This is a genomic window from Kordia periserrulae (assembly GCF_003054265.1).
GTDB lineage: Bacteria > Bacteroidota > Bacteroidia > Flavobacteriales > Flavobacteriaceae > Kordia > Kordia periserrulae.
In genome coordinates this window covers 461,372-519,042 of sequence record NZ_QBKT01000003.1, presented here as the reverse complement: position 1 = coordinate 519,042, position 57,671 = coordinate 461,372, and the positions used below count along the sequence as shown (strand labels likewise).

General features: G+C 34.7%; 35 protein-coding genes (2 of these 35 running past the window's edge). 5 read left to right on the top strand and 30 right to left on the bottom strand.

The genetic code is table 11. The features are described from left to right. A protein-coding gene (locus C8N46_RS09095; RefSeq protein ID WP_108114562.1) for a ligand-binding sensor domain-containing protein crosses the window boundary here: on the bottom strand, window positions 1-462 show its beginning. Its footprint begins 2,127 nt before the window's first position; the window shows 462 of its 2,589 coding nt (coding positions 1-462); its start codon is at window positions 460-462; its stop codon lies off the left edge, out of view. A 379-nt stretch (window positions 463-841) separates the two neighbouring features. Here C8N46_RS09095 and C8N46_RS09090 point away from each other — a divergent pair, with 379 nt between their 5' ends. From C8N46_RS09090 to C8N46_RS09065, 5 genes are all read left to right on the top strand, one after another. Next, the gene (locus C8N46_RS09090; RefSeq protein ID WP_108114561.1) at window positions 842-1,345 is read left to right on the top strand and encodes a GNAT family N-acetyltransferase; all 504 of its coding nucleotides are present in this window, start codon (window positions 842-844) and stop codon (window positions 1,343-1,345) included. 8 nt (window positions 1,346-1,353) lie between these two features. Then, window positions 1,354-1,833 carry a hypothetical protein gene (locus tag C8N46_RS09085; RefSeq protein WP_108114560.1) on the top strand — a complete coding sequence of 160 codons (480 nt, stop codon included), beginning with the start codon at window positions 1,354-1,356 and terminating at the stop codon, window positions 1,831-1,833. A 20-nt stretch (window positions 1,834-1,853) separates the two neighbouring features. Next, entirely contained in the window at window positions 1,854-2,321 is a 468-nt protein-coding gene (locus C8N46_RS09080) for a hypothetical protein (RefSeq protein WP_108114559.1), read from the top strand. A 23-nt stretch (window positions 2,322-2,344) separates the two neighbouring features. Then, window positions 2,345-3,775 (top strand): DNA recombination protein RmuC, encoded by a 1,431-nt coding sequence (gene rmuC / locus C8N46_RS09075; RefSeq protein ID WP_108114558.1) that lies wholly within the window; start codon window positions 2,345-2,347, stop codon window positions 3,773-3,775. Between the two features lie 149 nt (window positions 3,776-3,924). Then, the gene (locus C8N46_RS09065) at window positions 3,925-4,746 is read left to right on the top strand and encodes an SDR family oxidoreductase (protein ID WP_245896774.1); all 822 of its coding nucleotides are present in this window, start codon (window positions 3,925-3,927) and stop codon (window positions 4,744-4,746) included. A gap of 184 nt (window positions 4,747-4,930) precedes the next feature. On the opposite strand, the gene C8N46_RS20875 is transcribed toward C8N46_RS09065, so the two are convergent. From C8N46_RS20875 to C8N46_RS08925, 29 genes are all read right to left on the bottom strand, one after another. Next, the gene (locus C8N46_RS20875; protein ID WP_245896772.1) at window positions 4,931-5,230 is read right to left on the bottom strand and encodes a hypothetical protein; all 300 of its coding nucleotides are present in this window, start codon (window positions 5,228-5,230) and stop codon (window positions 4,931-4,933) included. A 73-nt stretch (window positions 5,231-5,303) separates the two neighbouring features. After that, complete coding sequence (locus tag C8N46_RS09060) at window positions 5,304-6,269, bottom strand: hypothetical protein (protein ID WP_245896770.1); 966 nt, start codon at window positions 6,267-6,269, stop codon at window positions 5,304-5,306. 1,101 nt (window positions 6,270-7,370) lie between these two features. Beyond that, window positions 7,371-7,550 (bottom strand): hypothetical protein, encoded by a 180-nt coding sequence (locus tag C8N46_RS09055; RefSeq protein ID WP_108114555.1) that lies wholly within the window; start codon window positions 7,548-7,550, stop codon window positions 7,371-7,373. Between the two features lie 221 nt (window positions 7,551-7,771). After that, window positions 7,772-8,452: a phage tail protein gene (locus tag C8N46_RS09050; RefSeq protein ID WP_108114554.1), complete on the bottom strand. Its 681-nt coding sequence runs from the start codon at window positions 8,450-8,452 to the stop codon at window positions 7,772-7,774. A 17-nt stretch (window positions 8,453-8,469) separates the two neighbouring features. Beyond that, complete coding sequence (locus C8N46_RS09045) at window positions 8,470-15,471, bottom strand: invasin domain 3-containing protein (RefSeq protein ID WP_146169779.1); 7,002 nt, start codon at window positions 15,469-15,471, stop codon at window positions 8,470-8,472. 7 nt (window positions 15,472-15,478) lie between these two features. Further along, window positions 15,479-17,209, bottom strand: coding sequence for a hypothetical protein (locus C8N46_RS09040; protein ID WP_108114552.1), 1,731 nt, complete (start codon window positions 17,207-17,209; stop codon window positions 15,479-15,481). 137 nt (window positions 17,210-17,346) lie between these two features. Then, window positions 17,347-17,805, bottom strand: coding sequence for a hypothetical protein (locus tag C8N46_RS09035; RefSeq protein WP_108114551.1), 459 nt, complete (start codon window positions 17,803-17,805; stop codon window positions 17,347-17,349). A gap of 2 nt (window positions 17,806-17,807) precedes the next feature. Continuing rightward, entirely contained in the window at window positions 17,808-18,752 is a 945-nt protein-coding gene (locus C8N46_RS09030; RefSeq protein WP_108114550.1) for a PKD domain-containing protein, read from the bottom strand. Window positions 18,753-18,884: 132 nt separating this feature from the next. Continuing rightward, window positions 18,885-19,139 carry a hypothetical protein gene (locus C8N46_RS09025; protein WP_108114549.1) on the bottom strand — a complete coding sequence of 85 codons (255 nt, stop codon included), beginning with the start codon at window positions 19,137-19,139 and terminating at the stop codon, window positions 18,885-18,887. Window positions 19,140-19,219: 80 nt separating this feature from the next. Next, on the bottom strand, window positions 19,220-25,390 hold the full coding sequence (locus C8N46_RS09020) for a hypothetical protein (protein WP_108114548.1): 6,171 nt from the start codon (window positions 25,388-25,390) through the stop codon (window positions 19,220-19,222). Between the two features lie 17 nt (window positions 25,391-25,407). Further along, entirely contained in the window at window positions 25,408-26,136 is a 729-nt protein-coding gene (locus C8N46_RS09015) for a hypothetical protein (RefSeq protein ID WP_146169778.1), read from the bottom strand. A 79-nt stretch (window positions 26,137-26,215) separates the two neighbouring features. Further along, entirely contained in the window at window positions 26,216-29,716 is a 3,501-nt protein-coding gene (locus C8N46_RS09010; protein WP_108114546.1) for a hypothetical protein, read from the bottom strand. A gap of 1,304 nt (window positions 29,717-31,020) precedes the next feature. After that, window positions 31,021-32,817 carry a T9SS type A sorting domain-containing protein gene (locus C8N46_RS09005; RefSeq protein WP_158269116.1) on the bottom strand — a complete coding sequence of 599 codons (1,797 nt, stop codon included), beginning with the start codon at window positions 32,815-32,817 and terminating at the stop codon, window positions 31,021-31,023. Window positions 32,818-32,838: 21 nt separating this feature from the next. Next, window positions 32,839-34,428, bottom strand: a complete 1,590-nt coding sequence (locus C8N46_RS09000) for a solute:sodium symporter family transporter (RefSeq protein WP_108114544.1) — start codon at window positions 34,426-34,428, stop codon at window positions 32,839-32,841. Window positions 34,429-34,511: 83 nt separating this feature from the next. Beyond that, window positions 34,512-35,753, bottom strand: coding sequence for a T9SS type A sorting domain-containing protein (locus C8N46_RS08995; RefSeq protein WP_108114543.1), 1,242 nt, complete (start codon window positions 35,751-35,753; stop codon window positions 34,512-34,514). 15 nt (window positions 35,754-35,768) lie between these two features. Further along, window positions 35,769-37,610, bottom strand: a complete 1,842-nt coding sequence (locus C8N46_RS08990) for a cellulase family glycosylhydrolase (protein WP_158269115.1) — start codon at window positions 37,608-37,610, stop codon at window positions 35,769-35,771. A gap of 40 nt (window positions 37,611-37,650) precedes the next feature. Beyond that, a complete protein-coding gene (locus C8N46_RS08985) occupies window positions 37,651-38,007 on the bottom strand; it encodes a hypothetical protein (protein WP_146169777.1) in 357 nt (118 codons plus the stop codon). Between the two features lie 28 nt (window positions 38,008-38,035). Then, window positions 38,036-39,757: a Calx-beta domain-containing protein gene (locus C8N46_RS08980; RefSeq protein WP_158269114.1), complete on the bottom strand. Its 1,722-nt coding sequence runs from the start codon at window positions 39,755-39,757 to the stop codon at window positions 38,036-38,038. Further along, window positions 39,754-39,987 (bottom strand): F0F1 ATP synthase subunit delta, encoded by a 234-nt coding sequence (locus C8N46_RS21060; protein WP_108114539.1) that lies wholly within the window; start codon window positions 39,985-39,987, stop codon window positions 39,754-39,756. Before C8N46_RS21060 ends, C8N46_RS08980 begins: the two co-directional genes overlap by 4 nt. Window positions 39,988-40,000: 13 nt before the next feature. Beyond that, window positions 40,001-41,686, bottom strand: a complete 1,686-nt coding sequence (locus tag C8N46_RS08970) for a sulfatase family protein (protein ID WP_108114538.1) — start codon at window positions 41,684-41,686, stop codon at window positions 40,001-40,003. Window positions 41,687-41,840: 154 nt separating this feature from the next. Then, window positions 41,841-43,622 carry an endo-1,4-beta-xylanase gene (locus C8N46_RS08965; protein ID WP_108114537.1) on the bottom strand — a complete coding sequence of 594 codons (1,782 nt, stop codon included), beginning with the start codon at window positions 43,620-43,622 and terminating at the stop codon, window positions 41,841-41,843. Continuing rightward, window positions 43,591-45,006, bottom strand: coding sequence for a sulfatase (locus C8N46_RS08960; protein WP_108114536.1), 1,416 nt, complete (start codon window positions 45,004-45,006; stop codon window positions 43,591-43,593). Before C8N46_RS08960 ends, C8N46_RS08965 begins: the two co-directional genes overlap by 32 nt. A gap of 4 nt (window positions 45,007-45,010) precedes the next feature. Next, the gene (locus tag C8N46_RS08955; protein WP_108114535.1) at window positions 45,011-46,798 is read right to left on the bottom strand and encodes an alpha-L-fucosidase; all 1,788 of its coding nucleotides are present in this window, start codon (window positions 46,796-46,798) and stop codon (window positions 45,011-45,013) included. A 25-nt stretch (window positions 46,799-46,823) separates the two neighbouring features. Beyond that, on the bottom strand, window positions 46,824-48,260 hold the full coding sequence (locus tag C8N46_RS08950) for a sulfatase (RefSeq protein WP_108114534.1): 1,437 nt from the start codon (window positions 48,258-48,260) through the stop codon (window positions 46,824-46,826). 58 nt (window positions 48,261-48,318) lie between these two features. Continuing rightward, on the bottom strand, window positions 48,319-49,911 hold the full coding sequence (locus C8N46_RS08945) for a sulfatase (RefSeq protein ID WP_108114533.1): 1,593 nt from the start codon (window positions 49,909-49,911) through the stop codon (window positions 48,319-48,321). A gap of 1 nt (window position 49,912) precedes the next feature. Then, window positions 49,913-51,550: a sulfatase family protein gene (locus C8N46_RS08940; RefSeq protein WP_108114532.1), complete on the bottom strand. Its 1,638-nt coding sequence runs from the start codon at window positions 51,548-51,550 to the stop codon at window positions 49,913-49,915. Continuing rightward, entirely contained in the window at window positions 51,547-53,868 is a 2,322-nt protein-coding gene (locus tag C8N46_RS08935) for a glycoside hydrolase family 3 N-terminal domain-containing protein (protein ID WP_108114531.1), read from the bottom strand. The genes C8N46_RS08940 and C8N46_RS08935 overlap by 4 nt, the downstream gene beginning before the upstream one ends. Before the next feature lie 73 nt (window positions 53,869-53,941). Continuing rightward, window positions 53,942-55,468, bottom strand: a complete 1,527-nt coding sequence (locus C8N46_RS08930) for a RagB/SusD family nutrient uptake outer membrane protein (protein WP_108114530.1) — start codon at window positions 55,466-55,468, stop codon at window positions 53,942-53,944. Window positions 55,469-55,479: 11 nt separating this feature from the next. Continuing rightward, window positions 55,480-57,671, bottom strand: partial view of a SusC/RagA family TonB-linked outer membrane protein gene (locus C8N46_RS08925; RefSeq protein ID WP_108114529.1) — the 3' portion only. It continues 982 nt past the right edge of the window; 2,192 of the gene's 3,174 nt are visible here — the last part of the coding sequence; the start codon falls outside the window, past its right edge; it ends in the stop codon at window positions 55,480-55,482.

Below are 57,671 nucleotides of genomic sequence, written 5' to 3'. Positions count from 1 at the left end.
TTTTGAAATGATTAATTTTCCGTACATGTATTCGCAAGCAATGTGTACATTTTCTTCCGCATCTATATACACATTCATAATATGTTGCTTGAATTCTAGTTTTTCTCGAAGAATATCGTTGTATTTATAAGCAACAAAACCTCTGAATACTTCATCAAAATAAAATAACTGATTGTTGAATGTAGCTGCGTAAATAGTGCCGTTAGACTGCGGAAAAAGATCTAGTACAACCGCATTGGAAATGCTATTTTCAAAATCGAAACGCTTCATTTCGTAGCCATTTGTATACACCAAACCTCTGTCGGTGGCAAACCAAATAAAGCCACTTTTATCTTGATGCATTCCATGAACTTCCAAACTTGGCAAACCATCGTTGATTCCAAATTCTTCATAAATGTATTGCTGAGAAAATAAAAAGCTGCAAAAGCAAAGAAAGAAACACAAAGCTAGGTTGGTTTTCATAAATGGCAATCGGTTTTAGTTTTAGAAGAAAAGCGAATATATTAAAAACTTCTCAAGATGCTATATCCCAAAAAAGAAGAAACACTCCGCAAGTGCGAAGTGTTTCTCTAAAACTAACTAACCAACCAAAAATTGTAATCACGACTCTTTTACAGTGAGTAACCAGCTCGTTGCAATGTCATTGCCGTGTTACGCTTTACATAAACCAAGTATTGTGCCAAAATGATTTTTTAATTGTTTTTTATTTGTGTTTTAATTCGATAATTTTACTCGATAACCAAGATGAAATGTGCGAAGGTTTGCCTGTTGTAGTTACATGAATTCTTTTCAATACCTTTTGAAATACGCAAAGGGTAATTGATTTTTTAATAGTTGTGTTTTGAAAACAATACTAGAAACCGAACGCTTGCGATTGCGCGAGTTTTCATTAGAAGATGCCGAATTTATACTAGCATTAGTAAACACTCCCGCGTGGATTCAATATATTGGCGATCGGAACATAAAAACGCCTGGAGTTGCCGAAGAATACATTCAGGAAACCCTTCAAAAAAGCTATGCTAAAAATGGTTTTGGATTGTGGCTGATGGAACGAAAAGAAGACGAAGAATCGATAGGAATGTGCGGATTGGTCAAACGGCAAAGTTTGGAACATGTAGACATTGGCTTTGCCTTGCTGCCTGAATACGGACGACAAGGCTACACGCTCGAAGCAGCAAAAGCCACACTACAATACTCCAAAGAAAAACTAAAACTCAACACCATCGTTGCGATTACCGACCCAGAAAATATAGCTTCTATCGGATTGCTGCACAAATTGGGAATGCAGTTTGACAAAAAATTACAACTTTCCGAAGATAATACCGTACTTTTATTTTCTGAATAATTTCCATCATGAAAAAAGAATTATTACTGCTTGTCGGTATTCTACTTGCCGCGTTTCTATTAACCGCTACCCTTTTTGGTTTTGAAAACTTACTACCAAATGCCACGTTTAATATCAATATTTACGACACGTACTTTGTGTTTCCGTCACGATATGCACTTATTGGTTTTATGATTCTGCTTATCACTGCAGCATATTTTGTCAGAATATTGTTTGCCCGTTTTCAAATTCAGTTTGCCAATATAGCCTTTTTGGTTTTCAATATCATGTTACTAATTTGTTTTGTGCTGACTTTGGATTTGTTAGCCGAATTTGAAGAAGTTGTTCGAGAAAAAATGGCAAAAACGACCTCACAAAAAATGTCATCATCTTCCAACAAAGTGGTTGCAAACTTGATAGAATCTGTATATTTCATGATAGCGCTAGCAGTTTTTGTAAAGCTTTTGGTAATTTTTAAAATGAGAAATGCTCAAAATAGAAATCGCTAATTTGATGTAAACCTTTTACTATGAAAAAAGAACTCATTTTTATACTAATTATAATGCTATTATTCTTTGCCATTCATGGTTTTCAGATAAATACAACCTCCATTTTGCAAGAAGCTACTATTGACATCAATGTGCACGATACGTATTTCGTAATTCCGAAAGTGTATTATTGGACATACACGCTTCTTTTCCTGTTTTCAATATGTTACTTGATTCGCGTTCTTCTTTTAAAATTTGCGAACCGACTTGCCAATTATATATATGTAATCGTAAATGCCTTGTTGATTGTGTGGCTGATATTTGAAATACATACTTTGAATCTCTTGCTTAGCGATTTTCAAAAAAATTCCATTGAGGTAGACCAACTCTTTTATCACTTCTTTTACTTTATCACTACTGCTTTGATTTTCTCCGTAATTTTTGAGGTGTATGTTTTGTACAAAGTATGGAATCAAAAACAGGAAACTTCAAAAATTCACACAAAATAGTATCTTTACGCAAAAACTAATTCATGTCAGACATCGTCATCTATATTATACTTATTGTTGTTTTTTTAGCGGTTGGAATTTTCTTGGGAATGTACATCGGAAACCTGAAAACAAAAGCACAACAAGAAGGGTTGCAAGAACGCAATCGCCAATTGCAATCACAGTTTGACGATTTGAAACTACAAATACATGCTGAAAATGAGAAACAAAACGAGTCGTTTCAACAGCAATTGCAAGCCTACAAAGAAAGTTTAGACAAAACCGAACAAGAACGCGAAGATATTAGACGTGAAAAAGATAATTTAAACATTGAACTCGCGCGAAAAAACTCCGAATTTGAAAGTCTGCACGAAAAATTTAGAGAACGCGACGAAACCATTAAAGTTCAGCAAGAACAATTGCGCAAAGATTTTGAATTGCTCGCCAATAAAATTCTCGAAGAAAAATCGACTAAATTTACAGAACAGAATAAAGAAAATATTAAAAACATTTTAACGCCGCTTCAAGAGAAAATTCAGCATTTTGAAAAAAAGGTAGAAGATTCTCAGAAGGAAAATATCAGCATTCACTCCGCTTTGCGCGAAAAATTATCCGAACTCAGCAAAGCCAATCTGCAAATCAGTCAAGAAGCTGTCAACTTAACGAAAGCATTGAAAGGCGATAGCAAAATGCAAGGAAATTGGGGGGAATTGGTACTAGAACGCGTCTTAGAAAAAAGTGGTTTGGAAAAAGATCGCGAATATGTGGTACAGCAAAATTTTACGCTAGCAGACGGTTCACGCGTGTTACCAGATGTCATTATCAATTTGCCAAATAACAAAAAAATGGTGATTGATTCCAAAGTATCGCTCACCGCATACGAACGTTTCGTAAATAGCGAAGACGAAGAAAAAGAAAGCAACTTAAAAGAGCATTTGACTTCTATCAAACGCCATGTAGACCAATTATCTGACAAAAAATATGAAGATTTGTACGAAATTGAAAGTCCCGATTTCGTGTTGATGTTTATTCCGATTGAACCTGCCTTTGCCATTGCCGTCAACGAAGATTCGACGTTATATAGCAAAGCGTTTGAGAAAAATATCGTCATTGTAACGCCTACAACGCTTTTGGCAACCTTGCGCACTATTGATACGATGTGGAACAATGAAAAACAGCAACAAAATGCCATTGAAATTGCGCGACAAGCTGGTGCATTGTACGATAAGTTTGAAGGTTTTATGAGCGATTTAATCGGAATTGGGAAAAAGATTGACGCCACTAAATCCGACTATTCTGCCGCGATGAATAAACTTTTTGAAGGACGTGGAAACATCATTAAAAGCATTGAAAAAATTAAGAAAATGGGCGCGAAAGCCAAAAAATCGCTTCCAGAATCTATTTTAAAACGTGCAGAAACGGAGTTGGAAACAGATGACATGGAAGGAAACGAAGAACCAAAGAAGCTTTTTTAGGTGTTGGGTGTTGGGTGTTAGGTTTTAGGTGTTGGGTTTTAGGTGTTGGGTGTTGGGTTATAAGTCTTGACTCCTGACTCCTGACTCTTGACTCTTGATTCTTGGTTCTTGGCTCTTGATTCTTGATTCTTGGTTCTAAAAAAATAAGTATGTTGGAAAACACACAAATTAGCATATTGGGTTGTGGTTGGTTGGGTTTCCCGCTTGCCAAACATTTTATTGCAGAAAAAAGTACTGTAAAAGGTTCTACGACTTCTGCCGATAAAGTTGCTGATTTGAAAAACGCTGGAATTCAACCGTATGTGTTTACGCTTGGTGCGAACAACAATGCTGATGTGTATCGCAATTTTGTAGCCGAAAGCGATGTTCTTATTATCAACTTTCCACCAAAAAGAGTCGAACATATTGAAACGCTATACCCAGCGCAAATACAAGAAATTGCATCACATATTCGTTTCCGACAAAAGGTGATTTTTATAAGTTCTACCTCTGTGTATCAAAATACAAACGATTGGGTTACAGAAGATTTGGTGAATCAACCTGAGAAAGCATCAGGAAAAGCGATACTTGCTGCTGAAAATATACTTCGTGAAAAACTTCAAAACAGACTCACCATTTTACGCTTTGCGGGACTTTTTGGTTATGACAGAGCACCAGGACGTTTTTTAGCTAACAAAAAAGAACTTTCCAGTGCCAATGCGCCTATCAACATGATTCATCAAGATGATTGTATTCGCTTAATTTCTGCAGTGATACGAAAAAATGTGTGGGGAGAAATCATCAACGGTTGTGCTGACGTCCATCCAATTCGCAAAAGATTCTACATTCTTGCCGCAAAAAAATTAGGTCTTCAACCTCCAGAATTCAAAGAAGAAACGACTGTTTCATTTAAAAAAATATCAAATCTTAAAAGCAAAATGCTACTACAATCGACGTATAAATACCCGAATCCGTTGGTGTTTGTGTTATAGGTTTCTTTTTGTTGTTTGTTGTTTGTTGTTTGTTGTTTGTTGTTAACTGCTAGTTAGTTTATTGATTTCCTGTGAATTTATTTTCAAACGCCCTGTTTATAAGGACTTACACTTGTTTTCTTAAAATCCTATTTTTCTTGATTTTTATAAGAGTACCGCCAAAGAGTACCGTTTTACTATTTTTTTAATCTTCAAATATATCTAATTCTTTGATCGCTTTGTCTACGATTCGCTCATCAATATAGTGCTTTTTCAGTACTGTATCTGTTGCGTGCGAAGATAGACGTTTTGCATCTCCTTTCAAAGTGGATGACAGATAGGTCAAGTATGTTTTTCTTAAACATTTAAACTTCAATTCTCGTCCCGTATTAAGCTGATTGTAAAAATGTGAAAAGCCTAATGATATTGCTTCATTCATTGATTTCGTAGACGAAACTGTTCTTTTATCTGGATTTAATAGATATCTATCCTTTCCTTTGTTCATATCATATCCTAAGCGATATAGGATACTTTTTAGACTTTTCGTTACGGGAATAATCTTCGGTGGAACATCAACATCAAAACGAGTTCCTTTTTTCCTTTTTACTTTTTACTTTTAAATTAGGAACTTCTATGTAGACTGGTTCGCCATCCTTTTCGCGAATCATATTCCATTTGAGTCCTACTACTTCTTCACGTCTTCCGCCTGTATGTAATGCTAGTTCTAAAGCATCTTTTAAATACAGCTTGTATCTGTTTCGTTTGTATTTTCTTTGAATTTCTATTCCATTTTCGGGTTTTATGATTTTTAATAGGTTTTTAAATTCTTCTTTTGTGATTGTATCACGTTTGACCATGACAGGAATCTTTCTAACCTTTTCAAAAGGGTTTTTCATGTTTATGTTATACCGATCAATTGCCCAGCTTACAAACGTCTTTAAAACGCTCATTTTACCGTTGTAGGTGTTTCCTTTGTAATTCTTATCCACTAATAAGTAATCATGGAATAAACCAACGTGCATATCGCTAATACGATTGATTAGCAATAGCTTTTTATTGATGTGGTGCTTTGTGAGTGATTCATTAAATTTCCTTAAACAATTTATAATTTCATTTTTACGCTGATTGGACAGCGTGTTTTTTTGATGTTCGGGAACATCTATATTATCTAAAAAGTCAATATACTGTAATTGTACATCAAATAGATATTGTCGATTCCTGATTTCAATAGGTTGTCCCCAACCTTGTAATTCAGCTTTGAATTCTTTTTCAAAGTCAATTGCCTCAATTACAGCATCTGCATAATTGGTAGCATCATGTGTTTTACTTGCTTTGCGTCCTTCGCTTCCTGGAACGTGTAAGCGTGATTTGTACCGATGCTTTTCAAAATATTTACAGGTAGAATAATTTTTCCCTGATTCTCCACAAGTAGGTTCTTCTTTTACTTTTTTGGTATTTTTCAAGACTGTTTTTCTAGTCCATGAGAAATGTTTTTTACAGACATGACAGTAAATAAAGAGTCCTTTGTGTTTGTTATTAGGCATGTGCTTTCGTTTTGCCATTCAATCTCCTCCTTCTTTTTTTAATTTTAATTGCGTTATTAAATTCTTTTTGGGAATAGGAAGTAATTCACATATTATCTTTTCAAATGTGTAATTACCATGCTAATCACTTCTTGCTGATACTCTCTAAAGCATCACGGGAGTAAAGATTTGCATTAATTTTGAAAAATCATTTGTTAAATTTTGTGCCATACACACAAAAAGTAAGAAGAAATTGTAAGAATATTGATAATGAAAGATTTTTCCTTTATTTAAAGAGGTCTAATTATAGTAATTTTATCAAAATATTCATGAAAAAAAATTTATTTAACACGTATTTTACGATTTGAACTTTTACATATAAATATTCATTAAAACGCTTATATTTAATTAATTAACTACTTTCACTTATTTTTTTGTTTAGATTTTTTTAAAATTTTCAGTTTCGATTTTTCCATGATTACGTCGAGTGATACTCTTGAAGAAGTCTTTTATATGTAAATACAAATTAGTTCATGAAATTAGACCTTATTCAAGTCTTTGGATTACATAGACAATGAAAGATTAAACCACTTGTTCGTTACATCTAAAAAATGACAAATGAAATACCTAGAAACGATCTACTAATTTCCTTTGAATTTTGATATTGCGACGCATCAGTTATTTGAAACAAAAAAATTAATCATTATCTAATCTTAAGGCTTAGCGATTAGTTTGTAATATGTTCTTGAAAAATTGCTCATCATTAGCGGTGAGCAAAAAAATCGATGAAAAAACAACTTTCCACTTAGCAGTAAGTCTGTAATATGTTCTTGAAAAATTTACTCATCACATAGCGGTGAGTAAAAAAATGTATGAAAAAACAGCTTCCCGCTTAGTGGTGAGTTTGTAATATGTTTTTGAAAATTTACTCATCACTTAGCGATTAGTGGAAAAATCGAACTTATCGTTTAGCAATTAGTAGGCTATAACTTAAACTGTGTAAATTAAGTTTCATCTTCATTCAACTTGTTGAAAATTTGATCTTTTAATTTTTGAAATTGTGTTTTTTCTTCGTCTATCAATTTTTCAATTTCATCGAAAATATAGTTGAGTCTTTTTTCTCTACTTACACTTTTTTTTAGGATAATCATTCATATCAACTACGCCAGATGAAAAATCAATTTCTGCCATTGAATTTAGATGCCTTATTAATTCTTTTTCTTCACCAGATAAAAATTCTTCATGATTTTCAAGCCATTCATTATCTTTTAGTAATAATTCTTTATGTAAATTGGCTTCCATAGAATGGTAAAAAATCTTTTCTGAATTGTTTTTAACCTTTTCAACAAAATTTGACCAAGGACTATCACCTGAAATTGGAAACTAACTAATTCTTTGTATTTACTAGAGATTAACTATTTTCTGAATGTTCAAAATAAGTATCTAATTCAAAAGATTTTAACTTTTCAATCACTTTTATCAAAGGAAAATGTGAATCCAAAAAAATATGTTTTATTTTATTTTTAGTTTGTTAGCGGGTTTCTCCCTTCCAAAGCTATAATTGTATTTACCACAAGATATGGTGACATATTGTTTACAGGTACTGCATTTCCTGTATTTGTAATAGTGCCAGAAAATGAAATTGTTCCATTGACAAGTACATTATTAGCAGCCATAGTCTTATCGTTTGTCATAGAATTATAGAGCATGGGATCTGAACTACCACCAGTAGCAATACTAAAATTTTGTAATTGCGGATCATTAGATTCTCCGTCTTCTTCATTTGCTAATACGGTACCTGTTAAATTGTGTGTTATCTCTAAATTTCCAATATCATGAGTATGAGCTGGTAATTGATTTTCTGTAAGCGTATTTTCTTTTTTTCCTCCTGCTTGTCCAAGTGAATAACTAGAATCATTATGAATCATGGTTTTTCCTTGTAAGTTAGGCAGCGCAAATGTAGTCGTTCCATCACCTCCATAAATAGTTCCAATTAAATTAAATAAGGTAGTATGTTCTGAAATATTAAGTAATTGTCCATCGCATTTTGCCCAACCATTAGGAACAGAAGGAAAACTAACCGTTTTTATTTCTCCAATAAAAGGAGTATTCAAACTATCTATTAAATCTTCAAACTGTTGTTGTGTTGGTTTGTCGCCTGTTTCAAAATATGTTTTTAGTGTTTCTTTGCTTTGCGTTGCCATAATTTATTTTTTTAATTTTATCTAATAATATTTGTACTTTCAATAATCATATCCCCAATACCCTCGTTTTGAGCAACGGTATCTGTTCTAGGAATTGTCAATATTTTTTCTTCTGTACTCATCATTCCTGCTGAGTTTTCAGACATTACTTTAAAATGATGGTATTTTGAGTCTCCTTCTGCATTTTTAGTAGATAGCGTTCCACTTTGTAAAGAAGTATCTGTTAAGAGTAATTGTATAGAATCTGCATTAGAAATAAGCACGTGTATTCTGAACCAATTTCCTTGAGAATTCATTTTATACAAATAGTATTTACCATTGTGTACTTTTTTATCCCACTTCAGAATTATGTTATGCAGTAAAGAATTATCATCTGAATCGGTATCAAAGTTATATTCTAAACTTGGAGCATCTGGATTCGCATTTTCTACAATACTACTTATTAATAGTTTTGAGGGTTCTGAAGGGACATATTCGGTAACTTGAGGATGATTATCTTTTACAATATTACTTCCATCCACATATTGAATTTTTCTCAAAGCTGTTACTCTGTAATATAATGGATCTCCGTATGGTACATAAGTTAAATCCGTAAATTCATCTTTTAACTTCCATATATTATTCAAAAGTTGCTCATCAGCTTCTAAATCTATCGTTTTTACTAATTCCATAGTTCTAACCGATAGTGCCTTCTTAGGATTCAGAGTTCTGTATAGCTTAACTTGTTTTATGTTTTGAATTTTAGGATAGGCATTAATTTCAATCGAAATACCAGGTTCTATGTTTAAATTATTATTTTCTAGAATAGGCATTACTCTTTTTATATCTGGATTTTGTGGTGGTTTTGTATTTACCAATTTTACAGGACCTAATACAGGGCTATATTCCCCTAATTGCATTGTATTTCCTATTTCTCGTATTGCATAGAAATAAAGATTATTTGAGGTGCCGTCTAAGTTAAAATCTGTAAATAGAATACGCGTTTTGGCTTCTTCGATTTCACTAATAAATTGTGCTGACATTATTTTTGCCATTGGAGCCATGTCAAATTTAGGGTCTGATGGTGACAACAAATCACCATTATCATCACGAATTACTTGCTTTTTAGCTATGGGCGTATAACTTGATGGCTTTATGTATTGATACATTAAAGGAATTTCAGTAAGTGGCGTGAAGACATTAAATAGTACTGATTTTATATATTCTTTGAAGCTAACAGGTTCATCTATTCCTTCAGAGGGTAACGCTGGGATCACAATCTCCGTCAAGCTTAATGTACCTATTATTCCATTATCATTATCATCATTTGGATTTCCTAAATTAAGTAGCGGTTGGTTAACACCTTCATAATTATGATTTCTATATTCAAGAATATCATTTATAGATTTATATAGTTGATATTTATCTGGATTTGGAAAACGATATCCTGTTTCGTCCTCAGGATATAAAAAGAATGTGTTATCTGTTTGATATGTTTCTTCATATTCAAAATTAAATCCTACTAAATTTTGCCAACGTTTTACTAAGTGGAATTTTGGATCAAAATCTTCTTTTAATTTTTCTTTAATCTCTAAAACAGTTGCAGGACTATATAATGCATTTAAAATAGCATCATCATTACTTCTGTAAAATTGTAATCCGTGTGGTATATGCTTAAAACTAGGCGTTAATGAAAATGTCGATTTTCCAAAAGTATCGGGTCTTGTTGCATAAATAAAATCTTCTCCATTTGATAATAAAGGAGTTTCAGGACTTATAACTTCTTGTGCAAAGAATAAAGCTGGTTGACTTATTTTGGATTTGTACCAATCAGCACTGTTTGTAGCTTCTTCAGGATGATTTGGATCTACGGTTTGTAATCCTAAGATAGAATATCGTATTTCTTCTCCTGTATCGGGTAAAATAGCATCTTCTGTGAGATAATGCGCTGCATCATAATATAAATACATTTTATAATTAGGATAAAAGTTAACCTCTTGCTCACCAGTTAGTATTGGATCAAATCCGTCAACTTGATTGACATCCTCAACATTTACTGGATATTGCGGATCTATGGCATAAATTATTAAATCATCTTCGGTACTTCCTATATTTTCAATACTTACAACTTCTAAAATTTTACGTTTTTTAGTTGGATTGTTTTGTGTATGTATTCTAACAATTCCCTGATACCAATCAACATGATGCGAATCGAATTGCGGATGATGATTTAACTTATATCCTGGAAATGAAATTTTATACATTCCTACATGTGTGGGTTCTGCTATTATAATTTTATTACCGTCATTATCTAAAACATCATTACCATCATCATCCGTTTGGTAAATATTTTCCTTTGGTCTGAGCGCTTCTTCTATGATAGCGGTTTCCCATATTCCTCTAGATTTTTCTAGTATTTTTTCTGGAACACCACTAATACTTTCTTCTTCCAGTATTTCTCTATGGATATCATCTACTGAATCATACCCTACTTCAATTTGAAAACCTAATTTATTTACTGCTACTGATGTTCCTATTTGCCAATTACTTTCTGTAAGCATATTTTCAACAGTATTAAACATGGTCATACCATTTGGTTTTGGTAATTCTAAAGGTATTGTTGGATCGGGTTCTGTTCCAGTAAGCATTGCTTGTGAAATTAATTCTTTATAAACCGTGAATATTGGCCCTTCTCCAGTAACAGTTGATGCTGCTATTTCATGAATTATGTATTTTACATTGTTAAACATAAAAACACTCCCTACAAAATGTGATAATTGATTCACTGGAATATTTGGCACAATTTCTTCTCCTGTACTTGCCAATTGGTAGGCTTCTGTTCGTATAGTCGCCAATGTATTATTAGGATGTGCAGCTATACTTTTTATTTTTCCAGCTACAGTTTGAGGAGATCTATTTCTGAAGAAAATATTTATTTTATCTGCAAAAACCTCTTTACTATCTTTAAAAATAGCATTTTTATCTAAAGGATCTTCGTAAGTTCCCATTGATTCCTCATTAATCTGATATGTAATTCTGTCTTGATTAATATGGTGATCAAATGTGAGTCGTACCAACGTTTTATCATCATTTGATATGGATCTTAGTAAATCTTGCTCATGGGATGAAGAAAACATCAGCGGACTTTCTTCTACAATTAAACAGGCTTTTATGTTTGATGGCGGCAATAATCTATTTTTAGTTTTAAAACGAGTTTCAACATCCCAAAAAACGGTACTCCTTTGAGAACGACTAAACCAATTTATTCCATAAGAGCTGTATCTATGCCAGCCTTCTTCTCGTTCACGATGTAAAAATAGTGTTTCATTAGGCTCTGGAATTAAGATAGGAATAGTCTCATTATGTATGGATGTCTCATCCGTACTGAGTGTGAAATTCTTGTAATTAGAAGTGTTAGATAATTCCGGCTTTCGCCAAGATGAAGCATCTGGATTTAAAGGATCAAACAGTTTATACTCTAATCCGACATATACAGGAATGGTAGTTTCTGAAGTACTAAACTGGTCTGTATTTTCAAAGAAATTTATGTTAGTATCATTTTCAGGCAATTCTTTAGTTACTAAACTGATAAAGCGTTGTTTCCCATTTAATAAATACCCTTCTGCATCTATGGACTTGTTTATGTTTTCATTATCTAAATTGTTAGTTCCAAAAATTGGTTCTAATAAATCGACAGGCATAGGTAATCGCTCGTTTTCCATTGCTGTTGGTAATGACAGGTATAGATGTTGAATTTCTTCCGCATTTTCGCCTTGCTGCCCATTCTTTATATTGGCTACTGTAGTATATTCTGCTAGATAGATATATTTTTTATCTATCTGGCTTGTATTTATATCATTATCTATATGCCCAAGACCTAATATTCTTGCTACGTGGTAATCCATTGACGCTAGTTGAATCATAGTTAAGTTTGAGATATCTTGTACATCTTCTTCTTGTGAAACTACATCTTCTGGTAGTGGAGCACTGAATGGTATACTTTCTATCGCCATTGGATTGTTTATTTCTTCATCTGAAAGTTCTATGTATCGTTTTACAATGGTTTTTAAACGCCTATCATAGTATTCGTGGTATGCTGGATCTGTTTCGTATGCTTGTGTTTCTTGTCCATTCCAGCGATCAATGTAATTTTCTTTATTTACAGTTTCACCATCATTAAAACGAGGCCATACTCCATGAATTCTAGTAGAACCATTAGCTGATTCTAGTCTATTTTCAGCTTCTGTGTCATTTAGTGTCAGTGCAAAATCTCCAATTAATTTCCAATAGTTTCGTTCATGATTGTAAGCGAATGCATCTGCATATAATTCAAATTGGATTTGTGTTATATGATTTGCTTTGTATCGGACTGCTCGTATATTTTCTTCTTCAAATCGCCCTTGTCCTGTGAATTCTTTTCTTGCAGTTACGTACTTCGTAGCTGTCAAACTGTTTTGCTCCACAGATAATGTTTCTGCTTTAATTGGTATTGAGTCTGTATTTGCTCTTAAATGTACCGCAAAAGATAGTGCTGTTTTATGTTCAACTTCAATGAGTTCATTACCATAAGCCTGAATAAAGCCATAGCTATTTACCAAAGGGTTTATTGTCGCTTTAACTGAATTGTATTTTATTGTATTTTTAAAATATGTGTAAAATGTCACTTCATTAATGCGATATGTCCACAGATAGCGATTGTGATCTACAATATTTGGTGAACTGTTTTCAAAATTTAACGTAAGATATTGAGGAACATACGGAGCCCTGTATATACGCACAAAATCATCTGGTTTGTTAAAATGATGATTTTGTGTTGCATTATTTCCTTTAGGAAGGTGTGCATCTCCTAAATATCCTTTTAATAACCATCTTAAATGAATGCCTTTTACACTTCCATCGTTTCCTGTAGAACCAGCTGATTGTAGATATAAGTTTTTAGATTGTAAATGATAATTTTCAGAAATTACTAATACTTCTTCAATCTCAACACTAAATGCGACTTGAAAAGATTGTGGATTTAAGATTCCTGCAATTGCTATTTCTTGCGTAAAAGAACCTTCTCTAACAGGAAAACCGTTTATATGTATAGAAACATTAGCCTCTGTCCCATTTGGAGGTACTATAACCTGATAAGCAGTTGTAAACAAAATTCCATTTATAGAAGCAATTTGTGTACCTGCCATTATGGTATGGGTACTACTTTTATAATTTCTTACCTTAATGAAACCAACATAAACATTTACTACGAAATTATATAGATTTAAAACATTTACGCTGATATTATTTTCAATAATTTCTATATTACCACAGCCTACCTCTGAAGTAATTAATGTTTGTGACAAACCTGATAATGCATTTCCTAAATCTGTAAATTTTTGTTCTCCTGAATAACCAATGTAATCTGTAGTAAGTAAATCATTACTATTTACGCTCAAAATTGGTAGTCTTTCTAAAAAAGACTCTAAACAATCTTTAAGTAAATTTACATACTCTCCATTACTGTTTCTATAACCTCCTGATAGGATTCCATAGGTGAAAATATGAGACTGATTGTTAACATTTAGTATTCTATCCAATAATATTTGTACATTATTTACCTGTAAACCATCCGTAATAATAACTACAATGTCTGGGGTTATTTCTAAACTTTGTACGACCTCTAAACCTGATGCCCAATAATCTGCCTGAGCGCCAATACCTCTATTTCTATATGCAGTAATCCAACTATCAAAAGTAGCTTTAGTCGTTGGTGTAACTTGTTGATATTTTATATGATCTTCTCTATTATTAACATCACTTGGAGACATTCCTATGAGTGAAATATAAAAAGGTCCATTTAATTGAGTATCAATAAAATTTTGTAAGCCTGATCGTATTTGCGCAGCTTCTGTTTGATCTATTGAACCAGATTCGTCAATTACAAACGCAATATGAGCCTCGCAAGCAGCACTTACGGCTGTAAGATTTATGCTAGCAGAAGTACTGGCTTGTTGTCCATTGACAGTAAAAGATACCAATGCCACACCTCCAGAAGTAGCGCTTAGTGAAGCTGTATATGTACCATCTCCATTTTCGGTAGTTGTTGTTAGTGTACCCAAATTGGTTGAGATTACAACTGTTTCACCTCCAGTAGTAATATTAGTATTCGTAGTATTTTTAAGTTGCACTGTAATAAGTGAGGTATTGGTACCATTAGCAATAATGCTTGTCGGGTTCGCTTTTATGGTACTAGTATATAGATTTATTGTAGCTTCTTCACATTCTATATCTTTGCCTTCATCTGTAATAGTCCAACCAAAATTATTTATTATTTTAGTTCTTGCGACTTCCCCCAAGCAGAAATTTGCTGTAACTCCTAATACTACATTTCTTTGTAATGTTAATTTACTCCAAGCGATTAAAAGAGCATCATAATTTGCTGTAGAAAAACCATTATACCCATAATAACCTGCATGATAAAACATTTCATACATATCGGTTACGTTGCTAACATCCCAGTTACTGATGTCTTGGTTAAAGAGATATGGATTGTAGGGATCATTTAAATCAGTAGCCTTAACAATAGTAACGCTATCCGCCTTTCTATAACCTAATGATGGTGCTTCTTGAAAAAAGAGTCTTAGCATATTAGTTACATTGCTAACATCCCAGTTTTCTATGTTTGTATATATTTCTATTCTTGCTTTATAAAACATATAGCTCATATCTGTTACATCTGATAAGTCAGGTGTATCTTGAGCATTTAATTGAAAATGACCATTGGCAAAAGAATTTGCCATAGATTTCCATTTAATAGTTCCCCATTGTTCTACTGATACGAGTTGACCAATAGCATTATCTAAAACAAAATGAGGAAAATCTCCTGTAATTGTTATCGTATATATTCCAGCAGTACTGTAAAAATGTGTCGCATTCCCTGTAAAACCCGTTTCTATAGAACCATCTCCCCAATCTACTGAATAGTTATAACCGCCTCCTGTTGCAGGAATGGTAATTGACTCATTGTTGGTGTTAGTTTGCCATTTGGTTATAAAACTCATCCTTTTTTTAATTTTCTGTGTTAATGGTAATTTCTGCTTTAACAGAACTATTTGAGTCACTATTATATAAATCGTTTTCTATCGTGTAAGAGGAACCGTTCCAGTTTATATATCTAAAACGTATTGATATATTGGTGTCTATAATTTCCTTAGTGCTATGCATTATTATAACTTGTGAATAGTCTTTAGAGAATAGCATTTTGTAATTGGCGTCAGTACTTCCGTCTGGCTTTAGAATATCAATTGTTCCAAAAACTTCAATACTATCTGAGTCTTCATTTTCGTTCAAATTAATGATAGGATCAGTTCCGTTTATCACTTCCAAAGGAATTTTAGGATCATTAAATGGTTCTGGATTTCTAATTAATATTGCTACAGCATCATTCGTATTACGGTTTTTGATAATGTTGAACTCTGTAGTTACTGGCGGATCTAAAGGCTTTATTCTAAAAATACCTTCTATAATTCTGTCCAGAAGATCTATAAATTCTGTTTCTTGTGTATTGCTTGCTGCATTTGTCTCTGTTAGAATAGTATATGCTTCCTCAATTATTTGAGTGTTTATATTTAAATCAATAGTAAATATTGCCTTGACATTATTTTCAGCGTCAAGTATGTAGCTATGTATTTGCTCTTTAAAAGACTTATAACGAGAGGTTTGAAAACCAAAATCATGTACTCGCTTTCGTATGCCATTAAAAGCATTGGTTACAATGGCGGTATACATTTTTCGAGGTTTCAAATCGCCTCCAAAAGTTACAGTGGTATACTGCCTCGCGGGTATAATCTTGTCTCCTCCTACAAAGTCACAATTTCCTCCTTGTGCTTCTACAAAGTTTTGGATAAACTGTAGTTTCGGTGGTATTGGTGCATTTTCATCTGCTACCCATTCTTCTGTAGTTTGAGGAATTGTGGTAACATCTACCTCAGGGGGCATCGGATGTTCCATAATAACGTTTGATACGGGATCTTGTACAAAAACTTTAAAAGATTCTAATTGATTGCCCTCATTATCTATTGTTTCTATTTTTGGCAAAACTCCATACGTTTCCCATGTGTTTTTAAACATGTGCGCCACGTATGGTTTTATGTAAAACAATTGTAATTTCGCCTGTTCTCTACTATAAAACAAAGGCTTGGAACGCAATAAATTACCATCAGCATTCGGATATGAACGATTGTAATCTATATACTGTTTTAATGAAGTTAAAGGGTATTTTTCTGGTTTTAATAGTTTACCATCTGCGTTTCGTTCTCCTCCATAGCTTACATTAGGTGCATTGTGATAATGTCCTATGGTTCCTGCTGTTTTGAATCCATAATGATAGTGAAATGTACCTTCTGGTGTATCAACATCATCTACAATATCTTTTAGTGTAAAGGCTATATGATATTTTGTGTTAGGACGCCAAATAGGATCTACTACTTTGTTTACAGCATCAACTGTAGCCAAATAATCTTTTTGTATAGCTTCCTGACCTGGAATATTATCATTATATGTCCAATCTTCAACAGACAACCAACATATTTCGTGTAACAAAGTACCACATTGTGAATTAGCGTCATTACAAAGTCCTTTAACAATAGTAATAATATCTTGCGCCAATTCTTTTAGTCTAGCCTTATATTCAGCACACAATATAGGTTCTGAACATGTTTTTAATTGCGCTAAAACTAAATTGTATTCTGCAAACTCAGCTTTTATTGCCTGCGCTAATCTTTTATCTTTTATTGGCATGATATTTATTATTAACTTGTTATTTAAAAATCTTTATTAAGACAAACTATGCAGTTTTATGTAATTTAAAATTTAACACCTTTTAATAGCCTCTAATTCTATTATTTCATTTTAGAAATACGACTTTATCTAAAGTCTTATTTTTTTAGATTGTATCTTTTTAATTTTTTATTATACTTTACTATTCTTACCATATCTTTTTGTTTTTTAGATAAGTCAATAAAGTTTAAGAGTTCTTTTTTTCTTCCGATTATATTTACAAAATTTATAGATAGTCCAGAAAAAGAACACTTTTCAATTTCATTAAATTTTTCATTTAAGAATATTTCAATTTTTATATTTAAAATATTGTAAACATATACTCTCTTTATATGAGGTATAGAGGGATAATTGATTTCTTTATTTTTATTTAATTTGAAATATGGGTTTAGCCTTTCTAATATCTCTTCATGTACTATTATAACGTCTATATCATTTATCAAGACATCTTCTCCTAAATGCTTATAATCTGCTAAACTACCAGTAATCGCAAAATTATTTGCACCTAATAAATGATATAAAATACTTATAGCTGCTTTATAGTTATTAAACAACATCCTTAAGTAGCACTCACATTTTTAATACTATCTAATTGGTATTCTGTAGCGTTTTCTTCAGGTGGAATTCCAGTTGATGTATATACTGTTTCAAAAACAATTGAGTAAATTCCCCCAATTTCGCTCCAACTGACAGCAGTATCTAAGATATTAGCATTCTGCTTTATGATATTTATTATCGTGTTTTGATTAGTTGTACTAGATAAATTATATACTCCAGAAATATTAAATATTTCATCATCTAACTGCCTTACTCCATTTGTTGAATCGTATTCTATAGTCTCAAAGACTAGAGTAAAACTTGCTTGGTTTATATATTGACTTGATTCTATTTTGAAACGATTTCTCCCACTTAACGTCACATTAAAAAAAGTATTTCCCACTATTTCCGCAATATATGTTACTATAACATCATCAAAAGCTGTTATACCATTACTATCTGTAACGGTGCACCTAAAAGTATAACTACCTTCTGTAAGTCCTGTTATAGTTGTAGTAGCAGAATTAGGGTTTGTGATACTAATGGAGGCGTCTATGGACGTAGATATAGATGTAGGAGAATCCACACTTCCTAAAAGTTCCCAAAAATAACTTACAATAGTTCCGCCAAAACCAAAAGCTGTAGCTGTAACGGATGTATTATTAGATGATATATTTTGATCCAAACCTGCATTAACTGTTGGAGTTTGATTTGATGATCCACAGTTGCTAGATACTTTAAAACTAGACGCAAACCAATTACTCCAAAGATTTCCTGTATCCTGTATTCTAACCTCTAAATCATAGTCTCCAAGTACTGTAATATCTGGTGTTTTTGGATTACTTATGTCTATAACAAAAGGGGTCCATGCTCCTGTACTAGAGGCTAGTCTGTATTTTCCTTCTGCTGCTTGAAGCGTATCTCCATCAGCATCTGTATATTGTATTGCAAAATTTATTTGACACATATTTCTTAATTTTTATTTTTTGTTTTATATGAGTATTAACTCCTTTATATCTTAATCTATTTGAGTTACGACACCAGTTATATACTTCATAATGTCTTACGTTAAAACTTCCCTCAGAAACTTCATTCAATTTCAAGACGCACAATCGCTAGATACTTTAAAACTAGACGCATACCAATCACTCCAAAGATTTCCTGTATCCTGTATTCTAACTTCTAAGTCATAGTCTCCAAGAACTGTAATATCTGGTGTTTTTGGATCATTTATATCAATAACAAAAGAAGTCCATGCCCCTGTACTAGTAGCAAGTCTATATTTTCCTTCTGCTGCTTGAAGCGTATCTCCATCAGCATCTGCATATTGTATTGTAAAACTTATTTGACACATATTTTTTGATTTTTATTAATGTTTATTATTTGTTTTATATGAATATTAAATCCTTTATATCTTAATTTATTTGCTAAATACTAAATGCATTCGTCTACTTGAATTATGACACCATTTATATCTATTTTTACTATATAACTAGTTATTTTTAAATGATTAAAATTCGGATAAAAGTCCTGTGTATTAGTATTAGAGCTGAATCTATACCAATTATAATTCCCGTTAAAAGAATTTAATGTATTTCGAATAAAAACTTGATTTCCAATGGTTCTCCCATCTCCTATAACAGATACAGAATAGCCTTGTCCACTATAACTATTACAATTGTCAGCTTGCAAAGCTGTTTTAAAATCATTTGTAGTACATAAAGACATATTGGAAACTACACCATTGAGTCCTACAGAAAAACTTCTTTTGGAAACTCCAGAAGTTCCGCCAAAGTAATAGTTTTGATTAGGGCTTATATTTAATGGCATTATTAGTGAAGCATCTATATAAATGATATGCCCATTTTGGATATTATAATTTGAAACATAATATGTAAAGCTTGATCCAAGATTCTGAGTGCTACAAGTACCTTGTAATAAGGTTACTGCTAGTCCATTTGTTAGTGTGATTTCACAACAATTACCTTCAGGAAATGTGATTCCTGTTATTATTGGCGGTGATTCTATTACTTCTTTACAGCAATTCCCGTTAGGAAATGTAATTCCTGTTATTATGGGCGGTAATTCTATAATTTCTTCACAACAGTTTCCATTAGGAAATGCGATTCCTGTTATTACTGGCGGTGATTCTATTACTTCTTCACAACAGTTTCCATTAGGAAAGTTGATTCCTGTTATTACGGGCTGTAATTCTATAACTTCTTCACAGCAATTCCCGTTAGGAAATGTGATGCCTGTTATTATGGGCGGTGATTCTATTACTTCTTCACAGCATTTCCCGTTAGGAAAGTTGATTCCTGTTATTATGGGCGGTGATTCTATTACTTCTTCACAACAGTTTCCATTAGGAAATGTGATTCCTGTGATTATGGGCGGTGATTCTATTACTTCTTCACAACAGTTTCCATTAGGAAATGTGATTCCTGTTATTATTGGCGGTAACTCTACTACTTCTTCACAACAGTTTCCACTAGGAAATGTGATGCCTGTGATTATCGGCGGTAACTCTATAACTTCTTCACAACAGTTCCCATTAGGAAATGTGATTCCCGTTATTATTGGCAGTAACTCTACTACTTCTTCACAACAGTTTCCACTAGGAAATGTGATGCCTGTGATTATTGGTTTCGTATTTTTACCACAACTAGTAAGAAGTTCTATAAATTCATCAAAACAGGCCGTATGTTGATTGTCATCTAAAAAACAATTATTGTAATGATTTAAAAGGACTTGATGTAAACTGCATGGATCGCAAGAATCATCTATGATTAGAGGAGTACTGTCTTTTTCAATACAAGAATCTTCGGTTATTACGATATTATGATTTTGAAGAATCGTTTTTAAATCATTTATTTCATTCAAACATTCTTGCTTTTGGATGAAATATTGTATTCTCCTTGCGACTACTTCTTTTGTTTCATCGATGATATTAAAATACCATTTCCCATTAACTGTTTGTTTTATTAAAATACTTTCATCATTAGACAAGATATTGTTTATAGCTATTTCCACTTCTCTAATTGCAGCTTCTTTGCTGTGATATCTTGTACTGCTACTCAGTATGATTTTACAATCAAAATTATAAACTCTAAAACGATACTCATCAATACCATCATTATCAATTTCATTGTATATCTGACAATATATTTCACCACTATTTTTTGCTACTATTGGAGTTTTTCCAACTTCAAATACCCTTTCATCATAATTATCACTTTGTATTTGCATATTACCAATACCTTCTATTGGAATTGTAGCGTGACATCCTTTGTTCTGTAATATTTTTAATTCGTTTAGTAATCTGTAATATTCAGCAGTATTCAATGGCTCTTTAATATCCGCTCCTTGAGGTATATCATTTTGCAACTCCTCATAAGTTTCAGCAAATAAAGCTTCTATCTGCTCATAGATGGCATCTATCTGTGATTGATCTGCATGAATAGGATAAATTTTTATTTTACTAATAGGAGCTTCTTTACTCGTGTACGTAACTCCATCTTGATTCGTTAAGTCTGATGGTGTAAAATCTCTACTATCAATAGGTACATATTCCGTTAAAAAGCTTCCTTCAGGAATAAAAGACGTATAATAAATCACCTTGATTCCTTGTGCATTTGTACTTAGTTTTAAAGTAACTTCTTTAGATGGTTTGGGAAATTTAAACTCTAAAGCACTTGTATTAGGAAATTTTAAAGATTGAGGAAAACCAAAAATATTTGAATCATCCACAACTTTAGCAATGGAGTTCATCACAATTCCATTAACACTTGATGTTTGCCCTTGTGAAATATTAAAGAATACATTTTGATGCGTATGGTAATATGGAAAATTAGTTTTGGTATGATAATTTGTATCTAGCGGACTATGTAACCAATTAGCACAATCTGACTTTTTAATCGCTCCTGAACAGAAGAAAGAACTAGGAGTTAATCCTATTTGTTCAGGAACAAACCAATCAGGCTCTCCTTGCTCTGTGTATGAAAATGGTGAGCTTGCTAAAAGTCGAATTGCATTGTATTCTTTGTTAGATTTTTGCCAATGTCCAATACGCAACTCTCCAATTTTGGCATATTCTTCAGCATTTAAATTATCTCCTTTAACAACTGCTTCATAAGGATGATAATCTACCCAATGATTTGAACCATCTTCAGCTGCTTTAATTGAAATATCTGTAATTTGATAGCGATGTTTTACTTGGCGTAATTCATTCCCCTTAATTACTTTGACAGGAGGTATTATATCCTCATAATTCTCTGGAGGAGAATTGTAGCTCCCAATAATACCTGCAATATCACCAGGTAACAATGCTTTTTCAAACTTAATATCTACATACGTATCTAATGGGATGATAGCATCATTAAATAAGTGATCACTATTCGCATCAGGAGCAGAATCGCCAAAATTAATAAGTTCAAAAGTTTCTCCTGTAAGCATGTGAATTCCCTTCACAGCTTGATCTCTTGATGCTTCTGCAATAGGAGGAATAGGGTCTCTATTTACTTTACGACTTTTCTCCCACTTAATTTTAACCGTTGCACAAATTTTTATTCTTACAAATAAGAGTTTTATACGTCCACAAACTCGTATTTCTGCATAAATTAAAAATGGATTCGCTGCTTCTACAGAAAAATGCACATAGAATGACACGCCAACGGTAATGATTCCAAATAAATCGACTCGCGCACCAGCATCAACAGTCATATAACCGCCTATTTGAGGGCGTTCAAAACTTATAAAACCTCCTACTTCTGCAATTAAGTGCGCTTTAACACCAATAGGCCCAAAGCGTTCATTGATATCAAAAGAAACTTTAGCGCCTGCTTCAATACCACTTCCTGAAAGCATTAAGAAACTTTCCATTTCTACCAGAGATAATACTTTTGCCGTAATAGGATCTTCGCGAGTTCCCATATTTAAGTACCAACCAGATGGATTGTCCCAAAAGAAACCCGCTTGCATATATGCATGCAAATCAATAATACTTCCATTATTTTGTGGTAATTTAAAATCTACACCTGCGCCAATTTCTATACCATTATCAGCAAGAATCATAAAGGCAAAAAATGGTGGTTCTCCACTATCGTCTAATCCCCATTCTTTGCTTAAAATACTTGCCCTTCCATCAATCATCAACATATTAGGAATGGACAATAATACCATAACTCGAAGTGAAATAATGTTATTACTTCCCATAGTCGCTACAGTCATGCCAGCACCTAAACTAATAGGGTTTGAATAATTTTCGGTTTTATCTGGTCCATTAAATTTTGAAACATCTACACCTCGTGGTGGATGGGTATAATAATCATACCATGAATCATCGTGTGAGTGTAAACCTACTGCTTCTTTTTCAGCCACATATCTAAAGCCCATTAACCCTCTAAACCCTGTGATTCCTAAACCTGTTGCGGCAAGCGGAATTGGAATTGGAATGTCTAAGTATGCATCTATTAAAAATGCGGGTGGTTTTGGTTGTAAGCGCATATTGGCTCCACCTGCCATCTTCAATTTTGGTAATTTTAATGATACGCCTCCTGCATATTCTACTTCGTTGATAGATAACCAGCCTTTTATAATCGCTGTTGCAGAGCTTGCTGATGCGTTTCCTGGTATAGTTAAATCGACCTCAATGGTTTCTATTTTTATATACGAATGATGCTCTTTAGCTGGTATGTAATCATCATCTCCTTCATTACCTACAGCAGGTGCATCATCTACGGTATAGAAATATTTTACACCTTCACCACGTGCTTCAACACCAATACTCCCTAAACTGATACCTCCATCAAAACCAAAGAAATTATACTTTCGCAGTATTCCGTTATCATCTTCTTCTTGGAAAGAACCGAAATTGATACCTGTAACGGATATTTCTACAGGTCCTAAGTTTAATGTAAAATTGGTTGGTACTGCTATAGCTCCTCCAACAATTTCAAAACTCCCGTCACTATAGATCCGTAAACGTTCCACAACGATACGTTGATCTCCTATGAACTTTTTTATAATTGCATTCGTAAATACAATATCACAAGCGGTTCCAATGTAAAAAGGGGTATCATTACTTTCTCTACCCACTTCTAAAGAGTTAATGTGTAGTTCTAGTACATTAGGGATTATTATAGGTTGAAAACCATCTTGCTCAGATGCAGTCACGTTAAAACCACCATCATCATCTAAATGTCCAAAAATATCAATGTTAGCAATATTACCATTGGCATCTTTTAATCTTGGTATTTTTAAACCTCCTTGAATATCAGACTCTACGATGTGTCCTTGCTGGAATGTTATATCAAAACTTGTAAACCAGATTTCGAAGCCGTTGTTGCCTAGTTTTTTTATTAATTTTGGATCACTTGTTCCATCAATTACTTCAAGAGCCATAGTTCCAGAAATTCCACCCGTACCAACTAACAGATTATATCCAGCAAGTCTAGCTGTAGTATCTGGATGATTTTCTTCATTATTGAACCATTTTTTGGGGAGTATAATTGCAGTATAGTCTGTATATACACCCATAAATTCTGGTGGCCTACCATCTAAATCGGCTTCCAAAATATTTTCATCACGACTTAGGTCTATTTTAAGATTTTGGACATCTATAATTAATCCAGTATTACCTATTTGTGCTGGAACATTAGTATTTAATACCAATTCCATATTATATCCTAAACCTTTTTCTGTATCAGCATAAAATAGTGCTTCACCAAAACTTAATACAACTTTTGGATTACCGTCAGGATCTTCTGGAATGATATCGTAAGGAATATTTCCTGTAGATGAGCCATAGGAGCTATTTCCATTTTCGTCGTAAACAGGTTTCAATATATTTCTTGGAAATTCTATGCCTGTAGAGAGCTCTAATGTAACCCTAGCTTTAGGTATAAATAGTTCTCTTAAATATTCTTCAATGTCTTGGGGTATAAATATAGAGAAGATTTTATTTAATTTTTCCTTTTGCTCTACCGCATCACCTGTGAGGATATATAGAGATAATACTGATAAATATGCTGTTGCTCCAGCTTGCTGATTAATTTCAAATACTAATTCTTCTAATTCTGTTTCTGGATTTATAGGAATTGATATTGAAGTTCCATATAATGCGTTTACATCATTAACAAATTGCTCAAGCCTAGTCGTAGATGAATCAACAGGAACGACAAAAGTTCTGATAGCTGAATCGATAACCTGTAATTCACTTACTTCAAAAATATCTAAACTAAGATTAAATAAATCTTCTATAGAGAATGAGAAGTTGCTTAAATTGAAAAAGCGTTTATATGCCAATATTTTCCACTCCCAAAATACAGTAATAGGAAATGACGAAATATTAAAATCCTCTTGATCGGGATTAAGTACTAAAAAAATACCTGTTCCTGGTAGCTCAATTGATAATCGCTTTCTACTGACAATATCTAAACTATAGAACGCAGCATCTCCTTTTAAGCTTTTTGAATATTGTAAATCCTTGTAGTATATATTATCAAAAAACGATTGAATTCCATCTTTTATAAAGCTGAGAACATCTGGTAAATCATCTACACTTACGACATCAGATAAAGGCGGATAATATTTTGTAATTGGCATATTATAAATTTGTTAATTTAATTATCATCGATATCTTCCTCAAAAATTGGAAGTGGACTTTCTTTTGTTTCAAGAATTTCTCCAGTTTTCCCATCAAGTTTTACATGTTTACTTACGTTTTTAATGTATTCATTTTCTTCAATTTTGATATATATACCTTGTTCAATCTCTTTTTTTAATGCTTTAGTATCTATATTTTTTATCTTTTCAATTATTGGATACTCTATGTGCCAATAATATTTATCATCTGAAATTACCTGTTTCCAAATCTTTGTTCTATTTCCTTTATTCTTTTTTACCAGAGGAATACCTCTCTCCTCACAAAATTCAAATACTTGTTGATAAGTAAAATCAAAACCTTCATCATAATCTATTGTTTTGATAACATTCCCGTTCTCATCAAAATGATACCAAACGCCAATATCAAAACCAAACCAACAAACAACACCCTTTGTTTTAATATTTCCATTATTATGGAAGCTTTTATAAACAGGAAAAATCGGGTTAATAGAATAATCATAACCAGAAATATTCTCAACGGTTCCATCTTTTTTTAAATTTCCTGAGTAATAAACAAGCGTATTACGGTTTGCATCATGTTCAGAATATGAAGAACTCCTCTTATTTACATAAACAGTATCTATATTTTTATATTTTTTATTGACACTCAAAAATGATTCCTGTTTTTTAGAGAAAAGATTTAAATCTATTTTTTCGACTTTATTGTTTGTTTTTGGAATTTCCATTTTAGATATATTTTGTGATTTACAACTAAAAATCGTTATAATTATGGTTATTATATATGTATATTTCATTTTCATTATTTTAAGGCTCTACATCCGATGCGCTAAAAGCTATTCTTCCTTGCCAATCCCATAAGCTTATTCTGTCAAAATAAGATGGACTACCGTGTGAATAGTCTAGAATATTTTCAGTTAGTTTTGGCTCAAAAGTAAACTTTGCATATTTTGAAGCTTCATAAGCTGTAAAACTATGTTCAACATTTGCCGTATGTAAAAATTCATGAACAGGTGTTACTTCATTAGCTGTTACAAAATTAATAGTAGATAGAACATGTGATTTTGGATCTGTGAAACCATTTAAACCTATATAATTACCTCCAGAATCAATTTTCCCTCCACTTTCTTTAAAATAGAATAGTTTAAAATAATCATTAGGAGGGTACTCATTTGCAATAGTATTCGCTGTACCTGGAACATTTTGAGCAATTAAAAAATCTTGTAATTTACCTGTTGGTAATGCAGGGTTGCTAAGATCCTCTCTGATAATCTTATTTTGTCCGTTATGATTTGTAATATAATCAGAATTAAAAGTTGCATTACTTGATAGATCTAACTCAAATGTTTCTATAATTGGCGTAATCAAAATTTGCCTTAAAAACTTCTTTAACACTAATGCTTCATCTTCAAGCTCAGTATTAGTAAGGCTTTTTGATGCACTCCCATTAATATGAGTCTTTACTGGAATTATAACAACTCTTTTAGAAGCCCTTAATGCTTTACTATTAGGCTTTACTCTTAAAAGACCAACAATTTTGCCCATTGTATCTAAAACACCTGAAGAATCAGTATAATAAGCAACAACCTTAATTAGTTGCTCGATACTAAACTCTCTTAAAGAAGTAATAGTTATGTTTATCCACCTGTTTCCAGTATTCTTATTAATAACCAAAGGAGAAACATTTAATAAAGAAGAGTCATATTCAAATTCTAATATATCAGGTTCTTCTCTAATATTTATTCTTAATCTTAATTCAGCTACCCGATTAACATCATCATCATAAGGAGCCGTAAAAATTGCTTGTCTATCTAAGTCAGGAATAGGTGGAGTTGGAGAAATATATGGAGGGTAAATTGTAAGCAATGGCACAAAGTATTTTTCAATATCGTTGTTATTTTCAAATTGAATAGGGTAAGGGTTGTATTCAAATTCTAGTTTTTTATAGAGCTCATTGTGAATTTTAAAATGCCCCGAGTAACTATTTCTACTTAATACCACACTCGTATGCGCGGGATCGCTATATAGCTTACCAACATGATTAGAATAATCAATATCGCCATCAGCGAAAGTATCTCCAATTCTCATCCAATCAAAGCCAAATTCTCCAGAATAAGAAGATTTTAGCTTGAATTGAACTTTAGCTTTAGGTACTTCTTCATAGAATTCTTGATACATAGCATATTTTTCGGAAAAAAAAGTGAAATCATCTACGGTATAAACAAAAATATCCGTAGTTGGGAATTTAGTTGCTAAAGTCCCTGTGCTATCCTCATATTTTAAACCTAATTTAAACTTTCTATATATTTTAGAGGTTGGGACGGATGTATCCTCTTCTAAATGAAAGTAAACATTTGCAGGGTCATTAATAAATGGTATATATCCAGATGCTGAAGTATCTGGAATAGTCTCGCTATCATATACTAATTTATTATATTCTTTGGAGAGAACACCTAACTGTATAATCTTTCTTTTATTATTATAGTGATCTTCGTTAACTAAATGAAGAGTATCTATAATAGTACCTCCATCATCTAAAGTACCTTTGTATATTCTACAATTAGGGCTGTCAAAGAAAACTGAACCATAATTGCTTTTTTGAAGATTTTTTTCAAATGCAGAATTTAAGCCTCTTTGTGTATGGAAATCTTTATTTTCGTCAGTAACATTATTATATATAATTTGGTAAAGCTTTCTTTCCTCAATTGTTCCAGCAGAATTCTTCCCTAAATCAACTATCATTCTTGTGTTAACAGTTACATCCTTAATGTTAATTCCACTTAATTCGACGCTTTTATTCTGTATCTGACTAGACCAATGGCATAAATTACTAGCTCCTACAGGTAAAGTGAAAACCTCTTTGATATTCGTTTGCCATAAATCATCATAAAAATTTAAAAAATTAACTGGCTGATTTTCGTTTACTACAATTGACAATAAATTAGAAACTAAATTGAAATTTCCTGAAACACCAATGCTCTTGGCTGGTATTTTTTGAATTAATTTGCTTTGCCCACTACGAGTAGGAATATGTGGTCTAACATGATTAGGTGATCCTGGAAATGGATTAGTTGTTATTAAAAGTTGATTAGTTGTTATGAAATTTTCTGACCCCCAATTAGGGAATGAACAAAATGCAGACAAATAAATATCTGTGTAATGAATTGAAGCATCAATATTATAATGAAAACTAAATTGGAATTCTTTTATTTCAGTAGGATTTGGTGAAATAGTTTTAATCAAAATTGGCCAATCATCAGTTTTATAGTCAACCAAAGTAGAGGGGCTTGTGCCTTGTATATCTAAAGAGACCTGTCCGCTATTGGAATGATAGTTATAAGACCTTCCTCTTTCACCCTGAATGTAAAGATAGAGCTTGCTTTTAGTTTGATATTTACTAACAATACTACCATAAATATCATCAACATTAGTTTTGGGAACAGCGTCATTAAATAAAGTGATTTCACCAGCATCAATATGTGAACCCCAAAAAGCGGCAGCGTCAATAAACTGATGTATATGTTCTCTATATCGCTTTTGTTTTACTGCTCCTGTGACTGTAGTTATATCAAAAATATGCTGTTTTTTTCTGGCATACTCTAAATCTAGTTTAAATAACTGTTCTTCATAATCTAATTCATAGTCACCATAATCTAGAACAATATCTAAACCTATTTCTCCAGTAAAATTTCCTAAATATTCACCTTTGTTACATTTTGGAAGTTGAAAAAAGTCAATATTATTTTCAACATTAAAAAATATTGAACTAATTAATGTATCATCAGTTTGATTATCTGCTCCATACCCAATTAAAAAAGAAGGAAATGTTTCAGGAGGTGTATCAATAATTCCTGCGTCATATAATGGCTGATTAAAATCTATAAATTGTTGCCAAATTTTCTTTAAAAACAAAGGTTGATTCGGATCACTATCGTTAACTGCTTGTAAAATATTATTATTTATTAAATCCCCTTTATTTACTCCTCTATATATAAAATATTTTATTTTGAAAGGAGCATATGTCTCAGATGGTTTCAGAATAAAATTGACTTTAGTATCATCGCCTATTTGAGGCTGAATAAGTATGTGCCCATTACAAATAGCGAAAACTTTAGAAACTGTTGTTGGAGTAATTGTTCTAATTACAGATGTCGTTCTATACTTATTACTTTCATCCCCTTTAACTGGACCAAAAGAATCCGATGTTTTTATTGCTATATTTTCTGGTGTAGTATCATCCACTGTATCTTTAATTACAGAATGATCTACAAAAAAATGAGATTTAGGATTATAATTATTTATCGCCATAAATTATTATTTTCAATTATATTTTAACTTAGGCTAATTAATTACCTATATTAAAAACTAATAGTAATTATTCGCTCGATTATAAATATTCAACTGTATATCAAAATCTACATACAGTATTACTTCCCACAAAAGCATACAATTAAAACACTACTGTTTCAATAGCGATACAATTGTAGTACGTGAGTTAAACTTGATAGTATGTATAATTAGGAATCAGACACACATCAATAAGTATCAATCAAAAGGGAAATTTAGAAACATCAAAAAATCTGATGCTCATGAGGGAGTTGTTGAATTAAGTAAACACATAAAAGTCCTGTAATAAGTAAAAATGATTTTTAGGCTATTTATATCATTAAAACAAATGCTTTTACTTTTTGAATTTTAGTTAAAACATAGGAATAGGTACTTTTCTCAATCTGAAATTACTTTTCATAATAAGTGGTTTTAATTAATGTTAAAACGAATATAAGAAAAAAATAATAAACTTGTAGGAATATATATTATAAATTAATGTATTAAGCTACTTTAAAAAAAGTAAATACCTATATAATGTTATTTTTCAGGACTTTGTGAATCTAATCAGTTATAAAAAAAGATAATATTGATATTTGAATAGTCAGCCTTTGACAAACTACGTATTACAAGTACAATATTTGCTAGTGTATTTTAGCTAGATGAAAAAACAAAGACATAGCAACGAATGTTTTCTTCGATTTACCAGATGTATATAGAAGATATCAACCAAAAAGATTTTTGTGAGCGGGAAGATATCAAGTATCATACCTTTCAATATTTGTTGAATCATTATCGTCATAAGAACAAATTATATCAATCGGGCATAAAGCCCCGTTTTGAGCATAATTCAGATCAATTTATTCCCATAAATATTGAAGTTTCTATTGACAGTATTGACTAAGCAATTACCATTGTATATATTGATGAAGTTCCCTGTATTTATTTTTTTTAATAAACCAACAAAAAAGCAGTTTCCTTACAACAACTCTTCTCATGTTTGGATTAGGCGCTTCACAATAGAAAAAATAGTAATTTTAAAGCATTAAAAGAGTACCGTTTCAGAGTACCGAAAAGCATAGAAATCGACCCTTTTTCGAACTCCTTATTTCATAAACAACTGAAAATCAGGTGCGCAAAATTTAACCAACTGCGTGTTATTTGTTGTTTGTTGTTTGTTGTTTGTTTTTTGTTTTTTGTGAATTTGTCGATTTGTTACTCTTAACTATTCATGATTTTTGACGAATTTGATTTTTATAACTTCTTGTTAAAATATTTTGCTAGAATTACTTTTTGAGAATCTTTCGAACAGTGCCCGATAGTTTTAAAAAGTAAATTCCTGTTGGTAAAGTGCTTATGTTCATGATTCTACTTGACGTGAATTTAAAATTATGCAGTTCTTGACCTAAAGAATTATATAGTCTTACTTTGGAAGTATCTAGTTCAATGCCTTCAATTGTAATTTGATGAGTTGCCGGATTTGGGTAGATTTTAATCGAAGTGAATGACTCATCTTTTATACTTAATGTTGACGCATATTCAATGGCACCAATATCTGGATTACTGTCTCTTGTATTGTTGAAGAAATCAACGGTTGGAGCGTCTTGTAATGCTGTTGTAGGATCAATAGCTGGTGAAGTTGCTTGTAAATTAAAATCGAAATTAGCGGCATCTACAAACAACGGATCAACCATTTGCGTGTTGACTTGTAAGGAAGCAACATTTGCGTTTTCGCTAATAGCGCCTTCCGTTCCATAAATAATATTATCGCGTACAACCAAACCATCTGCAGCAGCGATAGGAGATGCAATCGCAGATTTACTCAAATTGGAATCAATGATACTAATGTTGTTTAAAATTTTGATATCTACGCCTCCATTGGCACTGATACCAATATTTCCGCCGTTACTGCTAGACGTGATTCCTTCTGTAATAGATTTTGTGTACGAATTGAAATAACAGGTATTATTGATAATGTCGATGCGGTTTCCGTCATTGCTGTGCACACCACTAAAGCCGTTGTAATAACAGATGTTGTTTTGCACCAAAATTCGTCCATTTTCCCAATTGACATCGATAGAACCGTCAGTGTTATATGTAGTTTGATTGCGCTGCAGCGAAATTCCTTTGCCTTCGTCAATATGAGGTGTAATGACCGTTTTAGTAGGTGCCCAAGAGTATTGTTCGTTAAAATTGTGATGCACTTTATTTCGTAAAATTCGAATTCTGTAGTCATCTCCAGTTCTTGTACTGGTGGCTTTGGTTATTACTAAACCGTGTGTTCCTGAGTAGGAACGCCTAGAACAATAGCTAATTTCATTTTCAATGATGTCAATGTCTTCACAGTCAGAAACACGCAATCCGCCACCAGGCATATAACGAATTGTATTGTTCCGAATGATGATATTTTCTACTTTACTAGCGTACAAACCTCTCGTATCTACATACGAAGGTCTTTTAATATTCATTCCGCTTAAATCAGAATAGATTTCGCCATCTACTACTGCGTTGGGCGTACAGTTACTCACACAGTCTTGGTCTCTGTATTTGATATCTGTGATGAGTGGCGCATTTTCGTTCGCAACCGTGTTTGTGTCTATGTAGACAAATTGTATGGCATTTGCAGTAGCTAATGGAATATTGATATTTCCTTCGATTGTGAGCTCTTCAATAATGACGTAGCTAGAATTTAATATTCTAAAAATATTACTTCCGTCGCCTTTTAAAATAGTATTGCTATCATATCCTTTGATAGTAATGTATTTGGCAGCTTGTCCATTTTGTGGTGGTGTTCCATGTAAATTATTGATTCTAATCGTATTTTCCGAATGCCACAAATGTGCATCGTTTGGCATATTGTACACATAACTTTCATCATAACTGGCATTTGTATATTCACCCATAATAAAAAGTGTATCGCCACCAGTCAGTAATCCGGTTAGGGTAGAATTTATTGTTTTAAAGGCTGTTACAGGAGATAAGCCGTCATTTGTATTGTTGCCATTTTGTTGATCTACGTAGTAGTTTGTCTGCGCGAAACCATTCAAGAAACATAGAAAAAATAGTAGGAATGATAATTTCATCTTCATCATCTTTTTATTTTGTTATGAAAAATAAATAAAAGTGGTAATTACGATAAAAATAATTGCTACACCAAAAATCTTAGCGTACTGCCATGGTGTAATGTCTACTTCTTGCGTAAATTTTTGTTCGTATGATTCTTCTCTCGGTTCCATTTTACCTATGATTAACATGATTAAAATATTCAAAACAAATAAGATTGCCATGATATGCAAGAAATGTGGATAGTTGTCTTTACCAAATACATAAGGTTCCAACACAAATTGACTGATGATATACAAAACTGCACCTGAAACGATAGCAATATTTGCCGCTTTTGCCGGCACACGTTTGGTAAGATATCCCACAATAATAATTGTTAGGATAGGAATGCTGTAACAACCGTTTACTTCTTGTAAATAGCCAAACAATCCATCTGGTGCGTATGCTATGAAAGGTGCTACCACCATTGCTAAGATTGCGAGTAAGATTCCAAAATATTTCCCTGCGTTGACAATTTGTTTTTCGGTAGCTTTTTTGTTGATGAATTCTTTGTAAATATCTACCCCAAAAAGGGTTACCGAACTGTTTAATGCACTGTTGAACGAACTCAAAATTGCGCCAAATAATACGGCGGCAAAGAAGCCAACTAGCGATACTGGCAATACTTTTGCTACCAATTCTGGATAGGCTTCATCTGCATTTGGCAGGTTTCCTTGAAAGATGTGATACGCAATAATCCCTGGAATAACGACGATTAATGGACCTAATATTTTGATAAATGAAGCGAAGATCAGTCCTTTTTGTCCTTCTTTTAAGTTTTTGGCTCCCAACGCACGCTGAATGATGGCTTGGTTGGTTCCCCAATAAAATAGCTGCACCAACATCATTCCTGTAAAAATTGTCGCAAAGGGTATGGACGATTCAGAATTTCCGATAGCATCAAACTTTTCAGGGTTTGCAGTCATTAAGGTTGAAATTCCTTCCGACAGACTTCCATCGCCAATGTAGCACAATCCAAAATACGGAATCATCAATCCGCCAATGAGCAAACCAACGGCATTGATAGTGTCTGAAACCGCTACCGCTTTTAATCCTCCAAAAATTGCATATATAGAACCTACAATTCCGATAAAGAAAACAGTAGACCACAAGGCAACAGTTTTTGAGACTCCTAACATTTCTGGCACATCAAACATACTGTTAATGGCTAATGCTCCTGAATACAATACGATTGGCAATAAAACCACTACGTATCCTGTTAAAAATAATCCTGAAGTTAATGCTTTGGTGGTTTTGTTATAGCGTCTTTCTAAAAAGGTAGGAATCGTAGCAATTCCGCCTTTTAAATACCGTGGTAATAAAAATATGGCAGTAATCACCATGGCAATGGCTGCTAAAGTTTCCCACGCCATGACTAAAATTCCTTCTTTATAGGCAGATCCGTTGAGTCCAACTATTTGTTCTGTGGAAAGATTTGTCAACAGTAAAGAACCTGCAATAACGATTCCTGTGAGACTTCTTCCGCCCAAAAAATAACCATCGGCAGAATTTTCATCTGTAGAACGCGTTGCTAGATACGAAATAATAGCTACTAAAGCGGTAAAACCAATAAAAGAGAGTATACCAAGCATGTAAATAAGATTTAGGATTAAAAAAATAGCAGAGACCCAATACTAAAAATCTCTGCTATGAAGGGCAATTAACTATCAGGTAATCAATTTTTAATGAGCTTTTTCACGGAAACTCCACCGTTTTCACTTGTCAATTTCACCATGTAAATTCCATTACGCAAGCTTGATGTATTGATTCTTTTACTGTTATTCGCTTCAAGTATACGTTGTCCTGTAATGTTGAATATTTCAACCTTTTGGATGTCATTTTCACTATTAATGAATAATTCATTCTTAACAGGATTTGGATACATCGTAAAGTTTGGTGTAGTTTCAAAAGATTCGTTGCTTAGTGTTGCATAGGTAAAGCTTGCTGTTACATTATCAAACATTACCACATCACCTGTTAAAGCATTAGACTGTGAGCGTACTTTTAAACGATATTGTATTTGGTGAAATGGGTCATTGATCACTTTATTAGTAGTCACTTCTTCCCAAGTGTCAGCTGCTGTGATTGTATAAGCACCCGTATTATTTCCTGTAATCTTCGTTCCTGCAGCATCAAATATATCATACGTTATTTGCACCTGTATTCCAGCTCTGCTAGAACGTACCCAAAATGTACTGTTAATTTCTTCTGGATTTACTTCCATACCAAAATCATAAATGGTGTTTTCTAAAAATTGATTGGATGTTTGATCTGCTGTAAAAGTCAATACGCCCGATTGCGAACCTTCTTGCGGACTCATCGTAGAAAAAGAAGCTGTTGTTTCTCCTCCAGATGCTGACCAGTCAGAAGAAGTTTCAAAATTAGGATTGGCAACCCACATATCTTCAACAATCGTATTTACAATCATAAATTGATCAATTTTTAAGGTTCCGGTCAAACCAAATGTATTTCCTTGTTTTGCTCTAATTCCTACCCTATCTAACGTTCCTCCATTATCAGGATTTACAGGAATAGCCAAGTCAAACGTTGTAAAACCGCTTCCCGCAGTTACAATAGGCATGGTAAAATCTAACTTTTCTCCTTGCCCTGCATTTTGATCTGCAGTATCGTAATTGATTACTTGCCAAATATCGTTATTAGTGGCATTTTCAACCACAATACGTAAAATAGCATAATCAGCTTCCACGAGATTTAAACCTTCTGGAGAGCGCACTTGTTGAAATCCTCCTGTCCAACCTGAACATTCTAATGAACCGCCAGGCGCTGGAACGTCAAAAGAACCAATTCCTCCTTGGGTAAATCCTTCTACATCGCCTGTAGTGTTAAAGTTATATACGATGTTTTGCGAAAACGCAAAAAATGGTAATAAAATTAAAAATAATGTAATTTTTTTCATAATGATTGTGCTTAGTTATTTTTTGATGATTATTTTTTGATATTGGCTCGAACGATCTGAAAATAACACTTTCAGTATGTATAAGCCATTGGTGTAATTGGATATTTGCAAAGGTGCTGTGTTCGTTGTCAGCAGCATTTTTCCTTCAAAGGTGTATAATTCGTATTGTAAGATTTGTTTTGTGGTTTGTATGTGTATAAAGTCGCGCGTAGGATTTGGGTAAATGACCAACGTATTTTCTGTTGATTCCTCTTGAATAGATAATACTTCTGGAATTGCTTCTGATACTTGAAAATCATCAAAGAAATAATCGCCTGTCTGTTTCCCAACCAACACTTGAAATTGCAACGTTGTTGTATTTGCAGGAACTGTATAGGAAAACTCAAAGTTTTCATAATCTGTTGATGATAAATCATACGTACTAGAGGCCGTTAGTTGTGAACTTCCATTCACCGTAGCTTTGACACGCATTTTGAATTGTTGCGTCGTTGTATTTGCCTTTGCTCTGCATGAAAACACGAATGTTTTTCCTATCAAAGAAGCATCTGTTACTGTTTGATTCCTTATGACAGCTTTTCCAAATCCGCTTCCAGCAGTCGAAACGGCTACTTTTAAAGAGGTACTATTGTTATAGTTTTCAGAAGCACTGGCATTCGCAATAGTGGCAGTTACCGCAGTATCTGTCCAAAGACTCCAATCGTTGTTATAGCCACATTCAATATCAGCATTGGAGATAATTCCAGAAGTCAAACAATCAATTCCCAACACGGCGTTTCTAACATCTGTCACCCAATTTCTGTTGGTAGCTTTGTAAATAGTTTTGTTCGATTTTTCTCCCGCATCCCACACCGTAAAAGCAAAACCTCTATTGATAGCTGCTTCAGCCAAATATTCATGATAGGCTACTCGCGAAGCATTATCAGGTCCGCCATAGGCTCCATACGTTTGATTGTAATAATCGTATCCGCCTTCATTATCAGCACCAAATTCGCCTAATAATACAGGAATGTTGTTGGCTTGCGACCACGTTTGTACATTGTCAAAATGTGTGTCGACAGTACTTTTATCCGACGTAGTTCCCCAAGAAAAGTTGTTGTGTTGCGGTTTAGAAGAACTTGTAAAGTTGAACGGTTTGTAATAATGAAAAGTTGCAATTAAATAATTGTCACTGTTTAGAAATGTACTTGACATTTGCAAAGGAGCCTGCCACGAGTTCAATCCGCCACCATTCACGATTACATTTCGGGTGGTATTAGTATTACGTATGATAGAAAGGATATCGGCATTGACAACATCGACCTCTGTGGCAGACATGCTAAAGTAGGCTTCGTTCATTATCTCAAAAAGGAGATTTTCTGACTTGTTTTGAAAACGCACCGAAATATCACGCCAAATTGCTCGAAAGCGATCTTCTGCCGCCAAACGGTCGTTTCCTGTTTTGTAATGCGAACTAGACGCATCGTAACTTTCCCAAAACCAATGATCGCCATGTACATCTATAATGGCTATCAAACCTCTGTCTAGCGCCCAGTCAACTACTTCTTCAATTCGGTCTAAGTAGGTTGTATTTACAGCATAATCATTAGCAGAACCTATGTAGTTTCCTGTATTAACATCTGTATACGTTACACTTGCTAAGGTTGTCGTTTGATTGTCAAAACGAATCGGAATACGAACCGTTTTAAAGCCCACGGCGGCAACATCATCAAAATAGCTTTCTTCTACTGCTGGCGCCCAGTTTCCTTCATACGGTGCACTGAGCACATTTCCTAAATTGATTCCTCTGTCCATACGAGCCACCATTTGCTGTGGTGTCGCTTGCGCAAGAATGCCTACAGGAAGTAGCAAAAAAAGCATATATATGTAACGATTAAAGTACATTTTAAAGTGCTACGTATTAGTTTTTATTTTGTTTGCGATAAGTACTTCTTGCTTTTCGTTGTTTTTTGGTCAACACATTTTTAGAAATTTCTTTCCCTGCTTCTTTGTTCAGTTCTTTTACTTTTTCTTTTAATTCATCTTTATCGCTAATCTCTTTACGCAAAGCTTTAATTGCTTTTGCCGTTTTAATCTCAATCGCAGTGATTTGCTCTTTTTGTGCGTCAGAAAGTGCTAACGAACTGTCAACGCTTGTAATTTGCGTATTGATTTTCTCAATCTTTTTTTCTGCTTTCGCGATCATTTTTTTATTCTGTGCAACAGCTGTCGTTGCGAAGCCTAATACGAAAAGGCAAATGAAGAGTAGTTTTTTCATAAGTAAGTGTGTTAAGTAATGCTTGTTTTTAAAGAGAGTTGACTTTTAGGTTATCAAAACGCCATCGGGTTCTGTAATTTGCTCCATCTATTGTTTGCGAAACTCGAATTGCGATGTAAAAGTTTCCTGTTGGACTGATGTTGAATTGTTGTTGTTTGTACGTATTGTTTCCAAATCCTTCGCCATTCATGTTTGCTGCCGTTTCAGTTCCCATCACGTTCCATTCAGATGCTATAAATGTTCCTGAACCATTGTAGGTTTGTGACCAATAATACGTTACTGTTGCTGAGTTTTGATTAAGAAAAGCGTAACTGTTATCAATGATAACTTCCATATTTCCTGACGCATTCATGATTGGAGATACCAATACATTGTCAAGCAATTCTGTGACTGTTGTTCCGCTTCCCGCATTGTAAAACATATTGAGTCCGTTATCTGACGTACCGTTTACATTATTCACGTCTGAAAAATTTCCGTTAGAGGTAATCAAACTTATGACTCTTGTAGGATCAACGGTTTGTCCGTTCAAAATATTTTCAAAACCAAGAGTCGCCAAATCTGTTCCTGATTCAAAATCTTCCACATAATTGAAAGCAACTGCATCGTTATCTGTAATCGTGATTGTTTGCTGTTGCAGATTGACACCAGCGTCCAATCCACCAGAAACATTTGTAATTTCTAGCGTCAGTATCTCGTCCATTTCTACAGTAGCATCATCTGTAATAGTGATTGCCACACTTCCTGTGCTACTTCCCGCAGGAATGGTAAAACTGTATGGATTTGCTGTGCTTCCGCCAAAATTAAAATCGCTCGCATCTGTTGTTCCAGAAGTGGTCAATTGTATCGTCGCAGCTGCTGTGGTTGTACCGCTAAGTGTAAAGTTTACTGTAATCGTTCCAGCATCTTCGTTGTAGGAAGTTGTATTTGAAGCATCAAAATCAATTAGGGGATTGGGAGGGGAATCGTCATTTTCAATGCTTACAGTGAGTTGGGGAATGGTTCCGATGCTAAGTCCGCCTGAAACTTCAGTAACTGTAAAAATAATGGATTTGTCTGCTTCAAAAACGGTATTATCAATGGCTTGTATGTCAAAACTTGCTGTGGTAGCATTCGCAGGAACTGTAAGTGTAAATGTAGTCGCTGTTTGTCCAACAATTGTGTAATCAGTTCCCAATACAGCATCACCTGTAGTTTCAATAGTTATTGTTCCGCCATTGGTAGTTTCTTGATCAAAAGGAATGTTTATCGTAGTTGCTGAAGTTGCATTTTCTTGAATTGCCAACGTTGCACTTTCAAAAGCGACAGCAGCTACCAACGGATCGTCATCTTCTAAAATTGTAAATGTAAGCGTAGCATTGTCACCAATTGTCAATGCGCCTGTTGCGTCCGTTAGTGTAATGGTTAATTGTTTGTTCGCTTCTATTGCGTCGTTGTCAATTGGTTGAATAGAAAAACTCGTTATCAATCCGCCTTGAGCGACATCTAATGTAAATGTATCACTTCCAGCACTTGTTTCGTAATCGGTTCCGTAAGTCGCACCTGAAATAGCGACAGAAATTGTTCCTCCTGCATGGTTAAAATTATCAATACCAATATTTATAGCTAATGCGCTTGTTGCGTTTTCAACTTCTTGAAGACTTGTTATTGAAAAGTTTGCCGTTCCTGTTCCTGAAAAATCTTCGTCATCTTCATTACATGAAAAAATAATGAGGATACAAAAAAATACCATATATAATTTGATAGATTTCATAATCTGCTGGTTAATTTGCATGGTGTAAAATTGATTAAAAAAATGTTTTTATAGGTTCGTTTATTGTCAGATAGCGTTTGATATTCGTGTATAATCGCCCTAAAATTAAGTATTTGACGGTTTTCAAGCATGTTTTTTATGAAATTCTCAAAAAGTTCCGAAAACGATGTAATTATTTTTGCAGGTATCTTTTTTTTGAAATTTTTCTTAATAGATTTTCCAAAAAACAAATGCTAAAGTCATCTATTTTACATTAACTTTTGTGATTTCACTTTCTTTGTAGCCAATTCGTTGTGCCATTGCATACACATATTGCCCTTCTTGTACACGAAATGGTTTGTAATACACCTTCCAGCCACTGTTGAGATTTGGTTTTTTGATAGGCGTGTCAGAAAGTATATACCCAATAGAAGCTCCTTTTGTGTTGGTTGTCAACGCTACTTTGTTTCCCGTTTCCGGTTCAAACGTAAAGGCGACTGTTTCTGTGATAGGTTGTTGAAAATTTGGCCACATTTCTTGAATCATGATTGATTCTGGCGTGAGACCGAAATCTTTCCGATTTAACTCATGATTAGCTAATTTCACTCGCATTTCAGCTAAAATCTGCTGATATTTCGGATTGTTTACCAAATTGTGTACGTTGTGCGGATCGTTTTTACAATCGTATAATTCTTCGTTAGTTTTGGTTTGAAACCACAGTTGTTGCGTTTCCGTAAGTTGATAATTGTCTTTCATTTCTAAAAATGGCAACATCATCGGAATGTTTTTTCGATAGGAAACATCTTTATATTTGGTCAATTCGGGAAAATCATTTCGCAAGTATAAATACCTTTTTGTGCGTACAGCGCGAATTCGATCTGTGAATTCGTCAAAACGATCGGAAGTTCCAATAATGTAATCGCGCGGTTGCGTTTTAAATTCGCCCAAAAATGCTTTTCCTTCCATATAGTTTGGTGGTTCAATTCCTGCCAAACTTAACATAGTTGGCGCTAGATCTACAAACGAAATCATACGATCGGTTCGCCCTTTTTCACCGTCAATTCCTTTAATCATAAACGGAACTTTCAACCCAGAATCATAGATTTCACGTTTTTGTCGCGGCAACGGTCCGCCATGATCGCTGTAAAAAAAGATGATTGTATTGTCGTACAAACCATCGTCTTTGAGTTGCTGAATAATTTCGCCAACTTCAGCGTCCATCAATTCAATATTGCTGTAATGACGCGCGATGGTATTTCGTGTTGCTTCGGTATCGGGTAAATACGGAGGAACTTTTACGTCTTTCGGATTCACCGTTAACGGCAAATTTTCCTTTTTCCACAGTTGACTTTCATGCGTTGTACCAATATTAAACACGGAAAAAAACGGTGTGTCTTTTGAACGATTTCGCCAGTGCGCTTTTTTATTGTTTTCATCCCAAGCAGTCACAGGCGCGGCAAATTGATAGTCTGTTTTCTGATTGTTGGTGCAGAAATAACCATTGATACGTAAGTATTCTGTATAGCATTTTACGTTTTCAGGAATCACTGCCGAATATTCTATGACTGGATTATTTTGCAAGTCTGTTTTTTGGGCTTCGTTGTTATACACGCGCTTTCCCCATGAATGTATGTCTTTTCCAGTACGCATGTGCATGGTGCCAATACTTGTAGGATACATTCCTGTGATGATTGAGGAACGACTTGGCCCACAAACGCCAACAACCGCGAAGGCATTGTCGTAAATCATACTTTCGTTTGCCAATGCCTCTAAATGTGGAGTTTTTGCAGTTTTATCTCCATAGAAAGATAGTGTGGGACTGATATCTTCGGTAACAATCCAGAGAATGTTGGGTTGTCTTTTTTCTATGGAATTGACTGTTTCTTTTGAAACTTTCGTCCCACAAGAAAACAGAAGAATGATGATTATGTAGTTGAGTTTTAGTTTCATTGTATTTTGGTGGCATTGTAATTACATCTCGACTGCGCTCGATGTGACATTCTTTTAATAGCGCAATTTGATAATTTGAAAATGTACCAATAGTTTGTCATTAACTTTTGAGAAAGTTTGCTTATAAATTTAAGATTTGAAAAAATCTCAATACTCACAACTCTATCAAAATTGTTCGTTTGCTTCTTGGTTTTACTTCAAATGTTCCTTTTACTACTTTTCCGTCTTCTACAAACGAGTATTCGTATTCGCCATAAAACCCACGTCCAACAAGAGTTCCATTTTTAGACGTTGTACTATTAAATTTTGTTTTCCACGCATCGTGGACTAAGGAAAAGAATGCTTTTCCCATGATTCCGATTTCGTTTTCTTTTGTGAAAATATCACACTTTCCGCGTCCGTCTTCTGTATTTCCCCAAAATAGAAACTCTACCACATTTGGGTGACTGAACGCTGCAATCATAAAATCGCGCGTGTATTGTTCTCTAATTTCCGCATCTTGAATGTCCATCGTAAATTCGGAAATACTGATTTGTTTTCCAAGTGTAGCATAAAAAGATAATATTTCTAATACACGTTCTGGCGGCGTGAGATCGCTTCCGATGTGCGACTGAATTCCGATGCCTTGCACCAAACCATTCGTGTTTTCGTCAATTCGTTTGATAAAGTCGTAATACCATTGTTGTTTTTGCGTGTCAATTCCGCCTTTACTGATAATCCCGTATTCGTTGGTAAAACGTCGTGCTTTTGGTTGTTTTTGTGCTGCTATTTGAAAAGCCTTGTATAGAATATCTTCGCTTCCCGTAATTTTTTGCAAATCTCTATTGGTATAGGCTTCATTGACAACATCCCAATGCGAAATTTTTTCGTTGGTTGCTTCTAGAATGCTTTTTACATGATTTTCTATGATCTGTATTACTTTCTCTGGATTTTCTGTATGATTTTTGATCGATGTTGGTAAATAATTGAAGCCTGGCCAAACCAACACATGTCCTTTTACAGGAAATCCTTCTTTTTGTAGTATTTCCAATGCTTTCAAGGTTGTTTCTCTTTTTTCTTTATTTTTCCAACGCTTGATTTTCAAATCATTTCCCAACACCAAACTGTTAAAGGCTTTTTTGAAGTTTTTGTAATCGTCGGTGTTGTTTACAATATCTTCTGCATGCATGCGTGCACCAAAGGGAAATAGGTGTTTTTTCAATTCAATTTTTACCACTTTTTCACTTACTGGTTTTCCATCTTTGGTAAATTGAACGGTAAAATTTCCTTTCCGAATCGATTCTATTCGCTGATTTGCCAATTTGCGCCATTCAGCATTCGCTTCCATGCCTTTGTAGGTTATTTTTGTTTTTGGGAGTTGTGCTAGTTGTGTCCCTTTTGGAAATACTTCAAATTTGATATTTTTTAGGAGAAAAGATTGTGGGCGAAAACCATATTGCATCACAATTCCTAAATCTTCTTTCGCAATAGGACGGTTGGCTTCAAAGGGAATGTAATAGGTTTGCCAATCAGAAGAGATACTTTGTGTAGACGCGATGTTTCCTTTGTAAGATGGTAATTGCTTGAATAACCATAGGAGTTTTGCTTCGCCAGTTTCCAAACTTGCTGTTACGGTTTTGGCATCGTACGAAAGTAAAAAAACTGTGCCTTTAGGATAACTTTTCTTTTCAATCGGAATGCTGGTAGCACAGTTATAAATGAATTTGGGTTCTTTGATTGTTTCTATCAAAAATGATACTGTTTCGTTTTCTTTGGAAGTTGTAATTTTAGAAAATTCGCCTTTGGTTTTTAGGTATTGTATTTTTTGATCATTTACCAAATTCTTGCCTTTTGGCAATTGTTGCGAAAAACCAAACGAAATACATCCTACAAAATATAGCACGAGTAGAATGAGCTGTTTTACTTTAAAAAGTAGATTTCCATGCGTGTAATTCATCTAGTAATTGTTTTGTGATGTTGGGTTTTTCTTGTGACAAATCAGTTGTTTCATACGGATCATTTTGTATATCGTACAATTCAACTCGGTTTTCTTTAAACCAATGAATGAGTTTGTAATTTCCTTTGCGAATGGCAGACGATTTGGTATCGCCCGTATTGACAGGTCGCGCTTTTTCCGAATGCCAAAATACGGTTCTGTCGTTCCACACTTCTTTGTTTTGTAATACAGGAAGAAAGCTTTTACCATCCGTTTCTAGAGATGTATTTGTGGTAATGTCTAGTAACGTTGGAAAAACATCCATTAACGTAATGATTGATTTTGAATTTGTTTTGGATTGCAATTTATTCCACTTGATGAAAAACGGTATTTTGATGCCGCCTTCATACAACCAACCTTTTCCCGCCCGAAGCGGAAAGTTCGACGTTGCCAGTTGTCGCTTTTTGGTACCGTCGTTAGACAATCCGCCGTGATCGGAAGAAAAAATAACGATGGTATTATCTTCGATATTTAAGTCTTTTAATGCATTTAATAGCTTTCCAATGTTTTCATCCATATTTTCTACCATTGCGGCGTATGTTGGATGATCTTGGCGCATTTTGGTACGTCCCGTTCCTTCTCGAATGTATTCGGGTTGATTGCCATAATCGAAAGCATGTATCTCTTTACGATTTCGCTGAATGTCTTCTTTTTTGGCTTCCAACGGTTGATGTACGGCGTACAATGAAAACATCGCTAGAAATGGTTTTGATTTGTCTGCCTTTTCAATGTAATCAATCACTTGATTGGTCATGACATCGGTGAGATAATCACCTTCTTTACTGACTTCGTCTACATCGGGAATGGGTGTTTTTTTGGTTTTTCCCTTGCCTTTTTTCTCGTTAAACGGATAAAGAAAGCTAATGGGCGAACCTGCATGACCTGAAGCAAAACTGTACTCAAAACCAAATTGTTGCAGACTGTTTTTATCTCCTAAATGCCATTTGCCAAAATACGCCGTTTGGTAGCCCGCGTTTTTAATGGTTTTGATAAAGTTTTTATTGTCTGAAATGTTTCCCATTTTAAAACCGTCATCGGGAACGCTTCCGTTTTGAATTGGATAATTTCCCGTCATCATGGCAAAACGCGAAGGCACACAACGTGGATAGTTTGCGTACGCATGGGTAAATACAACCGATTCTTTTCCCAACGCGTCAATGTTGGGCGTTTGGTATATTTGAGAACCGTTCATACTCAAATCGTGATAGCCCAAATCGTCTACATGAATGATGAGAATATTGGGTTTTTCAGTAATTGCCGTATTTTTTGTTTCAACAGCTTTTGTTTTGCAGCTTAAAAAAAGTACAACTAGAAATAGAATTGAGATGTTCGTGATTGCTTTCAAATATTTAAAGTTTTATGAGCTCTAACGATTGAATTTGTATTTCATCCCACAATTCATTTTTCTTTCCGCCTGTAAGCGTTAGTGTATTGATGCCTTTTGTGAGTTCTATTTCTCCCAGTTCAAATGATTGAAAATTTGTCAAGCCATTTGTATTTGGTAATTTTACATGTAATCGCTGTTTATTTTTCAGTGTTATGATATTTCCAGCAACTTTAGTAGCATAACGAAGATTTACTTTATACCTGCCTTTTTTAGCAACTTCAATTTTCCAGTGTGCTTTATTTCCTGTATTTTTTTTAGTTGTGGGAATACAGTTTTTCCAATTGGCAAAATACGGTTCATCGTTATGATATGCAACAAAAGGAATACAATCATATTGCGGTTTTATGGTGAGTAATGCATTGAGTGGTGTTAATTGTATGGTATTGTCTAAATTTGGTTTTACATAACCTTCATCAATCTGTAAAGACTCACTAATTTGAATTTTGATGACTGAAACTGCTTCATGTGGTGCTTTTTTTGGCAAATCAGAAATTCTAATTCCGTTAGCCGTATTTGTAACTGAAATAGTATTTTTTTGTCCTAAAATGCTAACAGAAGCTATGTTGTTTTTAATACCAAGTACGTCCAAAGTTCCATCTTTCGGCCATTCATAAACAAATAAATAAATACTGTGTTGACCATTTTCAGATTTTAATGCTGCTTCTCCAAAGGGTAGTTTGTAAAATGGACTCGCTTTTGTTTGGTAAATAGCTTCATTGTGAACTTCCATCCAATCTCCAATGTATTGTAAAGCTTCTATTGCTTGTTGCGGAAATGTTCCATCAGGTTTTGGTCCCACATTGAATAGAAAGTTTCCGCCTATCGAAACCATGTGTGTTAAGGTTTTTAAGAGAAACGCAGGTTCTTTCCAATTTGTGTCCGATGGTTTGTAACTCCACGATCGGTTTTGAGTTAGGCATAATTCGTTGTAATCTTCGGTTAAGATTCCCGGAATGACTTGCTCAAAGGTTTGAAAGTCTTTTTGTGAGGTTGGACTTAATCTTGGATTTACAATAATATTCGGTTGTAATTTGACCAATTCGCGCCCTATTTCGTTTGCGAGTTCTTTGTTTTGAACTTTTCGAGCAGAATCCCACCAAATTAAAGATATTTCGCCATAATTGCTGAATAATTCTGTGACATGTCCTTTGACGATCGTTTTAAAATAGGTGTCATAGTCACCTTCTTGCTGATTGTCCCAACGTTTTTTAGGTGTAAAACCACCTGGATGATACCAATCTTGTGCTTGTGAATAATACACTCCAAATTTGAGTCCGTATTTTTTGCAAGCGTCTGATAACTCTTTGATGACGTCACGCTTAAAAGGTGTTTGTGCAACAATATTATAATCGCTTGTTTCTGATTGAAAAAGTGCAAACCCATCGTGATGCTTCGTCGTCATCACAATGTATTTCATGCCTGTATCGTGTGCATATTTTACCCAAGTATCTGCATCAAATTCAGTCGGATTGAAATTCCCAACAACATCTTTTTTGTAATCTTTTACAGGAATTTTAAGGTTGAACATAATCCATTCGCCTAGTGCTCCTTTTTGTTTTTTACCTTTGTATTCGCCATCTAAAACACTATATGCGCCCCAATGAATAAACATTCCAAAACGTGCATCGGTATACCACTGCATACGCGCTGCTTTCTCAGCTTTGGTTTCTTTCTCATAAGCACCTGTTTGTCCAAAGTTATAGTGAATACAGACAAGCATAAGTACTATTACAAAGCGTAATTTTTTCATAGAGATTTAAGGCTATATAAATGTATTACTGTTTCTTCTTTTTATTCTTTTTATTTTTGTTGCGTTTTAATACATTGAGTCGTTCAGGTACGAGATATTCTTTTTTCCAATTTTTTAGCAATGCCAGCATTTCTTTTGCTTTTGCGGGTTCGGTGGTTGCTAAATTGTTTTCTTCTGAAATATCTTTTTTAAGATTGTATAATTCTATTTTATCTGTTCCCAAGAATTGTATGAGTTTGTAATCGCCTTTACGAACTACCGCAGCTTTGCTATCGCCTGTACTGTGCGGACGTGCTTTTCGCGAAATCCAATACACGGTTCTGTTTTCCCAAGATTCATTTCCTTTCAACACATTTGCATAGCTTTTTCCATCAACCTCAGCGACTTTTTTATCTAACGCAAGTTCTAAAAGCGTTGGAAATACGTCCATTCCCAAAATGATTGATTTTTCATCTACGCGCGGTTGCAACTGTTCGGTCCATCTAACGAATAACGGTACGCGAATCCCGCCTTCATATAAGTGTCCTTTTCCTGCTTTAAGCGGGATGTTTGTTGTTGCCAATTCACGTTCTTTTTTGTTCCCATCGTTGGATAATCCGCCATGATCGGACGAGAAAATAATAATGGTATTCTTATCAATATGTAAGTCTTTCAATGTTTGAAGAATTCGTCCCACATTTTCATCTACATTTTCTACCATTCCTGCATATCTAGGATCGTCTTGACGCATTTTTCTTCTGCCTTCGCCTTCTTTGATAAATTCTGGAGTATCGCCAAAATCAATGCCTTTCAATTGTTCTTTATTTCGTGCAATGTCTTCTGCTTTGGCTTCAATTGGCGTATGCACAGCATAGAATGCCAAGACTGCCAAAAATGGTTTGTCTTTTGGGTTTTCTTGAATGAATTTAATCGTAGCATCTGTTAATAAATCAGACGCATAGTCGCCTTCTTTTCCGTCTTCTTCTACATTTGGCACATGATATTTTCCTTTATTTCCATTCTTTTTTTCGTTAAATGGATAAAAGCGTGACGCAATACCGCCCGCTTCGCCAGCCGCATACGTATGTGCAAAACCGAATTTTTCTGGAGCACTATCCCCTTTTCCTAAATGCCACTTCCCCACATACGACGTGTTGTAACCCGCATTATTAAAAAGCTTGATGAAGTTTCGTTCTTTCGGAATTGCGCCTAAATGTCCTTTGTTTTCATTAACAGGATACATGCCAGTCATCATTCCGTAGCGCGACGGCGTACAACGTGGATAGCTACTGTAGGCATTGGTAAACGAAACGGATTCTTTTGCCAATTGATCTATGTTGTCAGTATTGTATAATTGCGAACCTGTAAAACTTAAATCGTGGTATCCTAAGTCATCTGTGTGAATGATAAGAATGTTTGGTTTTTCTTGAGAAAATCCACAAATTACGTACAATAGGATGATGATAAAAGATAGTTTTTTCATATTTAATAGTGTTTTTGTTTTTAGACTATTAAAATTCAATTTTGTTTAATGAAGTCATTTATTGTTTTGATAAATGTGCTTTTAATTTCGCTTTGAGTTCTTTTACAATCGCTGCATATTTAGCATCTTTTACCCAATTCTTAGTTTCTAATGGATCTGCTTCGTAATCATACAATTCGCGTCCTACAATGTTATTTCCGTTGTAGGCTTCGTAACTTCTATAATCATCATTGTGCCACTCTGTGTAACGATATCGATCTGTTCTAATGGAGTATCCCATACGTTTTCCTCTACGATATTGGTGATACGCATAGTCCATATCAATATTGGTTTTTGGATTGCTATCTAATAATGGAACTAATGATTTTCCGTCTGTTTGTGGATGCTGTGATACGTTTGCCAATTCAAACACTGTTGGGAATAAATCGACTAAATTCACCGGATGATCACTTTTCTGGTTTTTTGCCACTTTCGGACCTGCAAACATAAACGGAATTCGTGTGGCTTGCTCAAAGTTGGAATGTTTACACCATTCGGTATGATCGCCCAAATGCCAACCGTGATCGCCCCAAAGTACAATTACGGTATCTTCTAAAATTCCTCTGCGTTCTAAATCGTCCAGTAATTTTCCTAGTTGTGCATCAATGTACGAAATGCATGCCATGTAGCCGTGAATGAGTTCGCGTTGTTTGGCTTCGGGTACTTTATCGCCCACGCGTAAATCGTTATCAATATCACTAAATGCACGTAATTCACCGAAAGAATGGTATGCAAATTTTGGAGTTCCTTCTGCTACTTGTTGAAATTTTGCGAGTTCAATTTTATCTCTATCATATAAATCCCAGTATTTTTTGGGTGCAACAAATGGCAAGTGTGGTTTTTGATAGCCAACACCTAAAAACCAAGGTTTTCCGCTTTTTTCTAATACATCCAATTGTTGCAAAGCAGTTTGTGTATATAAACCGTCTTGATAGGCAGTATCACTTACATCAGCACTTTCGGTAGCAGGTTTTAAACGTTTGAATACATAGTTTCTAATTTTTCCACTTCGTGTAATTCCTTTTGCTTTGGCTTCTTCCGTAAGCTGCTCCATTTTACGCTTGGTTTCCGGATTTTGATAATATGAAAACGCAGCTTCTCCATACGCGGGATCGAAGTTGTTTGGCAATTGATGTGGCATGCTCCAGCTTTTTCCATCATGTCCTTTGGAAGAAGAGCCTTTGTGATATATTTTTCCCACGGCAGTGGTTTCATATCCTTGTGAGATTAAATATTCTGGCATGGACACCAAATTAGGAGCCGATTCTCTGAAATCTGTGTGTAAATCCCATACTTTGGTTTTGTCTGGGTTTGCGCCTGTCATTACACTGGCACGCGACGGACCACAAACCGCATATTGTACGTGCGCGTTTGTAAAAGTCATGCCCATTTTTGCCAAGCGATCAAAATTAGGAGTAATCATTTGTGTTTCTCCATAATTGGAAAGCAACGGTTTTAAATCGTCAATCGCGATGAAAAGTATATTTTTCTTTGCGTTGTTTGCTGTCTGTGATGTTTCCGTCATATTGGAATTGTTCACAGATTTTTGTGCATTGCATGCTGTTACAATAACAGCCGTTGTACACAATACAGATAGCAATAATTTTTTCATGTTATTTTTTATTCGTTAAAATGTCTTGAACCGACGTTTCATCATCTTTTTTATCTACAATCGAACCAAAATCTTTGTCCGTAATCATTCTAAAATCAGCCAATGACTTGTCATTTTCATACTTTTTCATTAGTTCTTTCAGTTCAGCTTTTAAATTCACAACTATGCTTGCGTACTGTGGATCGTTGATGATATTGTGCATTTGCTGCGGATCTTTTTCTAAATCGTACAATTCCCACACATCAATATTGTAATAGAAATGCGCCAACGTATATTTTTGCGTTCTGATACCATAATGCGGTTGTACGTGATGCCAATACGGAAATTCATAGTAATGATAGTACATGGCTTGTTTCCAATCTTTTGGTGTGTTTCCTTCCAAGATGGACTTAAAGCTTTTCCCTTGCATTTTTTGGGTTGTTTGAATATTCGCTAAATCTAATAAAGTAGGTGCAAAATCAATATTTGTGATCACATCTTCATTGACCGTGCCAGCTTTTATTTTTTTAGGATATTTTACCATAAAAGGCATACGAAGCGATTCTTCATAAATAAAACGCTTGTCAAAGAAACCGTGATCGCCTAAGTAAAAACCTTGATCGGACGTTAACACGATGATGGTATTTTCAGTTAAACCGTTTTTATCTAAATAGTCCAACACGCGACCAATATTGTCATCAACCGATTTTACACAGGCTAAATAATCTTTGATATACGTTTGATAACGCCATTTGCGACCTTCTTCGGCAGTCATTCCTTCTGGCTGTACAACTTCGCCTTTTTTTGCACCATAAAACGCCCATTTCAGTTTTTCTTTTCCTTTGAGGTGTGCAGGTTCTTCAAATTTCATATCGCGACGTGAAAAGTATTCCATCGTCATTTCTGTATCGCCTGCGGTCAATTCGCGACCTTTGTAATCGTCATTGAACGTTGCAGGATATGGCATTTCAATATCTTCCCACAATTGTTCGTATTTTTTGTCGGGTTGCCAAGGTCTGTGTGGTGCTTTGTATTGCAATACCATCATAAATGGTGCGTCCTTTTTACGCTCTTTTTCCAGCCAATTCATCGCAAAATTCGTACTTAAATTGGTAGCATAGCCTTTTTCCTTGACATTCGTACCGTTTTCGTTGTACGTCGGATTCCAGTAATGTCCTTGTTGTCCAGCAGAATTGTGATATTTGAATACATCAAAACCTTTCGGTTCTGTTCCTAAGTGCCATTTTCCAAAGAGTGAGGTTTGATATCCGTTTTTTTGAAATTCTTGTGGAAACGTCCATTGTGACGCGTCAAATTTTCCACCACTTTCATTTTTGTAATAGCCATTCAGATTGCTATAATTTCCAGTAAGAATGGCAGCACGTGACGGACCACAAATTGCATTCGTACACAACACATCTTGAAACAACATTCCTTCTTTGGCAATGCGGTCAATGTTTGGTGTTGGTGCAATGTCTTTGTAAATGCCTCCGTACGCGCTAATGGCTTGCGTTGTTAAATCATCTGCCATAATGTAGATGATGTTGGGTTGTTGAAATTCCGCAACTTCTGTCGTATTCAGCGCTTGTTCTTTGGGCTTTTCATCACATCCATAGAATGCTAAGACTCCAACTATAAGTATATATAGCGTTTTTCTCATCGTTCGTTGTTTTTATCTAACATGATTTTGCTATCGACAGAAATCATGGTTGTTTGTAAATTTTTATCTGCGGAAGAATTTCCAGTCATAATGGTGAATTCTCCAGGTTCTACTATAAAGTTGTAATCGCGGTCGTACATTGCTAAACTTTCTGCAGTAATGGTCAATTCCACCGTTTGAGTTTCTCCTGCTTTTACTAGTACTCGTTTGTATCCTTTGAGTTCTTTGACAGGACGCGTATACGAACTGATATTGTCTCTGATATAGAGTTGTAGGACTTCTTCACCATCTACGTTACTTGTATTTGTTACCTCAACCGTCACTTTGATTTCGTCTTCCAAACCTTCAAAAGTTGTTTTTGATACTGTTGGTGCTGAAAGTTTAAATTTTGAGTAGCTTAGTCCAAAACCAAATGGATGTAATGGTTTTTTCTTTTCGGTGTTGTACTTGTGAATGTATGCGGTCGGTTTGTGATTGTATACCATTTGCAATTGTCCTACACTGCGCGGAATGGTGAGTGGTAATTTTCCTGATGGATTTACTTCTCCAAATAAGATTTCAGCAGTAGCTTGTCCCGCGAAAGCGCCACTTTCCCACGTATTTAATACTGCTTTGGCTCGTTGCTCCAACCAAGGTTCTGCAATTGGACTTCCGCTTACGTACACGACTACAACTGGTTTTCCGAGTGACAACATTTTGTCTGCCAGCTTCATTTGATTTCCTGAAAGTTTCAGTGTGGCTCTGTCAATGTTTTCTCCTGTAGTTTTTCGTTTCCAATCATGACGGAAAGAGTTTTCACCTAGCACTAATACAATCACATCTGACGATTTTGCTTGTTGTGCCGCTTTGTCAATGTTTTCATCAGTAATTTCTTTGGAACGATCGCCTGAATCAAAATAGTTAATTTTGTATCCGTTTTTCGTTCCAATTTCGGTAATTCCTTCCACCATTGTGATGACGTTTTCTTCAGGTTGTGGAGAAACCCAATCGCCCAACGTTGTTTGATTGTCTGCATTTGGTCCAGTGATAAAGATGGTTTTTCCATTTCCATTTTCAGCGAATGGCAAGAAGTTGTTTTTGTTTTTTTGTAACACGATTGAACGTCTTGCTTGTTCTAGTGCTACTTTTTGGTGTGAATCAGCAAAATTGACTTCTTTGGCTTTTTCAACAGTTACAAAAGGATTTTCAAATAAGCCTAGTTTGAATTTTACTTCGAGTATTTTACGACAAGCTTCATTGACGCGTGCTTCGTCTACTTTTCCTTCGTTAACCAATTCGATTAAGAGTTTGTCAAAAATTGGTCCGTGCATGTTCATGTCCATTCCTGCATTGATAGAGAATTCAATGGATTGTTTGAAATCTTTTGCGACATGATGCCAAATATCAATTCGTGAAATATCGTTCCAGTCGCTCACATAGAATCCTTGAAAGTTCCAACGATCGCGCATGAGTTCTGTCATCATATATTTGTCCATGTGTCCTGGCATTCCTGCTACTTCATTGTGTGCTGCCATGATGGAAAATACGTTTGCTTCTTGCACAGCTCTACGATACGGAGGTAAAAAGATTTCAAAAAGTGTACGTTTGGAAACATCTGTTGGCGATGCGTTCAATCCGTTGATGGACGAACTTCCTGCAATGAGGTGTTTTGCACAAGCGATTACGTTGTTTTGTCCTGAAAAATCGTCTGACTGTAAGCCTTTTATGGTGGCAATTCCCATGTTTCCTACTAAAAACGGATCTTCTCCAAAGGTTTCTCCTGTACGTCCCCAACGCGGATCGCGCAATACGTCAATGTTTGGGGTAAATGACCAATGCATTCCGTTGGCGCGCATTTCCAACGCTGTTTGACGATTTCCTTCTTCTATTAAAGCGTCGTCAAACGTAGCGGCTTGACTGATTGGAGATGGATAGATGGTGGCGCCTTCTACCAAACCGTTTCCGTGAATGGCATCAATCCCAATTAATAATGGAATTTTTAACGGTGATTTTTGTGCGAGTTCTTGTAAATGATTCGCTTCTTCTGGCGTTACAACATGTAAAAAAGAACCTATTTTTCCCGCTTCTGCCAATCGAGCAACACTGTCACTTCGCATGCCTGGATAAAATCCTAAGGCATCATTTTTTTCGAGTTCTTCTGGTGAGATTTTAGATTCTGCCGCTTTCATGTGTTCCAATCCCACATATTGACACATTTGATAGACTTTGTCTTCAATGGTCATACGAGACATCAAATCATCTATTCGTTCTTCAACAGACGCAGAAGCGTTTAGATAGATTGGGTTTGTGTCATTTTTTAAATTGGTTGATTTTTCCATACATGCATAATACATACATATGAACACTGATAAAAAAAGTAAATATGTTTTCTTTTTCATTTTATAATTGCAATTAATATCCAGGGTTTTGGTCTGCTTGATTGATTTCTTGGTTGTTAGATATTTCCGTGGATGGAATTGGTAAGAGCATATTTTTTACGCTCACAGGATATATAAAGTCTGTATTTCCAAGGTTTGAAAAGTTGTTGTGATTTTCGATGACTTCTTGTAAAAAGTATTCGTATCCGCGACGACGCGTATCAAACCACTCGTGATTTTCTCCTAAGAGTTCATATTGGCGTTCGCGCATGATGCGTGTTCTGAATTCATCTTGCGTAAGTGTTGCCGAGAAATCTGCAGGTTCTGTAGCAGTTCCTGATGCTGTATTTCTGGCTCTTGCCAATACTTCGTTTACATAGCCTAAGGCTTCTGGCGTTGGTCCGTTGAGTTCATTGGTGATTTCTGCTAGCATTAGTAAAACATCCGCATAGCGTATTTTGATAAAATTTCTACTTGTTGTAGTACCGTTGAAATTTGGGTCAAAGTATTTTGTCAATACGGTATAGCCATCATTTCCATTTACTTGATTTGGATAGATGTTTTTTATCGAACCGTTAACTTTTGTGTACGAATCAACCAAATACATTGCGTCAATTCTAGGGTCGCCTGGATATTGTGCCAAATGTTGTTCGTAAGTTTCTTTGTTGGGACGAATTCGACCAAAAGTCGTATAAGAGAATAAGTCTTTTGGCGTATACGAGCGAACGACATCGGAATTTCTTACCGCTCCATTAGCTCCATATTGTAATTCAAAGATTGATTCTGTGGTGTTTTCGTTGTTAGGTTCAAAGAGTTCTGCATACGTTGGCGTTAAACTGTATTGTCCGTATACCTGAATGGCTTCGTTATACGCTTGTTGCCATAAAGCCATATCGTTATTTTCACTTGCCAATGTTAGGTATACTTTTGCCAAATAAGCGTTTGCGGCTGTTTTTACAGGGCGGCCTTCTAGATATTCGCCTACACCTGGCAACATGAGTTTTGCTTTTTCAAAATCAGCAATGATTAAATCATACACTTCTTGTTTGGAATTTCTCGGTAAAAATATATTATCTTCTGTGGCTGGTGTTGTGCGTATAGGAACACCACCAAAATAGCGCACCAAGTCAAAATACGTTGCCGCTCGGATAAAGTAAGCTTGTCCGAGCGCTATTTCTTTGTTTGCTAATTCGAGCGTCGTATTTTCTAAGTTGTCGATGATGGTATTTGCTACGTTGATTGTAGAGTACATTTGCGGCCATAAACGCGTAAGCCATGTATTGTTTGGCAAACAGTTTAAGCTTGTAGCATCTTGACTTGCTCCTTGGTTAGAGAAAAATTTCCCTGATAAAGGCGCAATAAGTCCGTGAATAGACGAGCCGTGATAACCTGGATCAGCAAAGCTTTGATACAATCCGTTGACGGCAGCTTCTACCCCATCTTCTGTGGCAAACACTTGTTCTTCACTAAAAAATGTTTCCGGTTCTTCTTCTAAAAAGTCTTGACAACTTACACAGAAAGTAGCCAATATAAAACTGATTATGATTTGATATTTTTTCATGTTGCTGTTGTTTAGAAAGTTAGGTTTACCGATAATGCATACGAACGTTGGTTTGGAAAAGAATTCCAATCAATCCCAACGCGCGTTGGATCGTATGAGAAACTGTTTACTTCTGGATCGAATCCACTATATTTTGTGAATAGCAGTAAGTTTTGACCTGATACTGAGATGTACGCGTTTTTGATGAATGCGTCTTTTTTGATTGGCACATTGTAGCCCAAAGCCACATTTGCTAAACGTAAAAAGCTTCCATCTTCTACAATTCGGTCGGTAAATGCGGTGTCGTCTACGAGGTCATAGCCCACTCTTGGGTAACTTCCGTTAGGATTGTCTACACTCCAAGCATTGTAATATGCTTCCGTGCGAACGTTGGTAAATAGATTGTCGGCATAGCCGCTTCTGAGGAGATTTCCGTTGGCAATATCATTTCCATACACACCGTTGAATAAGGCTGTTAACGAAAAGTTTTTGTATTCAATACTCGTCCCGAAACCATAAGTGAAATCTGGATTTGGATCTCCAATAATTGTTAAATCGTTTGCATCAATAATGCCATCGCCGTTTTGGTCAACTAAGTTTACATCGCCGAGTTGTGGTGCAATTCCGTTAAAACTTCCAGCATTGGCTAGTTCTTCATCTGTTGAGATAATTCCGTTTGTTGCATATCCGTAGAATAGTGCTGGTGCTTCTCCTTCAATGAAGATATTAGCTTCTGTTTTGAAGAAGTTTCCTCCTGAAATTTGCCTTCCTAAATAGGCACTGTATGTTTGTGTTCCAAAGGTAGACGGTGCAAATCCGATATCGCCTACTTCGTTGCGATTGATGGAGATGTTTCCATATACATTCCAACGGAAATCATCATTTTTAATCACATCCGCATTGATGCTAAATTCGATTCCTTTGTTGATTAAGTCACCTTGATTAGCGATGTAGTTTTCAAATCCGACTGAACCTGGCAAGGATACATTTAAGAGCAAGTCATAAATATTTTTGTAATAGACATCCACCGAACCTACGATACGATCTTCCATAAAGCCAAAGTCCAAACCAGCGTTGTATTGACTGGTGGTTTCCCAACTTAACCCTGTGTTTTTAAGGTTTTGTGGTACGATTGACGTTAATGATCCGCCTGAAGCGTCTGAGTATGGTGTTTGCGTTAGGTTGAATCGCGTTAAGGTACTAAAGTTTGGAATGGCTTGATTTCCTGTCATTCCCCAACCCAAGCGCAATTTCGCTTCTGAGATAAATTTGGATTTTCGCAAGAATTTTTCTTTGTTGATTTTCCACGCAAAAGCAAATGCTGGAAAGTAGCCCCACTTGTTGCCATCGGTAAATTTTGAGCTTCCGTCCGCTCTGAAGGTTCCTGTAAAGATGTATCTATTTTTATACGTGTAGTTGATTCTTCCTAAGTACGACAACAACGATTCTGGATTTTCATTGTAGAAAACAGGTTGCTGATTTTGTCCTGAAGAGATTCCGTCTGCGCGTAAATCTTGTAATGGAAAATTGGTTGCAGAGTTGGTTGTGTTCGTTGAAATTCGTTGATCAATAATAAAACCTAAGGTTCCATTAATTCGATGGTTTTTATTGAATTTGTGTTTAAATAATAAGGTATTATCAATATTGTATCGAAAGCGATCTAATGTACTGATTCCAGCTTCTCCATTGCTTTGATTCCCTCTGAACAATGCTGTTCCGTACCAAATTTGGCGTTTTTTATTGCGATAATCTACTCCAACCGTTGTTCGATAGGTGAAAGCATCTGAAATTTTATAATCCAATCGCAAGGAACCGAGCAATCGTAATTCTTTTGAAAGGTCGTCATAATCGCTAATCCAAGCTCTTGGTCCGTCAATGTTTTGATCGAACTGAAATCCTTCAAAATTATCTTCAAATTCTAAAATTGGTGCTGCTGAAATAATTTGACGAATGATATTGTTATTTGTTCCTCCTAAATTGTCCGTTCCTTTAGACGCTGAGTTTTTTGCAAAAGCAGCGGCTACTTTGGTAGAGAGTTTTAGTTTTTCGGATAATTGATAGGTAAGGTTTGCATTAAAATCTGCTCGTCTCACAAATGTTCGCGGCACTATTCCTTCATTATTTAAAAAACCTCCAGAAATGTAATAGGTATTGTTTTCGCCTCCACCTGCTGCAGAAATTCGATGATTTATTACCGTAGAAGCTTTGTATATATCATCACTCC

What these genes read in the sequence shown, in the direction of transcription:
- C8N46_RS09035 (WP_108114551.1), bottom strand. Translation starts at nt 17,805, where the DNA reads ATGTTGTTTAATAACTATAAAGCAGCTATAAGTATTTTATATCATTTA.
- rmuC (WP_108114558.1), top strand. Translation starts at nt 2,345, where the DNA reads ATGTCAGACATCGTCATCTATATTATACTTATTGTTGTTTTTTTAGCG.
- C8N46_RS09030 (WP_108114550.1), bottom strand. Translation starts at nt 18,752, where the DNA reads ATGTGTCAAATAAATTTTGCAATACAATATACAGATGCTGATGGAGAT.
- C8N46_RS08970 (WP_108114538.1), bottom strand. Translation starts at nt 41,686, where the DNA reads ATGAAACTAAAACTCAACTACATAATCATCATTCTTCTGTTTTCTTGT.
- C8N46_RS09015 (WP_146169778.1), bottom strand. Translation starts at nt 26,136, where the DNA reads ATGGAAATTCCAAAAACAAACAATAAAGTCGAAAAAATAGATTTAAAT.
- C8N46_RS08965 (WP_108114537.1), bottom strand. Translation starts at nt 43,622, where the DNA reads ATGAATTACACGCATGGAAATCTACTTTTTAAAGTAAAACAGCTCATT.
- C8N46_RS09080 (WP_108114559.1), top strand. Translation starts at nt 1,854, where the DNA reads ATGAAAAAAGAACTCATTTTTATACTAATTATAATGCTATTATTCTTT.
- C8N46_RS09010 (WP_108114546.1), bottom strand. Translation starts at nt 29,716, where the DNA reads ATGGCGATAAATAATTATAATCCTAAATCTCATTTTTTTGTAGATCAT.
- C8N46_RS08930 (WP_108114530.1), bottom strand. Translation starts at nt 55,468, where the DNA reads ATGAAAAAATATCAAATCATAATCAGTTTTATATTGGCTACTTTCTGT.
- C8N46_RS08980 (WP_158269114.1), bottom strand. Translation starts at nt 39,757, where the DNA reads ATGAAATCTATCAAATTATATATGGTATTTTTTTGTATCCTCATTATT.
- C8N46_RS09040 (WP_108114552.1), bottom strand. Translation starts at nt 17,209, where the DNA reads ATGCCAATAAAAGATAAAAGATTAGCGCAGGCAATAAAAGCTGAGTTT.
- C8N46_RS08990 (WP_158269115.1), bottom strand. Translation starts at nt 37,610, where the DNA reads ATGCTTTTTTTGCTACTTCCTGTAGGCATTCTTGCGCAAGCGACACCA.
- C8N46_RS09050 (WP_108114554.1), bottom strand. Translation starts at nt 8,452, where the DNA reads ATGGCAACGCAAAGCAAAGAAACACTAAAAACATATTTTGAAACAGGC.
- C8N46_RS08935 (WP_108114531.1), bottom strand. Translation starts at nt 53,868, where the DNA reads ATGGAAAAATCAACCAATTTAAAAAATGACACAAACCCAATCTATCTA.
- C8N46_RS09065 (WP_245896774.1), top strand. Translation starts at nt 3,925, where the DNA reads ATGTTGGAAAACACACAAATTAGCATATTGGGTTGTGGTTGGTTGGGT.
- C8N46_RS09000 (WP_108114544.1), bottom strand. Translation starts at nt 34,428, where the DNA reads ATGCTTGGTATACTCTCTTTTATTGGTTTTACCGCTTTAGTAGCTATT.
- C8N46_RS08985 (WP_146169777.1), bottom strand. Translation starts at nt 38,007, where the DNA reads ATGAAAAAACTACTCTTCATTTGCCTTTTCGTATTAGGCTTCGCAACG.
- C8N46_RS08950 (WP_108114534.1), bottom strand. Translation starts at nt 48,260, where the DNA reads ATGAAAAAACTATCTTTTATCATCATCCTATTGTACGTAATTTGTGGA.
- C8N46_RS08940 (WP_108114532.1), bottom strand. Translation starts at nt 51,550, where the DNA reads ATGAGAAAAACGCTATATATACTTATAGTTGGAGTCTTAGCATTCTAT.
- C8N46_RS09020 (WP_108114548.1), bottom strand. Translation starts at nt 25,390, where the DNA reads ATGCCAATTACAAAATATTATCCGCCTTTATCTGATGTCGTAAGTGTA.
- C8N46_RS09025 (WP_108114549.1), bottom strand. Translation starts at nt 19,139, where the DNA reads ATGTGTCAAATAAGTTTTACAATACAATATGCAGATGCTGATGGAGAT.
- C8N46_RS08945 (WP_108114533.1), bottom strand. Translation starts at nt 49,911, where the DNA reads ATGAAAAAATTATTGCTATCTGTATTGTGTACAACGGCTGTTATTGTA.
- C8N46_RS09045 (WP_146169779.1), bottom strand. Translation starts at nt 15,471, where the DNA reads ATGAGTTTTATAACCAAATGGCAAACTAACACCAACAATGAGTCAATT.
- C8N46_RS09085 (WP_108114560.1), top strand. Translation starts at nt 1,354, where the DNA reads ATGAAAAAAGAATTATTACTGCTTGTCGGTATTCTACTTGCCGCGTTT.
- C8N46_RS08995 (WP_108114543.1), bottom strand. Translation starts at nt 35,753, where the DNA reads ATGAAAAAAATTACATTATTTTTAATTTTATTACCATTTTTTGCGTTT.
- C8N46_RS09055 (WP_108114555.1), bottom strand. Translation starts at nt 7,550, where the DNA reads ATGGAAGCCAATTTACATAAAGAATTATTACTAAAAGATAATGAATGG.
- C8N46_RS09060 (WP_245896770.1), bottom strand. Translation starts at nt 6,269, where the DNA reads ATGCCTAATAACAAACACAAAGGACTCTTTATTTACTGTCATGTCTGT.
- C8N46_RS20875 (WP_245896772.1), bottom strand. Translation starts at nt 5,230, where the DNA reads ATGAACAAAGGAAAGGATAGATATCTATTAAATCCAGATAAAAGAACA.
- C8N46_RS09005 (WP_158269116.1), bottom strand. Translation starts at nt 32,817, where the DNA reads ATGAAATTATCATTCCTACTATTTTTTCTATGTTTCTTGAATGGTTTC.
- C8N46_RS08955 (WP_108114535.1), bottom strand. Translation starts at nt 46,798, where the DNA reads ATGAAAAAATTACGCTTTGTAATAGTACTTATGCTTGTCTGTATTCAC.